The organism is Streptomyces sp. NPDC028368 (genome assembly GCF_055565615.1).
In genome coordinates this window covers 1-56,312 of the sequence record NZ_JBVHTY010000011.1, presented here as the reverse complement: position 1 = coordinate 56,312, position 56,312 = coordinate 1, and the positions used below count along the sequence as shown (strand labels likewise).

General features: G+C 71.7%; 51 protein-coding genes and 2 riboswitches (1 of these 53 running past the window's edge). Of the genes, 17 read left to right on the top strand and 34 right to left on the bottom strand.

Features of this window, described 5'->3' with window-relative positions:
* The 7 genes from ligA to gdhA form a co-directional block, all read right to left on the bottom strand.
* Nucleotides 1–1,902: the 5' portion of an NAD-dependent DNA ligase LigA gene (ligA, locus tag ACZ4S3_RS24745; protein ID WP_467937691.1), read on the bottom strand. The gene continues 315 nt to the left of window position 1, outside the view; only the first 1,902 of its 2,217 coding nucleotides appear in the window; it begins with the start codon at nt 1,900–1,902; its stop codon lies off the left edge, out of view.
* Nucleotides 1,903–1,933: 31 nt separating this feature from the next.
* Complete coding sequence (locus tag ACZ4S3_RS24740) at nt 1,934–2,890, bottom strand: methionine synthase (protein WP_467938059.1); 957 nt, start codon at nt 2,888–2,890, stop codon at nt 1,934–1,936.
* A gap of 157 nt (nt 2,891–3,047) precedes the next feature.
* Nucleotides 3,048–4,448 (bottom strand): MFS transporter, encoded by a 1,401-nt coding sequence (locus ACZ4S3_RS24735; protein ID WP_467937689.1) that lies wholly within the window; start codon nt 4,446–4,448, stop codon nt 3,048–3,050.
* 204 nt (nt 4,449–4,652) lie between these two features.
* Nucleotides 4,653–5,042, bottom strand: coding sequence for a MarR family winged helix-turn-helix transcriptional regulator (locus tag ACZ4S3_RS24730; protein WP_467938057.1), 390 nt, complete (start codon nt 5,040–5,042; stop codon nt 4,653–4,655).
* A 112-nt stretch (nt 5,043–5,154) separates the two neighbouring features.
* A complete protein-coding gene (locus tag ACZ4S3_RS24725; protein ID WP_467937687.1) occupies nt 5,155–5,844 on the bottom strand; it encodes an SDR family oxidoreductase in 690 nt (229 codons plus the stop codon).
* Between the two features lie 44 nt (nt 5,845–5,888).
* A complete protein-coding gene (locus tag ACZ4S3_RS24720; RefSeq protein WP_467937685.1) occupies nt 5,889–6,431 on the bottom strand; it encodes an LOG family protein in 543 nt (180 codons plus the stop codon).
* Nucleotides 6,432–6,518: 87 nt separating this feature from the next.
* Nucleotides 6,519–7,895, bottom strand: coding sequence for an NADP-specific glutamate dehydrogenase (gene gdhA, locus ACZ4S3_RS24715; protein ID WP_467937683.1), 1,377 nt, complete (start codon nt 7,893–7,895; stop codon nt 6,519–6,521).
* A 989-nt stretch (nt 7,896–8,884) separates the two neighbouring features.
* Between gdhA and ACZ4S3_RS24710 the strand changes: the two genes are divergently transcribed.
* Together ACZ4S3_RS24710 and ACZ4S3_RS24705 are read left to right on the top strand one after the other, a co-directional pair.
* Nucleotides 8,885–10,117, top strand: a complete 1,233-nt coding sequence (locus ACZ4S3_RS24710) for a Cmx/CmrA family chloramphenicol efflux MFS transporter (protein WP_467938055.1) — start codon at nt 8,885–8,887, stop codon at nt 10,115–10,117.
* 221 nt (nt 10,118–10,338) lie between these two features.
* Complete coding sequence (locus ACZ4S3_RS24705) at nt 10,339–11,082, top strand: SDR family NAD(P)-dependent oxidoreductase (protein WP_467937681.1); 744 nt, start codon at nt 10,339–10,341, stop codon at nt 11,080–11,082.
* Here the strand turns inward: ACZ4S3_RS24705 and ACZ4S3_RS24700 are convergent.
* The 3 genes from ACZ4S3_RS24700 to ACZ4S3_RS24690 form a co-directional block, all read right to left on the bottom strand.
* Nucleotides 11,039–11,365, bottom strand: coding sequence for a cupin domain-containing protein (locus ACZ4S3_RS24700; protein WP_467937679.1), 327 nt, complete (start codon nt 11,363–11,365; stop codon nt 11,039–11,041). The two genes, ACZ4S3_RS24705 and ACZ4S3_RS24700, sit on opposite strands and share 44 nt — an antisense overlap.
* Nucleotides 11,366–11,408: 43 nt before the next feature.
* Nucleotides 11,409–11,825 (bottom strand): VOC family protein, encoded by a 417-nt coding sequence (locus ACZ4S3_RS24695; protein WP_467937677.1) that lies wholly within the window; start codon nt 11,823–11,825, stop codon nt 11,409–11,411.
* Nucleotides 11,826–11,888: 63 nt separating this feature from the next.
* Nucleotides 11,889–12,035, bottom strand: coding sequence for a hypothetical protein (locus tag ACZ4S3_RS24690; protein WP_467937675.1), 147 nt, complete (start codon nt 12,033–12,035; stop codon nt 11,889–11,891).
* Nucleotides 12,036–12,138: 103 nt separating this feature from the next.
* On the opposite strand from ACZ4S3_RS24690, the gene ACZ4S3_RS24685 reads away from it, so the two are divergent.
* Nucleotides 12,139–12,780 (top strand): TetR/AcrR family transcriptional regulator, encoded by a 642-nt coding sequence (locus tag ACZ4S3_RS24685; RefSeq protein WP_467937673.1) that lies wholly within the window; start codon nt 12,139–12,141, stop codon nt 12,778–12,780.
* Nucleotides 12,781–12,939: 159 nt separating this feature from the next.
* Here the strand turns inward: ACZ4S3_RS24685 and ACZ4S3_RS24680 are convergent, their stop codons facing one another.
* A complete protein-coding gene (locus tag ACZ4S3_RS24680; RefSeq protein WP_467938053.1) occupies nt 12,940–13,674 on the bottom strand; it encodes a VC0807 family protein in 735 nt (244 codons plus the stop codon).
* A 548-nt stretch (nt 13,675–14,222) separates the two neighbouring features.
* Between ACZ4S3_RS24680 and ACZ4S3_RS24675 the strand changes: the two genes are divergently transcribed.
* The gene (locus ACZ4S3_RS24675; protein ID WP_467937671.1) at nt 14,223–14,471 is read left to right on the top strand and encodes a hypothetical protein; all 249 of its coding nucleotides are present in this window, start codon (nt 14,223–14,225) and stop codon (nt 14,469–14,471) included.
* Here ACZ4S3_RS24675 and mnmA read toward each other — a convergent pair whose 3' ends face one another.
* Entirely contained in the window at nt 14,472–15,602 is a 1,131-nt protein-coding gene (gene mnmA / locus ACZ4S3_RS24670; RefSeq protein ID WP_467937669.1) for a tRNA 2-thiouridine(34) synthase MnmA, read from the bottom strand.
* A gap of 45 nt (nt 15,603–15,647) precedes the next feature.
* Here mnmA and ACZ4S3_RS24665 point away from each other — a divergent pair, with 45 nt between their 5' ends.
* Nucleotides 15,648–16,454 carry an N-acetylmuramoyl-L-alanine amidase gene (locus ACZ4S3_RS24665; protein WP_467937667.1) on the top strand — a complete coding sequence of 269 codons (807 nt, stop codon included), beginning with the start codon at nt 15,648–15,650 and terminating at the stop codon, nt 16,452–16,454.
* 66 nt (nt 16,455–16,520) lie between these two features.
* On the opposite strand, the gene ACZ4S3_RS24660 is transcribed toward ACZ4S3_RS24665, so the two are convergent.
* Entirely contained in the window at nt 16,521–17,690 is a 1,170-nt protein-coding gene (locus ACZ4S3_RS24660) for a cysteine desulfurase family protein (RefSeq protein WP_467937665.1), read from the bottom strand.
* A 145-nt stretch (nt 17,691–17,835) separates the two neighbouring features.
* Here ACZ4S3_RS24660 and ACZ4S3_RS24655 point away from each other — a divergent pair, with 145 nt between their 5' ends.
* A complete protein-coding gene (locus ACZ4S3_RS24655) occupies nt 17,836–18,705 on the top strand; it encodes an alpha/beta fold hydrolase (RefSeq protein ID WP_467937663.1) in 870 nt (289 codons plus the stop codon).
* 15 nt (nt 18,706–18,720) lie between these two features.
* On the opposite strand, the gene ACZ4S3_RS24650 is transcribed toward ACZ4S3_RS24655, so the two are convergent.
* From ACZ4S3_RS24650 to ACZ4S3_RS24630, 5 genes are all read right to left on the bottom strand, one after another.
* Nucleotides 18,721–23,262 (bottom strand): SAV_2336 N-terminal domain-related protein, encoded by a 4,542-nt coding sequence (locus ACZ4S3_RS24650; protein ID WP_467937661.1) that lies wholly within the window; start codon nt 23,260–23,262, stop codon nt 18,721–18,723.
* Nucleotides 23,259–24,272: an AAA family ATPase gene (locus ACZ4S3_RS24645; RefSeq protein WP_467937659.1), complete on the bottom strand. Its 1,014-nt coding sequence runs from the start codon at nt 24,270–24,272 to the stop codon at nt 23,259–23,261. The genes ACZ4S3_RS24650 and ACZ4S3_RS24645 overlap by 4 nt, the downstream gene beginning before the upstream one ends.
* 75 nt (nt 24,273–24,347) lie before the next feature.
* Nucleotides 24,348–26,540 carry a VMAP-C domain-containing protein gene (locus tag ACZ4S3_RS24640; RefSeq protein WP_467937658.1) on the bottom strand — a complete coding sequence of 731 codons (2,193 nt, stop codon included), beginning with the start codon at nt 26,538–26,540 and terminating at the stop codon, nt 24,348–24,350.
* Nucleotides 26,537–26,968 carry a CU044_2847 family protein gene (locus ACZ4S3_RS24635; protein ID WP_467937656.1) on the bottom strand — a complete coding sequence of 144 codons (432 nt, stop codon included), beginning with the start codon at nt 26,966–26,968 and terminating at the stop codon, nt 26,537–26,539. The genes ACZ4S3_RS24640 and ACZ4S3_RS24635 overlap by 4 nt, the downstream gene beginning before the upstream one ends.
* Nucleotides 26,969–27,087: 119 nt before the next feature.
* A complete protein-coding gene (locus ACZ4S3_RS24630) occupies nt 27,088–27,936 on the bottom strand; it encodes a thioesterase family protein (RefSeq protein WP_467937654.1) in 849 nt (282 codons plus the stop codon).
* 100 nt (nt 27,937–28,036) lie between these two features.
* On the opposite strand from ACZ4S3_RS24630, the gene ACZ4S3_RS24625 reads away from it, so the two are divergent.
* The gene (locus tag ACZ4S3_RS24625) at nt 28,037–28,669 is read left to right on the top strand and encodes a trimeric intracellular cation channel family protein (protein WP_467937652.1); all 633 of its coding nucleotides are present in this window, start codon (nt 28,037–28,039) and stop codon (nt 28,667–28,669) included.
* A 44-nt stretch (nt 28,670–28,713) separates the two neighbouring features.
* Here the strand turns inward: ACZ4S3_RS24625 and ACZ4S3_RS24620 are convergent, their stop codons facing one another.
* The 9 genes from ACZ4S3_RS24620 to ACZ4S3_RS24580 form a co-directional block, all read right to left on the bottom strand.
* Nucleotides 28,714–30,123: a M1 family metallopeptidase gene (locus ACZ4S3_RS24620; RefSeq protein WP_467937651.1), complete on the bottom strand. Its 1,410-nt coding sequence runs from the start codon at nt 30,121–30,123 to the stop codon at nt 28,714–28,716.
* Nucleotides 30,124–30,281: 158 nt separating this feature from the next.
* Nucleotides 30,282–31,379 carry an ABC transporter ATP-binding protein gene (locus ACZ4S3_RS24615; protein ID WP_467937649.1) on the bottom strand — a complete coding sequence of 366 codons (1,098 nt, stop codon included), beginning with the start codon at nt 31,377–31,379 and terminating at the stop codon, nt 30,282–30,284.
* A complete protein-coding gene (locus ACZ4S3_RS24610) occupies nt 31,376–32,584 on the bottom strand; it encodes an ABC transporter ATP-binding protein (protein WP_467937647.1) in 1,209 nt (402 codons plus the stop codon). Before ACZ4S3_RS24610 ends, ACZ4S3_RS24615 begins: the two co-directional genes overlap by 4 nt.
* Nucleotides 32,581–33,591 carry an ABC transporter permease gene (locus tag ACZ4S3_RS24605; RefSeq protein ID WP_467937645.1) on the bottom strand — a complete coding sequence of 337 codons (1,011 nt, stop codon included), beginning with the start codon at nt 33,589–33,591 and terminating at the stop codon, nt 32,581–32,583. Before ACZ4S3_RS24605 ends, ACZ4S3_RS24610 begins: the two co-directional genes overlap by 4 nt.
* A 78-nt stretch (nt 33,592–33,669) precedes the next feature.
* The gene (locus ACZ4S3_RS24600) at nt 33,670–35,421 is read right to left on the bottom strand and encodes an ABC transporter substrate-binding protein (RefSeq protein ID WP_467937643.1); all 1,752 of its coding nucleotides are present in this window, start codon (nt 35,419–35,421) and stop codon (nt 33,670–33,672) included.
* 76 nt (nt 35,422–35,497) lie between these two features.
* A complete protein-coding gene (locus ACZ4S3_RS24595; RefSeq protein ID WP_467937641.1) occupies nt 35,498–36,496 on the bottom strand; it encodes an ABC transporter permease in 999 nt (332 codons plus the stop codon).
* A gap of 431 nt (nt 36,497–36,927) precedes the next feature.
* Nucleotides 36,928–37,731: an enhanced serine sensitivity protein SseB C-terminal domain-containing protein gene (locus ACZ4S3_RS24590; protein ID WP_467937639.1), complete on the bottom strand. Its 804-nt coding sequence runs from the start codon at nt 37,729–37,731 to the stop codon at nt 36,928–36,930.
* Nucleotides 37,732–37,793: 62 nt separating this feature from the next.
* Nucleotides 37,794–38,612 (bottom strand): enhanced serine sensitivity protein SseB, encoded by an 819-nt coding sequence (locus ACZ4S3_RS24585; RefSeq protein WP_467938051.1) that lies wholly within the window; start codon nt 38,610–38,612, stop codon nt 37,794–37,796.
* A gap of 91 nt (nt 38,613–38,703) precedes the next feature.
* The gene (locus tag ACZ4S3_RS24580; RefSeq protein ID WP_467937637.1) at nt 38,704–39,348 is read right to left on the bottom strand and encodes an AAA family ATPase; all 645 of its coding nucleotides are present in this window, start codon (nt 39,346–39,348) and stop codon (nt 38,704–38,706) included.
* Between the two features lie 280 nt (nt 39,349–39,628).
* Nucleotides 39,629–39,724, top strand: a riboswitch (glycine riboswitch).
* Nucleotides 39,725–39,833: riboswitch (glycine riboswitch) on the top strand.
* Between the two features lie 33 nt (nt 39,834–39,866).
* Here ACZ4S3_RS24580 and gcvT point away from each other — a divergent pair.
* The 4 genes from gcvT to ACZ4S3_RS24560 all read left to right on the top strand — a co-directional run bounded on the left by gcvT (nt 39,867) and on the right by ACZ4S3_RS24560 (nt 45,062).
* Nucleotides 39,867–40,994 carry a glycine cleavage system aminomethyltransferase GcvT gene (gene gcvT / locus ACZ4S3_RS24575; protein ID WP_467937635.1) on the top strand — a complete coding sequence of 376 codons (1,128 nt, stop codon included), beginning with the start codon at nt 39,867–39,869 and terminating at the stop codon, nt 40,992–40,994.
* 157 nt (nt 40,995–41,151) lie between these two features.
* A complete protein-coding gene (gene gcvH / locus ACZ4S3_RS24570) occupies nt 41,152–41,529 on the top strand; it encodes a glycine cleavage system protein GcvH (RefSeq protein WP_467937633.1) in 378 nt (125 codons plus the stop codon).
* 103 nt (nt 41,530–41,632) lie between these two features.
* Entirely contained in the window at nt 41,633–42,892 is a 1,260-nt protein-coding gene (gene glyA / locus ACZ4S3_RS24565; protein ID WP_467937631.1) for a serine hydroxymethyltransferase, read from the top strand.
* 787 nt (nt 42,893–43,679) lie between these two features.
* Nucleotides 43,680–45,062 carry an L-serine ammonia-lyase gene (locus ACZ4S3_RS24560; protein WP_467937629.1) on the top strand — a complete coding sequence of 461 codons (1,383 nt, stop codon included), beginning with the start codon at nt 43,680–43,682 and terminating at the stop codon, nt 45,060–45,062.
* Nucleotides 45,063–45,219: 157 nt separating this feature from the next.
* Here ACZ4S3_RS24560 and ACZ4S3_RS24555 read toward each other — a convergent pair whose 3' ends face one another.
* From ACZ4S3_RS24555 to ACZ4S3_RS24545, 3 genes are all read right to left on the bottom strand, one after another.
* Nucleotides 45,220–45,519, bottom strand: coding sequence for a hypothetical protein (locus tag ACZ4S3_RS24555; RefSeq protein ID WP_467937627.1), 300 nt, complete (start codon nt 45,517–45,519; stop codon nt 45,220–45,222).
* Between the two features lie 120 nt (nt 45,520–45,639).
* Nucleotides 45,640–46,371 (bottom strand): phosphatase PAP2 family protein, encoded by a 732-nt coding sequence (locus ACZ4S3_RS24550; RefSeq protein ID WP_467937625.1) that lies wholly within the window; start codon nt 46,369–46,371, stop codon nt 45,640–45,642.
* Nucleotides 46,368–46,973, bottom strand: a complete 606-nt coding sequence (locus tag ACZ4S3_RS24545; protein ID WP_467937623.1) for a phosphatase PAP2 family protein — start codon at nt 46,971–46,973, stop codon at nt 46,368–46,370. Before ACZ4S3_RS24545 ends, ACZ4S3_RS24550 begins: the two co-directional genes overlap by 4 nt.
* Before the next feature lie 175 nt (nt 46,974–47,148).
* Between ACZ4S3_RS24545 and ACZ4S3_RS24540 the strand changes: the two genes are divergently transcribed.
* Both ACZ4S3_RS24540 and ACZ4S3_RS24535 read left to right on the top strand, forming a co-directional pair.
* Complete coding sequence (locus ACZ4S3_RS24540; RefSeq protein WP_467937622.1) at nt 47,149–47,577, top strand: BlaI/MecI/CopY family transcriptional regulator; 429 nt, start codon at nt 47,149–47,151, stop codon at nt 47,575–47,577.
* A complete protein-coding gene (locus tag ACZ4S3_RS24535) occupies nt 47,574–48,518 on the top strand; it encodes a M56 family metallopeptidase (RefSeq protein WP_467937620.1) in 945 nt (314 codons plus the stop codon). The genes ACZ4S3_RS24540 and ACZ4S3_RS24535 overlap by 4 nt, the downstream gene beginning before the upstream one ends.
* Nucleotides 48,519–48,548: 30 nt before the next feature.
* Here ACZ4S3_RS24535 and ACZ4S3_RS24530 read toward each other — a convergent pair whose 3' ends face one another.
* Together ACZ4S3_RS24530 and ACZ4S3_RS24525 are read right to left on the bottom strand one after the other, a co-directional pair.
* Entirely contained in the window at nt 48,549–50,045 is a 1,497-nt protein-coding gene (locus tag ACZ4S3_RS24530; protein WP_467937618.1) for a HAMP domain-containing sensor histidine kinase, read from the bottom strand.
* Nucleotide 50,046: 1 nt separating this feature from the next.
* Complete coding sequence (locus tag ACZ4S3_RS24525; protein WP_467937616.1) at nt 50,047–50,790, bottom strand: response regulator transcription factor; 744 nt, start codon at nt 50,788–50,790, stop codon at nt 50,047–50,049.
* Nucleotides 50,791–50,995: 205 nt separating this feature from the next.
* On the opposite strand from ACZ4S3_RS24525, the gene ACZ4S3_RS24520 reads away from it, so the two are divergent.
* The 4 genes from ACZ4S3_RS24520 (at nt 50,996) to ACZ4S3_RS24505 (ending at nt 54,448) form a co-directional block, all read left to right on the top strand.
* Nucleotides 50,996–52,231: a glycosyltransferase family 4 protein gene (locus ACZ4S3_RS24520; RefSeq protein ID WP_467937615.1), complete on the top strand. Its 1,236-nt coding sequence runs from the start codon at nt 50,996–50,998 to the stop codon at nt 52,229–52,231.
* Between the two features lie 253 nt (nt 52,232–52,484).
* Complete coding sequence (locus ACZ4S3_RS24515; protein ID WP_467937613.1) at nt 52,485–53,039, top strand: GH25 family lysozyme; 555 nt, start codon at nt 52,485–52,487, stop codon at nt 53,037–53,039.
* A 58-nt stretch (nt 53,040–53,097) separates the two neighbouring features.
* Nucleotides 53,098–53,928 (top strand): ammonia-dependent NAD(+) synthetase, encoded by an 831-nt coding sequence (gene nadE, locus ACZ4S3_RS24510; RefSeq protein ID WP_467937611.1) that lies wholly within the window; start codon nt 53,098–53,100, stop codon nt 53,926–53,928.
* A gap of 157 nt (nt 53,929–54,085) precedes the next feature.
* The gene (locus ACZ4S3_RS24505) at nt 54,086–54,448 is read left to right on the top strand and encodes a hypothetical protein (protein ID WP_467937610.1); all 363 of its coding nucleotides are present in this window, start codon (nt 54,086–54,088) and stop codon (nt 54,446–54,448) included.
* A gap of 94 nt (nt 54,449–54,542) precedes the next feature.
* On the opposite strand, the gene ACZ4S3_RS24500 is transcribed toward ACZ4S3_RS24505, so the two are convergent.
* Nucleotides 54,543–55,382 carry a cytochrome c biogenesis CcdA family protein gene (locus tag ACZ4S3_RS24500; protein WP_467937608.1) on the bottom strand — a complete coding sequence of 280 codons (840 nt, stop codon included), beginning with the start codon at nt 55,380–55,382 and terminating at the stop codon, nt 54,543–54,545.
* Nucleotides 55,379–56,161: a thioredoxin domain-containing protein gene (locus ACZ4S3_RS24495; RefSeq protein WP_467937606.1), complete on the bottom strand. Its 783-nt coding sequence runs from the start codon at nt 56,159–56,161 to the stop codon at nt 55,379–55,381. The genes ACZ4S3_RS24500 and ACZ4S3_RS24495 overlap by 4 nt, the downstream gene beginning before the upstream one ends.
* Nucleotides 56,162–56,312: the final 151 nt, after the last annotated feature.

Here is a 56,312-nt window from a genome sequence, read left to right as displayed (position 1 = left end):
GACGCCGGCGGCCCGCCAGCGCTCGATGATCTGCTGGTGCCAGTCCTCGGCGAACCACTGCTTGAGCGAGGCGGCGATGGTCGCTCCGACGCCGTCGACGGCGGCCAGCTCTTCCTCGCTCGCCTCCCGGATGCGGTCGATGGAGCGGAACTCTCGCGCCAGCGCCTCCGCCGCCACCGGGCCGACATGGCGGATCGACAGCCCCGTGATGACCCGGGCCAGCGGGCGCTGCTTGGCGGCCTGGATGTTCTCCAGCATGGCCAGGGCGTTCTTCTTCGGCTCGCCCTTCTGGTTGGCGAAGAAGGTGACGATCTTTTCCTCACCGGTCTTCGGGTCGTGCTTGGGCAGGCCGGAGTCGGGGTCGAGGACGTAGGACCTGATGGGCAGCAGCTGCTCGATGGAGAGGTCGAAGAGGCCGCCCTCGTCCTTCAGCGGCGGCTCGGCGGGCTCCAGGGGCTGGCTGAGCGCGGTGGCCGCGACATAGCCGAAATTCTCGATGTCCAGGCATTTGCGGCCGGCCAGATAGAACAGCCGCTCTCGGATCTGGCCGCGGCAGGCGCGGGCGTTGGGGCACCGCAGGTCGATGTCGCCTTCCTTGGCGGGCTGCAGCGCCGTCCCGCACTCGGGGCATTCGGCCGGCATCACGAACTCCCGCTCGCTGCCGTCCCGCAGATCGACGACCGGGCCCAGGATCTCGGGGATGACATCGCCCGCCTTGCGCAGCACGACGGTGTCCCCGATCAGGACGCCCTTGGCCTTGACCACGTCCTGGTTGTGCAGGGTCGCGAACTCCACCTCGGACCCGGCGACGGTGACCGGCTCGACGACGGCGAACGGCGTGACCCGTCCCGTGCGGCCGACGCTGACGCGGATGTCCACCAGCTTGGTGTTGACCTCCTCCGGCGGGTACTTCCAGGCGATCGCCCAGCGCGGCGCCCGCGAGGTGGAGCCCAGCCGCCCCTGGAGCGGGATCTCGTCCAGCTTGACGACCACGCCGTCGATCTCGTGCTCGACGGCCGTACGGCGGGTGACGGGATTGCCGTAGTGGGCGATGAACGCGCGCACCGCCTCCAGGGAGTCGACGACGGTGTTGTGCGCGGCCGTCGGCAGGCCCCACTCCCGCAGCAGGTCGTAGGCCTGCGACTGGCGGTCGATGGCGAAGCCCTCACGGGCGCCGACGCCGTGCACGACCATGTGCAGCGGGCGGCTCGCGGTGACCTTGGGGTCCTTCTGGCGCAGTGAACCGGCCGCGGCGTTACGGGGGTTGGCGAACGGCGGCTTCCCGTCGGCCACCAGGCGCTCGTTGAGCTCGAGGAACTTCTCCATCGGGAAGTAGACCTCCCCACGCACCTCGACCAGCTCGGGGATCCGGTCGCCCTTCAGGCGGTGCGGGATCTCGGCGATCGTACGGACGTTGGGGGTGATGTCCTCGCCCGTGCGGCCGTCGCCACGGGTGGCGGCGCGGGTCAGCCGGCCGTGCTCGTAGGTGAGGTTGACGGCGAGGCCGTCGACCTTGAGCTCGCACAGGAAGTGATAGCCGGCGCTCTTGGGGTCGCCGCCCAGCTCGCCCGCGATCCGCTCGGCCCAGGCCGCCAACTCCTCGTCGTCGAAGGCGTTGTCGAGCGAAAGCATCCGCTCGCGGTGCTCGACCTCGGTGAATTCCGTGGCGTACGCCCCGGCCACCTTCTGCGTCGGCGAATCCGGGGTGCGCAGCTGCGGATACTCGTCCTCCAGGGCTTCCAGGGAGCGCAGCAGCTTGTCGAACTCCGCGTCGCTGACGACGGGGGCGTCCTTCACGTAGTACCGGAAGCGATGCTCCTCGATCTGCTCAGCGAGCTGCGCGTGCTTCTCCCGCGCCGCTGCGGGCACATCGGATACCGCTGCGTGCTGTTCGCCAGCCACCGTCTTGTCCTCCCGTGGTCCTTGAGTGCCGTCACTCAGGGTTGTCTGCGAGCGATCTCGCCGCCCGGACGCAGTGAGCGAGGGCCGAGCGGGCATAAGCGGGCGAAGCGCCCGCCAGTCCGCACGAGGGGGTGACGACCACCGACTCGGAAAGAGTCCCTGGTGTCAGCCCCAGCCTGCGCCACAGCGTCCTGACACCCATGACGCTACCGGCAGGGTCTGACAATGGGCCGTCCACGCCCGGCACCACGCCCGCGAACAGCGCCGTACCGCCCTCGACGGCTTCTCCGATCGCCTCCTCCTCACGCTCGGTGAGCAGCGAGAAATCGAACGAGATGCCCGCGACACCGGCCCGCCGCAGCAGCCCGAACGGCACGTCGGGCGCACACGAGTGGACGACGACGGGCCCGCCCTCCGCGACCTCGACAAGATCACGCAGCGCGCCTTCGACCACCGCCCGGTCCACGGCCCGGTGGGTGCGGTAGCCGCTGGCGCTCTTCACCCGCCCCTGGAGCACCGCCGTCAGCGACGGCTCGTCCAGCTGCAGCACGACCTCGGCGCCCGGCACCCGCCGCCGTACGTCCGCGAGATGCCCGCGCAGCCCCTCTGCCAGCGACGCCGCGAGATCCCGGCAGGCCCCGGGGTCGCTGAGGGCCGCCTCGCCGCCCCGCAGCTCCAGCGCGGTGGCCAGCGTCCACGGGCCGACCGCGGAGACCTTCAACGGCCCCTCGTACCCCTGGGTGAACTCCTCCAGGGCGTCGAGGTCTTCGCCGAGCCAGGAGTGGGCGCGCCGGGTGTCGCGGCCGGGCCGGTTGCTGATCCGCCAGCCGCTGGGCTCCACATGACCGTAGATCTCGACGAGCATCCCGAGGGTCCGGCCGATCATGTCGGCGCCCGGCCCTCGGGCCGGCAGCTCCGGCAGATGCGGGAAGGCCTCCACCGACCCGGTGACGGTCTTCGCCGTTTCCCGCGCATCACCGCCCGGCATCGATCCGATGCCGGTCGCCGCGCCTGCTGCCCACTTGTGCGTGCTGTTCGTGCTCACCCAGAGAGGGTATGCGGCGGGGCGGAGTGGGCGCGGCGGGGCGCTCATGTGCTGCGGAGCGGCGGGGCGCTCACGCGTGGCCGGGTACGCCGCGGGGCGCTCAGGCCCGCCCGCGGATGCCCAGCCACCCGATGACCGCCGCGGCCGCCAGCGCGCCCGCCGTCAGTGCGAAGGCCAGGGTCGCGCCCTGGTAGCCGCCGCCCGCCCCGGTCAGCACCGCGCCCATCCCGGCGATGCCGACCAGCGAGCCGATCTGGCGGTTGGCGTTCAGGGTGGCACTGCCGATGTCGGCGTGCTCGCGGCCCGCGGCCTCCATCAGGACGCCGGTCATCGCCGGGGAGCTGATCCCGCTGCCGATGTTGCTGGCGGCGAGCAGCACCGCGATCACCCAGTACGGGAGCCCCGGCGTGAGAATCAGGAAGAGGACGGTGTACCCCGCGGCGGAGACCGCCAGAGAGGCGGCGAGGGCCGTCCGGTTGCCGATGCGCAGCCCGAAGCGTGCGTAGAGCATGTTGCCGAGCGGGATGATCATGACGGCCGGCAGCATCTGCAGCCCGGCCGTGACGGGGTCGGCGCCGCGCGCGGTCTGGAGGAACAGGCCGAGGACGAACAGCGCCCCGTAGAAGGCGAAGTTGAAGAGGAAGCCGATGGCGTTGGCGGCGGCGAAGCGGCCGTCCGCGAAGAGCGAGACCGGCAGGATCGGGGTCCGCACGGCACGCTCTCGTACGGCGAATCCGGCCGCGCCCAGCACGGTCACCGCGAACGCCCCCAGCACCCAGGGCGAGGACCAGCCCTTGTCCGGCCCCTCGATGAGCCCGTAACTGAGCGAGCCGAGCGCGAGCAGCCCCAGGACGTGGCCACCGCCGCCCAGCGCCGAGCCGCGCGCCGGGATGACCGCGATGATCCGCGGGGTGAGCACCAGCGCGACGATGCCGATGGGGAGGTTGACGAGGAAGATGCTGCGCCAGCCCAGGGTGCCGACCAGGAGGCCGCCGAGGGACGGGGCGAGCCCGATGGACGTCGAGACGATCGCCGTCCAGATGCCGAGGATCTTCGCCCGGCGGGCCGGCTCGGGGAACGCGTTCATCAGCAGCGACAGCGAGCTGGGCATGAAGAGCGCCGCGCCCACCCCCTGGGCGAAGCGGGCCGCCACCAGGACGGCACCGTTCGGCGCGACGGCCCCCAGCAGGGACGCGGCGGTGAACGCGGCGAGCCCGATGAGATAGATCCGCCGGGCGCCGAACCGCTTGGCCAGCGATCCGGCGAGCAGCAGCAGCGCGGCGAAGGCCAGGACATAGCCGTCGACGACCCAGGTCAGGCCCGACATCGTCAGTCCGAGCCGGGCCCGCAGGTCGTTGGAGGCGACATTCATGATGCCGGTGTCCAGGCTCGCCATCACGAACCCGAGGGCCAGGACGAGGAGTTGGACTCCCCCACGGGGCTGCCCGGAGGGCCGCGTCCGGCTCGCCGTCACGCGTGGCGCCGCTGTCTGAGTGATCATGGTTTTAGTTAAAGCTGTACCTATCTCGCGACGCAATGATTACAGCTATAACTTTACCGAACGCATACCAAGCCACACGGGAAGCCGAGGAGGAAGAAACGGAGGAGGCCGCGGAGAAGGCTGCAGAGGCGGCCGCGGAGGAGGCTGCGCACGAAAGAGGCCCCGGGGAACCCCCAGGGCCTAGGACAGTGCGGCGGACGGCGGCTACGCGCCCCGCCCCAGCGCCTTCAGCAGGTCATCGCGCAGCGCGGCCCGCTCCTCGTGCGAGAGGTGATCGAGCGGCGATTCGGTACCCATCCGCCGCAGCAGATCCAGCCGCAACTCCCGCCCCGCCTCGGTCAGTACGAGCTGCTTGGCCCGCCCGTCCAGCGGATGCGGCCGACGCACCACCATGCCCTGTTTCTCCAGCTTGGAGATGACATAGGTGACATTGGGCGGCTCGCAGCACAGCACCCCGGCCAGCTCCCGTGCGGTCTTCGGCTCGCCGAGCTCCTCCAGCGCCTTCGCCTGCGTCGGCGTCAGATCGAGCTCGGCGATCCGGCTGCGCTGATGGGCGTCCAGTTGGCGGCTCAGTTCCGTGACGAGCCCCCGGATCTCCCGGAACCCGCACCCCGCCGCCGCGGTCGCCTTCGCTTCTTTGGTCACCCATGCAGCGTACGTCGGCCCCGGCCGAAACCGGCGGGCCCAGCCGGTACCGCCCTCGGGCTCAGCGCCCCGGCCGCACCGTCACATCGTTGATCTCGGCGTCCCGCGGCAGATCGATGGCCGCGAGGACGGTCGTCGCCACCGACTCCGGGTCGATCCACCGGGACGGGTCGTACTCCTTGCCCTCCTGCTGGTGGACGCTGCCCTGCATGGGCGTCGCCGTGCGCCCCGGGTAGACCGAGGTCACCCGGACGCCGTTGCCGTGCTCCTCCGCCCGCAGCGAGTCGGCCAGCGCCTTCAGGCCGTGCTTGCTGGCGGCGTACCCGCCCCATTCGGCGTGCGCGTGGAGGCCCGCGCCGGAGTTGACGAAGACGACATGCCCCTGGGCCACCCGCACCAGCGGCAGCAGCAGCCGGGTGATCTCGGCGGGCGCGAGCAGATTGACGGTGAGCTGGCGCTGCCAGGCCTTGGCCGGCAGGTCGGCGATCGCGCCCAGCTCCACGACGCCGGCGATGTGCTGCAGGGAATCGATACGGTCGGGCAGCGGCTGCTGGCCGAAGGCCCAGGAGAGCTTCTCCGGCTTGGCGAGATCACCCACGAGCGTGCGGGCGCCGGGGAACTGCCCGGCCAGCTCCTTGGCCCGGACGGCGTCCCGCGCCAGCAGCCACAGGTCCTCCCCGCGCTCCGCGAGCCGCCGCGCGACCGCCGCTCCGATGCCCGACCCTGCGCCCGTGATCAAGTGCGTACCCATGAGGCCGATCCTAACGAGGGGCCGGCGGCCGGAGGATGAGGGGCTCAGCCCTGTATGCCCGCTTTCTCCTCCAGGTACGCGAGGGCACCCACGCCGTCCTCCGCGAAGAAGACCAGCTCGGTGAGCGGAACGGGCAGGAACCCTTCCGCCTCCATCCGCAGGAACTGCTGCTTCAACCCGTCGTAGAAACCGGCGGTGTTCAGCAGCACGACCGGCTTGGTGTGCAGGCCGTGCTTGCGCAGCTCCAGGATCTCGGTGGCCTCGTCCAGCGTGCCCGTACCGCCGACCATGATGACGACCGCGTCGGCGCGCGCCAGCAGCTGCGCCTTGCGCTCGGCGAGGTCCTTGGTGACGACCATCTCGTCCGCGCCCGCATGCGCCTTGTGCGCCAGGAACTCCACCGAGATCCCGATCAGCTTTCCGCCCGCCCCGCGCACCCCGTCGGCCATCACCTTCATCAACCCGGTGTCCGAGCCGCCCCAGACCAGCGCATGGCCGCCCCTGCCGATCAGCTCGGCGAACTGCCGGGCGGGGGTGACATAGCGGTCGTCGAGGTCGGCGGCGGAGCAGAAGACGCAGATGTTCATACGGGCCACGATACGGACCGGGCCGGGCCGGTCTCCGGGCCCGGGGCGGAATATCTGCACCCGCCCCGGCCCGTGAACCTCGCCCCGCTAGATCAGGCCCTGGGCCAGCATCGCGTCCGCGACCCGCTCGAACCCGGCGATATTCGCGCCGGCAACATAGTCGCCGGGCAGCCCGTACCGCTCGGCCGTCTCGTAGCAGGTGTCGTGGATTCCTCGCATGATGGCCGCGAGCTCCCCCTCCACCCGCTCGAACGCCCACGCCTCACGCGCGGAGTTCTGCCGCATTTCCAGCGCGCTGGTCGCCACCCCGCCGGCGTTGGCGGCCTTCCCCGGGCCGAAGGCCACACCGGCCTCCTTCAGGAGCGACACCGCCTCCGGGGTGGTCGGCATGTTCGCGCCCTCGGAGACCGCCTTGACGCCGTTACGGATCAGGATCCGGGCGGCGTCCGCGTCCAGCTCGTTCTGGGTGGCCGACGGCAGCGCCACATCGCAGGCCACGTCCCACACCCGTCCGCCGGGTACGTAGGTGGCCGATACCCCGCGCCGCTCGGCGTACTCGCTGATCCGGCCGCGCTCGACCTCCTTGATCTGCTTGAGCAGCGCCAGGTCGATGCCCTTCTCGTCGACGATGTAGCCGCCCGAGTCCGAGCAGGTCAGCACATTCGCGCCGAGCGCCTGCGCCTTCTCGATCGTGTAGATCGCGACATTGCCGGAACCGGAGACCGCGACCTGCTGACCGTCGAGCTCCTCACCGCGCCGCTTGAGCATCTCCTCGGTGAACAGCACATTGCCGTAACCGGTGGCCTCCGTACGGGCCTTGGAACCGCCCCACTCCAGGCCCTTGCCGGTCAGCACGCCGGCCTCCCAGCGGTTGGTGATCCGCCGGTACTGGCCGAAGAGGTAGCCGATCTCGCGGCCGCCGACGCCGATGTCACCCGCCGGGACGTCGGTGTGCTCGCCGAGATGGCGGTGCAGCTCGGTCATGAACGACTGGCAGAACCGCATCACTTCGGAGTCGGACTTGCCGTGCGGATCGAAGTCGCTGCCGCCCTTGCCGCCGCCGATGTTCAGACCCGTGAGCGCATTCTTGAAAATCTGCTCGAAGCCGAGGAACTTCACGATCCCCAGATTCACCGACGAATGGAATCGCAGACCACCCTTGTACGGGCCGAGCGCGCTGTTGAACTCCACCCGGAAACCCCGGTTGACGTGAATCGCCCCGGAATCGTCCTGCCAGGGGACCCGGAACATGATCTGCCGCTCCGGTTCGCAGAGCCGCTCCAGCACTCTGGCCTCGACGAACTCGGGACGGGCCGCCAGCACGGGGGCCAGCGTCTCCAGTACCTCCAGGGCCGCCTGGTGGAATTCCGGCTCCCCCGGATTCCGCCGCACCAGCCCCGCGTGCAGAGATGCCGGCCCGGCCTTATGAACGCCGGGCGTGACCTCGGTTTGAACACTCGCCATGACTTGCGTTTCCCTTCGTGGCCGAACGGAAAGCCGCCTGCGGTCCGGGGCGTGACGGCCCCTCCTCGCAGCGACCGTAGACGTCCCGTCGCTCCGCCGACCTTACTTGCCGACCTGTGGCCGATCGACGCCACCACCCGGGGTGGTGTCCGCCTCGTACGTCTGGTGGATGTCTGCTGCCTTCACGGTGCCCCGAACCGCCGATGCCTGCCGATGTCTGCCGATATCTGTTGTCTGCTGATATCTGTCATTGTTCGCCGCCGACTCTCTGGTATGTGAAACACCGCACGCGGGGGTTCGGTTGCGTGGGGGGCCGCAGACCACCCGCTCGGCGTTCACCATTCGCCATTCGCCATTCTTCCGGCCGACCCGCCGCCCATTCGCCGCTCACCCAAGGAAATAACTGAGCCGGCTGTGCCGACCGGTCCGAATGAGTCTGCCGAACCGAATGAGTCGAATGAGTCGGCCGAGCTGAATGGGACGACTGAACTGCTATGAATTGACGCCCTTCCCTTCGACTGCCCCTCCTTATCGCCATGTTCCGGAATTTCTTCGCCCTCCCCCTACCGACCTGTATCCCTGCCCACCACGGGGCTTGTCATCACCCCCCATGCCGCGACCGTCACCCATAAATCCGTGGACGCGACGCTCCCGGCCCGGTTACGGTGCGCCCGTGTCCAGCCCCGAGTCATCAAGACGGTGGCCACCGGTCGTCCGGTGGCCTTTCTCCGTGCGCTAGCGCGCCGAGCCTGAAGCTCCGTAGCCCATGAGGCCCCATGCAGCCTCATGAGATGCCACGAAGCCCCATGAGTCATGTGGGCATGAGGCCATGCGCGCTGTTGACTGCGCCCGCTGCTGCCACCGGATCGCCGATCGCCTCGCCGATCACCCGGCCCTGCCGTGCATCGGTTACCCGATCCTTGCTGTGGTTTGCGGAGTCCTGGAGTCTCACCGTGCCCTTCGCTCGTGCTGTGCCCTTCGCCCGTACTGTGCCCTTCACCATCCACCTGCTCGCCCTGGCGGTTTTCGCCCAGGGCACCTCCGAATTCATGTTGTCCGGCCTCCTCTCGGACATCGCCCATGACCTGCGCGTTTCCATCCCCGCTGCGGGGGCGCTGACCTCGGCGTTCGCCATCGGAATGATCGTCGGCGCCCCGCTGATGGCGCTCCTGAGCCGGCGCTGGTCACGGCGTCGCGCGCTGCTGGCCTTCCTGGTCACGTTCCTGCTCGTCCACGTCCTGGGCGCGGTCACCACCAGCTTCACGGTGCTGCTGGCCACGCGGGTCATCGCGGCGCTGGCCAACGCCGGGTTCCTGGCGGTGGCGGTGGTGACGGCGACCGGCATGGTCGCCCCGAACGCCAAGGGCCGCGCCGCCTCCGTACTGCTGGGCGGCGTCACCGTCGCCTGCATCGCGGGCGTCCCGGCGGGAGCCTGGCTCGGCCAACTGTGGGGCTGGCGCTCGGCGTTCTGGGCAGTAGCCCTGGTCTCCGTACCGGCCGTCGTCGCGATCGTTTGCTCCGTACCGGCCGACGGCTCACCCTCCTCCACCTCCGCGCCTGCCTCCCCCGCCGCCTCCACCACGAGCGCCCGCGCGGAACTGCGCTCCCTGCGCAACCCGCGTCTCCTCGTCACCCTGCTCCTCGGTGCCCTGGTCAACGGCGCCACCTTTTGCGCTTACACCTACCTCGCCCCACTGATCACCACCGTCACCGGACTGCCCCCGGCCTGGGTGCCCGCCCTGCTGGCGCTCTTCGGCCTCGGTTCGTTCATCGGCGTCACCGTCAGCGGCCGCTTCGCCGACGCGCGGCCCGTCCCCCTCCTGGTGGCCGGCGGAGTGGCCCTGCTGATCGGCTGGACCGTCTTCGCCCTTACGGCCACGATCCCGACGGCGACGACCGTGCTCCTCCTCGTCCAGGGCGCCCTCTCCTTCGCCGTCGGCTCCACGCTGATCTCCCAGGTCCTGTACGTGGCGACAGAGGCGCCGACCCTGGCCGGCGGATTCGCTACCGCCGCGTTCAACGTGGGCGGCGCAGTAGGCCCCTGGCTGGGCGGCCTCCCGCTCACCGCCGGACTCGGCTACCGCGCCCCTCTCTGGATCAGCGCCCTGCTGACGGCGGCGGCACTCACCCTCGCCGGCACGGCCCAGGGACTACGGCGCCGCGCAACGCCCCCGGCCGGACCCCTCACCCCGTCCACCGATCGCCCCGTTGTGCACGAGTAGTCGTGGACGAGTGGTTGTGGACGAGTGGTCGTGGACGAGTGGTCTCGGGGCGGTCGTGATGCGGTCCGCCCGCCGCCCACGGTCGCCCGTCGGGCGTCACCGGGCCGCCGCCGCAACCGCGTGACCAGCCGGAATACGAGGTCGCGATTCCGCCGGTCTCCTCGCTCGTACCGCTCGATGATCGATTCATGTCTCGGAACATGAAGAGGAGTTGGACCGGCATGACGGAGAAGCTCGACGGCAGGGTGGCACTGGTGACCGGCGGCAGCCGGGGAATCGGGGCGGCTGTGGCGCTGCGGCTGGCCGAGGACGGTGCCGATGTCGTCGTCACCTACCGGCAGGACGCGGAGCGTGCAGAGGCCGTGGCGGGGAAGATCGAGGCGATGGGCCGCCGGGCCTGGGCCGTCCGGGCCGACAGCGGCGATCCGGCGCAGGTGCGGGCCGCCGTCGATGGAGTGGTGGCCCGGTTCGGCAGGCTCGACATCCTGGTCAACAACGCGGGAGCCGGCGTGCTGGGGCCGATCGGTGAGCTGTCGCTCGCGGACGTCGGCCAGGTCCTGGACGTCAATGTCCGGGGTTCTTTCCTGGCGGCGCAGGCGGCCGCCGGGCACATGGGCAGTGGTGGACGGATCGTCACCATCGGCAGCTGCATAGCCGAGCGGGTGGCGTTCCCGGGCGGCAGTCTCTACGCGACCAGCAAGGCGGCGCTGATCGGCCTGACCAAGGCGCTCGCCCGTGAACTGGGCCCGCGCGGCATCACCTCCAACCTGGTCAACCCGGGCCCGACCGACACCGAGATGAACCCCGCCGACGGCCCCGCCGGCTCCGCGCAGGCGGAACTGACGGCGCTCGGCGCCTTCGGGCAGCCCTCCGACGTCGCGGCGACGGTGGCCCACCTCGTGGGAGCGGACGGCCGGTACATCACCGGCGCCACCATCGCCGTGGACGGCGGCTTCGCAGCCTGAGGCGGTGGGCCCTTCCGGCCCGCGCGTCAGTGCCTGTGGGTCCGGCCTGGCGGAGTCCATCCGCCCGGCCGGGCCGGGCCGTCGCAGCGCATCGCGACGTGTGCCCGGGCCGCCTGGGGGCGTGGACCCGGCGGACCGGGTCCGGCGGGAGGATCACGGTCTGGCCGGCCGAGGCCTTCTCGCTGCGGCCGTCGCAGGTGATTTCCAGGGTGCCTTCGGTGACCGTCCCGACCTGTTCGCGGCTGACGGCGTGTTCGGGGCCGGTGGCGGCGAGGGCGGGCATGGTCGCGTTGGGGAGGCGGTGACGTTCTCGGGCGAAGGGGCGATCAGCTGCAGGGCGGTGCCCCGTCTTCCGTGGGGCGGGTGGGGGTGGCCCATTCGACGAGCTGGATGACGACTCCGTTGGGGTCGGTCATCTGGAAGAGGCGCTCGCCCCAGGGCTCCTCGCGCAGGGGCATGGTGATGGGAGCACCTTCACCTCGCAGGCGCGCCTCCTCCGCTTCCAGGTCGGTGACCGTCAGCGCCAGGATCAGCCCGGCCGCCTGCTGATCACGCTGCTCGGCCGGGAGGACCTCGATGCCCCGGCGGAGCAGAACGATGTCGACGGCGGCGTCGTCGCGGGTCAGGGAAGCGAAGCCGTCGTCGGCCATGGCCACCTGGTAGCCGAGGTGGGTGGTGAGGAAGTCGCGGGAGGCGTCCACGTCGGCGACGGTCAGGGAAAGGGTGGAGGCAGAGACGTTCACGGCGACCCTTCGGCAGGTGTGCGGGGGACGTACGGGCTGGTCGGCTGTCAGGCTGATCGGCTGTCAGCAGGTGCGGCGCGGCGCGTGGTACTGGGTGCGGATGGCTGCCGTGCGGCTGGTGCGGGGCAGGTCCCGGACCGGACGCCGGGCGGTCGGGGCCGGGCCAGGGCCCTGGGCGGCGGCAAGCTTGTCGGCGGCGGGCTTTCGCATACGTCGCAACTTTCCGTCAGGCGAATTTTGCGACGGACGTAACTTTACGAGCGGAGCATGGAATGCGTCAAGGGTAATTTTGCTACGAGTGTAAGATTTCCTCATGGGTATCGACACGTTGGGACTCCGCGAGTCCAAGAAGCAGGAGACCAGGCGGCTGATCTCCGACCACGCCACCCGGCTCTTCATCGAGCGGGGCTTCGAGCAGACGACCATCTCCGAGATCGCCACGGCGGCCCGCGTCGCCAAGAAGACGGTCACCAACTACTTCCCGCGCAAGGAGGATCTGGCCCTCGACCACCACGAGGAGTTCACCGCGAGCCTGGCCCGCGCCGTCACCGATCGGGCCGACGGCGAGTCGGCGCTCGCCGCGCTGCGGCGGGAGTTCAACACCGCTCTTGAGGAGCGCAACCCCGTCGCGGGCTTCGCCGGCCCCGACTTCGCCCGCATGATCGCCGACAGCCCCACCCTCACCGCCCGCGTCCGCGACCTCCACGACCAACGAGAAGAAGCCCTCGCCGCGGCACTCACCGACGCCGCTCCCCCCGCAGCCCCGGCCATCGCCCCCCGAGCCGCCGCGGCCCTCCTCGCCGCCGCCCACCGCCTGCTGTTCCAGCGCATCCAGGAACTCACGCTCGCCGGGCAACCCAACGACCGGATCGCGGCCACCGTGGCCCCCGAGGCGGCACACGTCTTCGACCTTCTCACCGCCCCCCTCGGCGACTTCCCCACCACCGCGGAATGACCCTCCCCGTGACCGGGAGACCTGCGTACGGCCGCCCAGCACACCGCCACCACAGTCACCGGCCACCTCATCCAGGTGCGCAGCGTGGCCACCGAGGCCATGGACGGCCCACCACGGCCGCCGCCGCGGCCTCGGTCGCGCCGGTTGAGCGAGTCCGCGTCAGCTTCCGGACCCGGCCGTCACCTCGGCAGCAGGCGCAACCGACCCCGCCTGGCCGTGAGATGTGTCGGCAGTGGCATGGGCGTTGGCGTTGCCACCCGCCCGCTCGACCTCGGCCTCGACCTCGGCCTTGACCATCTTCTCCATCGGATCGGCGGAGCTTCCCCCCGCGGCAAGCATCGCCACCAGGATGGCCACCACGGTGAGCACCGTCCCGAGCCAGACCATCGTGTCCACCGGCAGCGTGTACGCGCCGATGACCTTGAGCACGCACTCGGTCAGCAGCGCGCTCCCCCATATCGCCGAGAACCTCCGCTCGGCCCGCCGGAACGACGCGGAGCCCGCCATCAGCCGGTCCCATGCGGCGTTACCGGCCGCGCTCCCCTTTGTCACCCACGGCTTGAGTCCCGCGGTCATCAGCGGCCGCTGCATCCGTACGGAAAGCAGGATCGCTATCCCGATGACGCTGCTCACGGCACTGTCTTTCGCCAGCATCAGCCGGGGATCCCCGGCCACCGCGCTCATCGCCAGCCCCACGACGTTCACGATCAGCATCAGCAGCGCGAGGCCGTTGACGCCCCGGCTCCTGACCAGCCCCCACACCGTACGCAGCGCCGGCACCACACTGCTCCAGCCCAGCGCGGCCATCGTGCTCAGCCCGAAGCCGTCGCTGAGAACGTAATAGGAGGCCACCGGAATCCCGGCGTCCACGAGCAGCGGCGTGAGGCTCTCCAGCAACGGGTTGCGCGGCTTGCCGTCGGCGACGGCCGGGCTCGGACTCTGCCCCTGTTCGTGACTCTGGCTCTGGCTCTGGCTCTGGCTCTGGCTCTGGCTCACTGCGGACTCCCCCGAGTTGGACTGTGAACGGCTGCTTCGGCTTCCCTCTGACACCTTCAGCTTCGTCCATGGCTCCGCCCGGCAACAGTCGCGACCGTCCTGAGTTACCCATGACATTTGTCAGATCGCGCGATACGCAGCGCGTCCCCCAGCGCGCGCCTCGGCGAGCCGTCGCGAGAGAGAGCGGAACTCGCGGTCGGGCACCTCCGGATCGGCACGCATCGCCCGCGCGTAGCGCAACAGCTTCGCCCCGATGTCGAGTTGCCTCTCCTCGATACTGTCGGCCAGTTCGGATACCGGCCCGCCCTCACCGTCGGTGACCAGGAAGCAGGGACGGTCACGGCCGGATCATCACCCGGGCCTTCGCGTACGACCTGCCGGGGGCCGTCGCGCACGTCCTGCCGAGGGCAGCGCCTGAGCCGGAGCCCGCCAACGAACCCGCACCCGTGCCCGAACCGCAGCCGCAGCCGCAGCCGCAGCCGCAGCCCGCCAACGAGCCACCTTCAGCGCCCGCACCCCCTGCCGCCGACCTCCTCGCCCGTCTCCCCCAGCGCGACAGCCGTCTGCTCCTCTCCGAGCGGGAGATCGCCCCGCCGGCCCCGGCCGTCACCGTGGCCACCCGGAAAGCCAAGCACTTCGCGCGTACCGGCGCCACCGTCGTCAACCTCTGGGAGCACGCGGCATGGACGCCCTGACTACGCCCCCGCCCGCACCCGTCGCTCCGTCGTGGCGATCGTCGCCGAGCCGACCACCCTGGTGTCGTCGTAGAGGACGATCGCCTGGCCGGGGGCCACGCCCCGTACCGGCTCCGTGAAGGTGACGCGGAGCTCGGTGCCGTCCACCAGATCCGCCGTGACCTCGGTTTCGCCGCCGTGGGCGCGGAGCTGGGCGGTGTAGGTGGCGGGGCCGGCTGTCGGGGGGCGGCCGCACCAGCGGGGGCGGATGGCGGTGAGGGCGGTGACGTCGAGGGATTCGGCGGGGCCGACCGTCACCTTGTTGTCGACCGGGGAGATGTCCAGGACGTAGCGCGGCTTGCCGTCGGGGGCCGGGTGGCCGATGCGCAGGCCCTTGCGCTGGCCGATGGTGAAGCCGTAAGCGCCCTCGTGGGAGCCCAGGACCGTGCCGGACTCGTCGACGATGTCGCCCTCGGCCGCGCCCAGGCGCTTGGCGAGGAAGCCCTGGGTGTCGCCGTCGGCGATGAAGCAGATGTCGTGGCTGTCGGGCTTCTTGGCGACGAACAGGCCGCGGCGGGCGGCCTCTTCGCGGATTTCGGCCTTGGTGGTGAGGGTGTCACCGAGCGGGAACATGGCGTGCGCCAGCTGGCGGTCGTCGAGCACGCCGAGGACATAGGACTGGTCCTTGGCCATGTCGGAGGCGCGGTGGAGTTCGCGACTGCCGTCGGGGTTGTTCACCACCGTGGCGTAGTGGCCGGTGCAGACGGCGTCGAAGCCGAGGGCCAGGGCCTTGTCCAGCAGCGCGGCGAACTTGATCTTTTCGTTGCAGCGCAGGCAGGGGTTCGGGGTGCGCCCGGCCTCGTACTCGGCGATGAAGTCGTCGACGACATCCTCGCGGAAGCGCTCGGCCAGGTCCCAGACGTAGAAGGGGATGCCGATGACGTCGGCGGCGCGGCGGGCGTCGTGCGAGTCCTCGATCGTGCAGCAGCCGCGGGCGCCCGTACGGAACGACTTCGGGTTCTCGGAGAGCGCGAGATGCACGCCGGTCACGTCATGGCCGGCCTCGGCGGCGCGGGCGGCGGCGACGGCGGAGTCGACACCACCGGACATGGCAGCGAGTACGCGGAGGCGGTGGGGGGCGTCATCAGTCATAGCCAGTCCAGAGTAAGCGGAACTGTCGGCGGCCGGGAAAGCGTTATGCGGGGCGTGGGGAAAAACGGGGACAGCGGACACGGCGGGGACAGCGGCGGCAGCGGGGACGGGGAGCCTCGCGGCATGGCGCGGCGGCGGTTGTTGTGGGTCGGGGGTGCGGGCGTGGTGGCCGCCGGAGTGGCGGCATTGGGGGCGACGGGTGAGCTGAGTCACTGGTGGTGGCGGCTGCCGGGGAATGAGAAGCCACGGAAGCCGGGGGCCGTCGACTATCGGGGGGCGCAGTGGGTCGAGGCATCCCCGGAGAACTATCGGCGGGCGGACCGGCCGGCGGATTACGAGATCGACCGGGTGGTGGTTCATGTGGTCCAGGGGAGTTTCGCGACCGCGCTGAGCGTCTTCCAGGACCCGGAGCACGAGGCCGCGGCCCACTACGTCATACGCAAGGACGGGCATGTGGCGCAGCTGGTCCGCGAGCTGGATGTGGCGTTTCACGCGGGAAACCGGGGCTACAACGAGCGGAGCGTCGGCATCGAGCACGAGGGGTTCGTGGACCGGCCGGAGTCGTTCACGGATGCCATGTATGCGTCATCGGCGCGGCTGACGGCCGGGATATGCCATCGCTACGGCTTCCCGGCCGACCGGGAGCACATAGTCGGGCATGTGGAGGTGCCGGGGACGGATCACACGGATCCGGGGCCGCACTGGGACTGGGACCGGTATCTGGCGCTGGTACGGGCCGAGCTGCGAAAGCGGGAGGCGGCGGCGCGGGCCGGTGCGCGGCGGGCCGGTACGGGACGGGACGGTGGCGAGCAGGACGGTGCGCGGCGGGGCGGGGGACGGGTGCCGGCCTAGCCGTCCCCGCGCCCGCGCCCGGCGGCAGCGCCTGACCCGGGCCCCACCACGGCCACCCGACAGGCCCTAGCTCAGGCCGGCGCTGCGGGCGCGTTCGACCACGGGGCCGATGGCCTCCGCCACGGCCGCCACGTCCTCCGCCGTGGAGGTGTGGCCGAGCGAGAAGCGCAGGGTGCCGCGGGCGAGGTCCGGGGACATGCCGGTGGCCAGCAGGACGTGGCTGGGCTGGGCGACGCCGGCGGTGCAGGCGGAGCCCGTGGAGCACTCGATGCCCTGGGCGTCCAGCAGCAGGAGGAGGGAGTCGCCCTCGCAGCCGGGGAAGGAGAAGTGGGCGTTGGCGGGCAGCCGGCCCGCGGGGTCCGGGTCGCCGCCGAGGACGGCGTCGGGGGCGGCGGCGCGTACGGCCTTGATCAGATCGTCGCGGAGGGCACCGATGTCGCGGGCGAACTCCTCGCGGTGCGCGGCGGCATGCCGGCCGGCCGCGGCGAAGGCGGCGATGGCGGGGGTGTCGAGGGTGCCGGAGCGGACGTGGCGCTCCTGCCCGCCGCCGTGCAGCACGGGCACGGGGGCGTATGCGCGGCCCAGGAGCAGCGCGCCGATGCCGTACGGGCCGCCGATCTTGTGGCCGGAGACGGTCATGGCGGCGAGCCCGGAGGCGGCGAAGTCGACGTCCAGCTGGCCGAAGGCCTGCACCGCGTCGGCGTGCAGGGGAACGGCGAACTCCGCGGCCACCTGGGCGAGTTCATGGACCGGCTGGACGGTGCCGATCTCGTTGTTGGCCCACATGACGGTGGCGAGTGCGACGTCGGCGGGGTTGCGGGCGATGGCCTCGCGCAGCGCGTCGGGGTGCACCCGGCCGTAGGTGTCGACCGGCAGCCAGTCGACGCGGGCGCCCTCGTGCTCGGCGAGCCATTCCACCGCGTCCAAGACGGCGTGGTGCTCGACGGGGCTGGCCAGGACGCGGGTACGGGCCGGGTCGGCCGCCCGGCGGGACCAGTACAGGCCCTTGACCGCGAGGTTGTCGGCCTCCGTGCCGCCCCCCGTGAAGACGACTTCGCTCGGGCGCGCGCCGAGCGAGGCGGCGAGGGATTCGCGCGCCTCCTCAACGGTGCGTCGAGCGCGCCGGCCGGCGGCATGCAGGGAGGACGCGTTGCCGGTGACGGTCAGCTGGGCGGTCATCGCCTGCACCGCCTCCGGGAGCATCGGAGTGGTGGCGGCGTGGTCGAGGTAAACCATGGTGCGCACGATTCTACGAGGAGGCGTGTCGGTGGGTTGGGGGCGCATGTCGGGCGCGCGGGGGCGCCGCGCTCGAGGCGCCGCTTCCGGTTACGTGCCCGTGTCCCCATGGACGCCTCAGTAAGGAGTGTCTAGCCTGAGACTCATGACACGCTGGCTTCTGGACCCTTGGCTTCTGGACCGTACGTTCCGCACCTCGTCGGGCGACGAGGTGCGATGGGCCGTCCTCGGCGCGAAGCACGTAGGAGCACCGCCGGTGGTCCTGCTGCACGGCACGCCGTTCTCGTCGTATGTGTGGCGGGGTGTGGCGCGTGCCCTGGCCGTACGGCACCGGGTGTTCGTGTGGGACATGCCGGGCTACGGGGCGTCGAGGAAGCGGGCCGGACAGGATGTGTCGCTCGGTGCGCAGGCCCGGGTGTTCGGGGAGCTGCTCGCGCACTGGGAGCTGACGGGGGAAGGGTCCCGGCCGGCTGTGGTGGCGCACGACTTCGGGGGATGTGTCGCGCTGCGGGCGCATCTGCTGCACGGCGCGCGGTACGAACGGCTGGCGCTGGTCGACCCGGTGGCGCTGGCGCCGTGGGGATCTCCCACGTACCGGCTGCTGGGCGCGCATGCCGAGGTCTTCGGACAGCTGCCGCCGGCGCTGCACCGGGCGATGGTCAGGGAGTATGTCGCGTCGGCGAGCCATCAGGGGCTGCATCCGGCCGTGCTGGAGCGGCTGGTCGAGCCCTGGTGCACGGCGGAGGGACAGCCGGCCTTCTACCGGCAGATCGAGCAGAACGACCAGCGGTTCACGGATGAGGTGCAGGGGCGGTACGGGGAGATCGAGGTGCCGGTGCTGGTGTGCTGGGGAGCGCAGGACACCTGGATTCCGGTCGGCAAGGGGCATGAACTGGTCTCCCGTATTCCGGGTGCGCGGCTCCAGGTCATCGAGGGCGCGGGGCATCTGGTGCAGGAGGATGCGCCCGCGGAGCTCACGGCGGTGCTGGCGGGGTTTGCGGGGGCGGGCCGGTGAGCGGCCGGGGAGCGGTCAGGGGGCGAGGCGGCGGGTCAGGCGGCCGACCGTATCGGCCGCTTCGAGGACGTCGGGCGTCGACCGCGTCAGGGCGTCGTGCGAGGTCACCGTCTCCAGGGAAGCGCGCAGGCGGGTGAGGTCGGCGTGCGGCGGCCGGCCGGTGCGCGCGAAGTCGGCCACCCGGTCGGCGAGTTCGGCCTCAAGGGATTCCAGGGATTCCGGGGATTCCGGGGATTCCGGGGATTCCGGGGTGCCCCGGTGCCGGCTGTCGGCCGCGAGCCCGAGCCGGTCGCGCAGGACGCCGACGGCCGCCGTCAGGTCGCGCAGGACCGTGCCGGTGGCCGCGGCGTCCGCCGTACGGGACACCCCCGGCCGGCGCGCACCCGAACCGGCCGTCGGCGTCCCGGGCTTGTCCCGCAGCTGCGCCCGCACGCCCTCGGCCTCCGGGGCGCCGAACGCCTCGTACACGGCCAGCGCCTCGCGCCAGTGCGCCTGGGCACCCTGCTTGCGGCCCAGGGCGGTCTCGGCATGCCCCAGTACGGCCAGCGCATCGGCCCGCCACCGCTCGCCGCCCGGCACCAGCAGCCGCTTCGCCGCGTCCTGTGCGGCGGACGTGGCTTCGCCGGGCCGGATCAGGGCGGCCGTCGCCTCGGCCGTACGGCAGCGGGTGCGGCCCGCCCAGAGGTGCTGCCGGTCCTCCTCGAAGAGCGGCAGCGCCTGGAACAGCGCGCGGAGCGCGTCGGTGTGCCGGCCGGCCGCCGACAGCGCCTCGGACAGGGCGTACAGGCCGTGTGCCAGGCGCGGGGAGCCCGTCCGGTCGAAGACGCCCACGCTGCGCTCGGCGAACAGGACGGCGTCGCCGCTGTTGCCGGCCGCCGCCCAGAGCCTGGCCAGCGCGGCGAGCGCGACGGCCTCACCCAGCTGGTCGTCGCGGTCGCGGCAGTGCTCCCAGGCCGCGGTGAGGTGCCGTTCGGCCGCGTCGTGCCGCCCCTGGTGGAGGGCGATGATCCCGCGTGCGCAGGGTGCCCGGAAGCGCGTCACGGGATCGCCGCAACGGCCTGCCAGGTGCTCCGCCCGCCGCGCTTCGGGCTCGGCCTCGGCGAACTTGCCCAGCGTGATGTACGCATCGGCGAGTGCGGCCCGTGCCCGGCCTTCCGCCCGGTCGTCGCCCGCCGTCGCCGCCTGCGCCGCCACCGTCCGCGCGGCCGTTTCGAACGCGGCGGAGACCGCCCCGGAGTCCGCCGTCACCTGGGCCAGCAGGAGGAGGTCGGCGGCGGGCCGGACGAGCCGTGGTGTCCGGACCACCAGCCCGCGCAGGAACGCGAGGAGGTGTGGTGTCTCGTCGGCCCAGGCGGCCAGGGCGCGGGTGGTGTCCTTCGCCTTCGGGAGGGCCGGGGCGGACGAGGAGGGGGCGGCGCGGGTGAGGTCGGTCAGCCACCGCTCCCCCGGGTACCGGCTTTCGTGCAGCTGCCGGCCCATGTCCAGGTAGCAGGTCAGCAGGCCGGACAGTACTTCGTCGCGGCGCGCCGTGGGCAGCTCGCGGTCGGCGATGGCGCGGGCGAAGGAGCGCAGGTCGCCGAGGTAGCGGTAGCGGCCGCGGGCCGTCTCGCGCAGGGCGCCGATCGCCAGCAGCTCGGCCAGCCGGGCGCGGGCCCGGTCCGCCGTCGTGTCGAGCAGCGCGGCCGCGGCCGGCAGCGACAGCTCGGCGGCCTCCGGGACGGCCAGGAGACAGAAGGCGCGCCGTGCGGGCACGGTGAGCCGGTCGTCGAACCACCGGAGCAGCAGGTGCTCGGGCAGGGCCGCATGCGCTTCGGCGGCCGTCGGCCCCGTCAGCGAGATGCTGCCGCTGAGCGCGTCGAGCCGGGGGCGGCGGCGGCCGGTGAGGAGTACGGCGCCGGCCCAGGTCCCCGCGTCCGGGAGGAGGGCGGTCTGCGTCTCCTCGTCGTCGGGGAGGTCGTCCAGTACGAGCAGGACGCGGCGTTCGGCGAGCAGCGAGCGGTAGTGCGCGGCACGGTCGCGGTCGCCCTCACCCAGGTCCACGAACAGCTGCCCGTCCGGGAAGTGTTCCGCCACCTCGTGCGCGACCCGCACCGCGAGCGCCGTCTTGCCGGCGCCGGCCGGTCCGTGGACCGCCCAGCAGGGCGCCGGGCCGTCCGTCCGCGTCAGCCCCGCCACCAGCCGGGAGATCTCCTGTGTGCGGCCGAAGAAATACTCGGGGACGGCGGGCAGGGCGGCGGACGCCGCCTCGGGCCCAAGGTCCTGCGACAAGGGACGGCAGACCCCGTTCATGAGGTCGCGGCGCCACCGCTCCAGCCGCCTGCGGTGCGCCGCGGCGCACGGCCCCGGCGCTCCGGTGAGCGCTTCGCCGTCCCACAACTCCAGCGCCGCATCGCACAGTTGACGGGCCTCGGCGGGATCGTCGGTGTCTCTGGCGCGGGCCGCCAGCCGCTCGGCCCGGTCGAGATCGAGGTCGAGGACGGGTGCGCCGCCGTCGGGGCCGCGGAGCGCGTGCCCGCCGTCCCGCTCGCTGACCAGGACCTCCGGGCCGAGCGCCCGGCCCAGCCGCGAGGCGTACGCATACAGCGAGGCGACGGCGTCCCGCGGCGGCGCATCCCCCCACAGGTCGGCCACCAATGCGCTCGTCGTGGCGGCGTGCCCGGGGCGCAGCAGGAGGGCCGCGAGCAGCGCCTGCTCCTCCGGGCCGCCCCACGCGACCGCCGTCCGTCCCCGCCAGGCGCGCACCGGCCCGAGCACCCCGAAGCGCAGCGGCGGCGGGAGCGCGGGGCGGCGCTGGTGCGGCACCGCACCGTGGAACTGCTCGGGCGGCGCACCCCCCATCCGCTCCAGCACCGGACTGGCCAGCACGGCGAACGCCCGCGCCGAGGCATGCAGCCGCAGCTCGCCCTCCTCGTCGCCCATCAGGACGGGGAAGTCGGGCAGCCGCCCCATGTACGGCTCCAGGGAGCGGCCGACCGCCTCGACGACCTCCACGGCCTGCTCGGCGCCGAGGCCGCTGAACAGCAGCTCGCGCACGCCGGGGCGGAAGTCGTATACGGGCTGGACCAGTTGGCCCGGCGGCGGCGGGCCCAGGGCACGGTCCAGGGCCTGCGCGGCGGCCGCGTCGCGGGCCTGGTCGGAGCGTTCGAGCAGGCCGCCGAGCAGGATCTCCGCGACATGGGTGGGACCGGCGTCGCGCATCGTGGCGGCGCGCACCAGCTGCATCAGGGGTGTGGTCAGGGGCCGGATCGCGGAGAGGCGGACGGCCAGGCGGTAGGCCTCGGGCGAGAAGGCGCCCCGGAAGTGGGCCAGCAGCTCCTCGGCGGTGCCGTGCGGCCGGGGCGGCGGGGCATGCAGCGGCGCCTCGTCCAGCAGCGCCGTTTCGATCAGGTGCGGGACGCCGGGGCGGGTGAGCAGTCCGGCCCACTGTTCCAGTGCGGAGACGGTGGGATGCAGTACGGGCAGGGCGAGCAGGCCGTCCGCGTCCGGGTCGCGCTCGCCGCTCAGGCCGTCGCAGACGATGAGGCGTCCCACCGGGTCGAACTCGCCCGGGGCGGCAAGCAGCCGGGGCCGCGCATCCAGGGCGGTGCCGCGCCACAGCCGGCGGGGCAGCGGGTTCAGCACAGCCACCGGGCCGCCGCGGCCCCAGGCGGCCAGGGCCCTCACGGCCTGCGGGCTGCGCCAGCCGGGGCTCGTACCGTCGGTGAGGAGGAAGGTCACGGTGGCGCGCGCCGCCCGCCGGCTCCGCAGGGGGCCGGCCGCGTCCTGAGGGTCGATCGGATGGACCTCGACGGAGCGGAACACCGTGCTCCGGGTGAGGAGCGCGCGCAGCTCGGTGGCCAGCGAGCCCCATACCTGCATGGACGGGGAGCAGTCCACCAGCAGCACGGCCGACCAGCGCCGTTCCTGGTCCGGGCGGGAGACGACATCGAGGAAGCCGGTCTCGGCGGCGAGCCGGACGGTGGCCTCGATGTCGGTGACCGTGCGGTGCGGGTGGTCCCGGGACCTGCGCAGCGGGCGCAGCGCGCGGCCCAGCTGCTGGGCGTCGGGCAGTGCGCGCCCACCGGGGACCCGGGCGGTGCGGGCCCGGTCCGCACCGGTCTCGCCACCCTGGCTCCCCATGGCGTACAGCGCACGACGGGGCGGACCGACGGGCGTTACGGGGTCGGTGGGGTCGGTGGGGTCGCCGGGATCTGCGGGGCCGGTGGGATCGGCGGGCTCGGTGGGATCTGCGGGCTCGGCCGGGTCCACGGGCTCGGCCGGCGACGGCTCGGCGGACGACGCGGCGGCCTCACCGGACGCGTCGGGCTCACCGGACTCACCCGGCGCCCGGCCGGACCGCTCGGCGGATGCGTCGGCCGCCTCGCCGTGCCCGGCCCGCTCCCCCTCGCGCCGGTCCGCACCGGCTCCCAGCGCTTCCACGCTCTCCCCCGGCTCCCCCGTCGCCTGCGGCGCCCCGCGCCCCTCCATCACCCGCGTCAGCCACAGCACATCGAGGAGTTCGGTGGCCCCGAGGTCGTAGCCGGCGGCCGACATCGTCTGTCGCAGTCGGTCGATCATGGCGACATGGGCTCGTCGAGGCGGTGCAGCACGGCGGCGAGGAGCTCTTCCTTGGTGAGGTCGGCGCCGCTGATGCGCAGATGGACGGCGGCCAGCAGCTGGTCGGTGGCCAGGGTCTGGGTCTTGGCGCGCTGGTGGAAGACCTCGATGAGGTCCTCGGCGGCGGCCGCGGCCCGCTCTCCGAGGTTGTGCTCGATGATCTTCCGCAGCCGGTCGCCGGTCGGTTCCGGCAGGTCGAGCCGTACGCAGCGGCGCATGAAGGCGGGCGGGAAGTCGCGTTCGCCGTTGCTGGTCATGATGACGATCGGGAAGTGGGCGCAGCGGACCACACCGCGGTGGACCGTGACCCGCTCGCGGCTTCCGCTCAGCAGGACCTGTACCTCCTGCTGGTGTTCGGGCAGCCGGGCCAGCTCCGGGATCTCGAACTCGCCCTCCTCCAGCACGACCAGCAGGTCATTGGGCAGGTCGATATCGGCCTTGTCGAGTTCGTCGACGAGCAGGACGCGGGGGCGGTCGGCCGCCAGGGCGCTGCCGAGCGGGCCGAGGCGCAGATACTGGCCGATGTCGCCGGCCGTGGCGGCGCGCCGGGCCCTGGGGCGGCGGGCGGAGCCACGGGGCGTGTCGCGCTCGCGGCGCAGCGAGGCCTCACGGAGCCGGCCCACGGCGTCGTAGCGGTAGAGCGCGTCCTGAAGGGTGGAGCGGCTGTTGACCGACCAGCGCAGGACGTCCCCCAGGTCCAGTTCCTCGGCGACGGCGCGGGCCAGCGAGCTCTTGCCGGCGCCGGGGCGGCCGGTGACCAGCAGGGGGCGGTGCAGATGCAGGGCGGCGTTGATGACGGAGATCTCGTTGCGCTCCAGGAGATACGGGGCGCGGGGCGCCGTGCCGCGGGTGGCCGGAAAGCCGCGCCAGGGCGGTGGGGCAGGCAGGTCCGAAGGGCCGCGGAAGACCCACCAGTCCTCCGGCTGCGCCCCCGGGTCGTCGTATGCGCCCGTTGCGTTCTGTCCGGTCACCGCGCGTTCTCCTCGTTCATGGCTGCTGCGTCCACACTCAGGCGTTCTTGGGTGTTCATAGGCATTCATGGACGTTCACGGCTGCGTCAACACCCAGGCGTCGGGGGCCAGTTGCGGGGGCCGGTGGTCCGGCGCGTCGTACAGCAGGGACAGTCTGCGGCCGTGGTGGCCGGCGCTCTCGGGCTCGGCCATCGCCTTGGCCCGTTCCAGGCGTACCACCTCGGGCACCTGGGTGTGGTCCGTACCCTCCATCAGGGCCAGCAGGTCCTGGGCGATGTGCTCGCCGTGTTCCGCGCGGTGCCACAGCACGGTGTGCACGCCCGCCTGGACGCACTGCCGCAGCAGAGCGCCGTGGTGGTGCGGGGCGCAGCACACGATCACCGTCCCTGCGTCGCGGTGGACTTCGAGCTGGGCGCGGGCGACCTTGCGGTCGGTGTGCCGGTCGTCGAGAACCAGCCGCTTGGCGTGCGGCAGGGCGGCGGTGCGCTGTTTCCAGCCGGCGTAGCTCTCCCGGGAGCGTTCGGTCGTGCGCACCACCACGCGACGGGTGATGCCGGGCGCGAACGGCCCGTCCTCGTCGCTGTCGGGCCCCTCCCAGGAGTCGACGTCCAGGCCGAGCCAGGCGGACGGCAGGAAGTACTCGACGAGGGCGGTCTCCGGGTCCTCGCGCACCTCGGTGCGCAGCACCCGGCGGATGTCGTCGACCACCTGCTCGCTGCCCGCCTCCGCGTCCCGCACCAGCGCGAGCCGGTGCGACTGGCCGTCGGCGAAGGTCCAGATCTGGTACGTGAAACGGCGGCCGGAGGGCGTGGGCAGCAGCTCCACCTGAACGCGCGGGGCGACGGCGGCGGGGACCGGGAGGCCGGCGGCCGGGAAGCCGGCGGCCGGGATGCCGGGGGCGGGGGGACGGGCCGGGACGGCGGCGGCCTCGACATCGGCGCGGAACTGGCTGACCGCCGCCTCGTCCACCCCCGACCGGGCGGCCACCCGCTCGACCCAGGCGTCCAGGTCCTCGGCGGGATAGGGACCGGCCGCGCCTTCCTCGACGCTGATCCGGACCACCCCCTGCAGCAGCGGCGGCACGGGCCCGCCGGTGGCGGAGCCGAAGCCCTCCAGTGCGTCCATGGCGTCGGCCAGGCCCGTGACGGCGGGCAGCTCCGGGGCGTGCGGCAGGACGCGTTCCAGGAGGGTGCGAGGGTCGGTGCGGGTGCAGTGGGCCAGCAGGCCTGAGAGGTCGCGGCGCTGGCGGGTGGTCAGGTACTCGCCGGGGCGGACCGTCCGTGCGGCGCGGCGCAGCCGCTCCCAGTCCTCGCGGGCGCCGTAGCGGCCGGGCCGGTCGTAGGGGGCGGCGGCCAGGGACGGCTCGTAGTCCCGTACGAGATCGAGGAGTTCGGGCAGGCCGCGGCGGACGCTCGCCGCCAGGCCGACGAGCCGGTCCAGGTCGGCCGCCGGGCCCGCCGAGGGCCGGCCGAGCCGGGCGGCGAGCCGTTCCTCACAGGCCAGGACGGCCTCGCGGCCCTGCAGTACGCGTTCCAGCGCGGTGAGCAGCTGCTGCACGCCGCGCCGGGCGGTGGGCACCGACGAGGGCGGCAGGGTGGGGAGTTCGGACTCGATGGCGGGGACGCTGATGGCGTACATCGTCGTCGGCTGCGCCCCGGCGGCGGCCGTCTCGGGGGCGCGGTGCACGGCCGCGACCAGACCGACCACGGCCTGCCGCTCGCGGTCCCACAGCGGCCCCCCGCTGAAGCCCTCGGTGACCTGGGCGCCGCCGAGCACATCCAGCGCGATCCACGGCGGCGCGGAGACCCGGGGCACGGCGCGGACGGTGGGCAGCGGATTGCCGCTGGCCCATAAGGCGACGACCTCGCCCGCGTAGTTGTGCTGCAGGAACGGCGCGGGCTCGGCGCCCTCGGGCGGGGCGTCCGTCAGCTCCAGTACGGCGAGGTCGCCGTGGTAGGGCAGCCGTCCCGGCTCGACCGGCTCGCGCCCGCCCGCCCTGGCCCGCGGCGGCACCCACATCTCCCGTACGACCCGGGCCGTCAGGTCACGGGCCGGTGCGACATGGGGCAGCCGGAGCGTGACCGTATCGCCGTGCCCGGGGGTGTCCTGGGTGAACCGCCCCCTGCCCAGCGCGCTGTTGACGACATGGGCGCAGGTCAGGACGAGCCGCTCGGCGACCAGCACGCCCGCGCCGACGGCGCTCTCGCCGTGCCGTACGGAGGCGAAGGACAGCTGGAGCGGGGTGTCCGGACCTGCGCCGTGGATCACGGTGCGGCCCCGCCGGGTTCACCCGCGCCGCTGCCGAGGTTCCACTTGGCGCTGACCTTGAAGCTCGCGTCGCCCTTCCCGGAGAAGACGCCCAGGCGCAGATCGGAGCCGAGCGTGACGCCGAACTCCACGGTGACCTCGTCGGGGCGGTGGCTGCCGTCGGCGATCGAGCGGTGGATCTGGGCGAGGACGCCGCCGAGCGGGCGCAGGGCCTCCTCCAGCGCCTCACCGCCCCGGGTCAGGGCGCGGCTCATCCGGCCGTCCACGCTGACCGGCTGGGCGGAGCCGAACGCGTCGGGCAGCTCCAACTCCCCCTCGGCGGCGGGAGTTCGACCTGCGGCCGCGCCGGAGCCGCCGTCGGTGGCCGGCCCCTCGGCGCGCAGCCATACGACGGTCCCGTCCTCCAGCTTCAGCGCCACGTCCCCCATGCCGGTCAGTCTGACACGAGCCGCACCGCCACCGCGCGCTCTTTTGCGTCACACTTTTCGCTTGCGCACCCGGAGCCACCTGCGAAAAGGACGAGGCGGCGGCCCGCGGGGCGCGGGTGTCAGCCGTGCAGCACGGTGCGCGCCAACTGCCGTGACTGGGCGACCAGTCGGTCCTCGCTGTCCCAGACCTCGGCGTCCTCCTCCAGGAAGCCGCCCGCCAGGTTACGGGTGGTGATGGCGACGCGGAGCGGGCCCGGGGCCGGGCGGTGACGGATGTGGGTGGTGAGTTCGACGGTGGGGACCCAGCCCGCCAGGCCCAGTTCGAAGGCGGTCGGCGGAAGGGCGTCGACGGTCAGGAGGAGGGAGAGCGGGTCGGGGTCGCGGCCGTCGGCGAGGCCGAACCAGGCGCGCATCTCCCCGTTGCCGGAGGGCGCGCCGACGGCCCAGCCGGCGGTGGCCGGGTCGAGGCGGAGGGCGAGGCGGTCGGTGATGGCCGTGCTGCCGGAGATGGCCGGGCGGCCGCCGGGGGCGCTGTCGGTGCCCAGGCAGTGTTCGTACGGGGGGATGGCCGGCGGCTTGGCGGTCGTACGGACGTCGTCGGGAAGCGCGTCCAGGTCGCCGTACGCGGCGAGTACCCGCAGCCGCTCCACCTCGGTGCCGTCCTCGGCGAACTGGACGAGGGTCGCGGTGCCGGTCGACATCGTGCGGCCGCTGCGGACCACCTCGGTACGGATGACGGCGGGGCCCGGGACGGAGGCCGTCAGGTAGTGGGCGGTGACCGAGAAGGGGTCGGGGTGCGGGAGGGCGTCGCCCAGCGCGCGGCCCATGAGGGCGAGCAGATAGCCGCCGTTGACCGCCTGGATGATCGTCCAGCCGGCGGAGAGGTGCGCGTCGTAGACGCCGGGGGCGCGGCGCGTGACCGCCGTATCGCGGTCGAACTCGCTGTTACCAATGGTCACCGTTGCCATGCCGGGCACGCTACACGGATTAGTTACCGACCGGTAGTGTCAATTTCAAGCGTCGGGCCCTAAGCGGAGGCGGTCGGTCCGGGCCTGCGATGATGCCCCCATGCTTCACGTGCTCTACCTGGTCGGCGTCGCCGCCTTCGCCGCGAGCGGGGTGCTGGCCGCCTACCGGGCCAACATGGACCCCTTCGGCGGCCTGGTGCTCGCGTTCGCCGCGTCGATTTCCGGCGGCACGCTGCGGGACACCATCCTCAACCGGCATCCGCTGTACTGGACGCACGACTGGGTGCTGCTGACCCTGATCATCTGCGTCGGCGTCGGCACCATGATCTATCTGCGGTTCTGGCAACTGCCGCACAAATCGCTGCTGGTCGTGGACGCGGTCGGGCTGGCCGTGGTCACCGTGATCGGGGCACGGGCGGCCATCGAGGCGGGCGTGACGCCGCTGGCCGTGATCATTCTGGCCGTACTGACCGGGGTCGCCGGTGAGGTCATCCGCGATGTGCTGTGCGGGGAGTTCCCGCCGCTGCTGCTGCGCGAGGACGTCTATGCGATCGCGGCCCTCGCGGGCGCCTGCTGCTACCTGGCGCTGCACCACCTCGGCGTGGGAGCCACCCCCGCCGCGGGGGTCTCGGCGGGGGTGGTGTTCGCGCTGCGCATGGGCGCGGTGTACTTCGGGGTACATCTGCCGCGGCCCGCGCAGCTCAGCGGCCGCGACGGGCGGGACGACGGCTAGCACGGGCGGGGCGGGGTGGCCGAGCCGCGGCTTCCGGTGGCGGTCTACTTCCCGGGCAGCGCCGGGCGGCTGTCCGTGTAAAGCCAGGTGTGGAACAGGTCGTCCAGCTGCTGACCGGAGATCTTCTCGGCGAGCGCGATGAACTGGGATGTCTCCGCGGTGCCGTAGCGGTGCGCCGAGGTCCAGGCCGGGAGCAGCTTGAAGAACGCCTTGTCGCCGATCCGCTCGCGCAGCGCCTGCAGGGTCATCGCGCCCCGCTTGTAGACCGCGTTCGCGAACATGGTGTCCCGCTGCGGGTCGCCGACCTTGACCTTCCAGAAGCCGTCGTCCGCGGGGGCGGCGGCGTACTGCTTGAGGAAGGCGTCATGGGCGCTCCGGGTGCCCTTGTGCTCGTCCCACAGCCACTGCGCGTAGCTGGCGAACCCCTCGTTGAGCCAGATGTTCTTCCACTGCTTGACGGAGACCGAGTCGCCGAACCACTGGTGGGCCAGCTCGTGGACGATGGTGGTCTCGTTGCGTACGGCGGAGTAGACCGGCTTGGACTGCACCTCGAGGGAGAAGCCCGCCTGCGGCATGTCGTCGACGATCGCGCCGGTCTCCTCGAAGGGGTAGGGGCCGAAGACCTTGGACCAGTAGTCGGTGGCCTCGGCGGTGATGCCGTAGACGTCGACATTGCCGGCGGGCAGGGTCGGGTCGGTGGCGACGTAGATGGGCGTGCCGGCGGGGGTGGTGCCCGTACGGACGTCGAATTTGCCGATGGTGGCGGTGGCCAGGTACGTCGCCATCGGGCGCCGCTCGCGCCAGTGGGCATAGGAACGGCCGTGCGCCTCCCCGGAGTTGATGAGCCGGCCGTTGGAGACGCCGGTCAGTCCCTTGGGGGCGTCGATGCGGATGTCGTACGTCGCCTTGTCGCTGGGGTGGTCGCTGGAGGGGAACCACGTCGAGGCGGCGTTCGGCTCGCAGGCGACGAAGACGCCGTCCTTGGTCTTCATCCAGCCGTAGTCGGAACCGAAGACGATCGGGCCGCTGAGCGGCTGGGGGACGCCGTGGTAGACGACGGTGACGGTGAACTTGCGGCCCTTGGCCAGCGGGAAGTCGGGGGTCACCGATATCTCGTCGCCGGACCGGGCGAAGTGGGCGCGCCGGCCGTTCACCCGGACCGAGTCGACCCGCAGCTTCTGCAGGTCGAGGTCGAAGGCGGAAAGGCTCTGGGTGGCTCTGGCGGTCAGCGTCGTACGGCCGTCGAGGCGGCCCGAGCCGGGGTGATAGCTGACGCCGAGGTCGTAATGCAGGGCGTCGAAGCCGCCGTTGCCCAGATCGGGGAAGTACGGGTCGCCGATGCCGGGGGCGCCGGGCGAGGCGGCCGGGGCCGCGGCGATGGTGGCGGCGGAGGCCACCGCCGTGGCGAGGGCGAGCCAGCGGGAGGTGCGACGGGCAGAACGGGAGAGTGCCATGAGCCGTCCCTTCGGACCTTTCGAACACACGGATGATGATGAACAACCGTGCCGACTCTGCACTCTCCCGCCCCGCTATGCCCAGGACTTTGCCAATTCCTCGGCAGTTACTGCTTACTTGCTGCTCACTCGGTGCTCATTCAGTGCCTCTTCGGCGTCTATTTGCCGCTCAGCTGCTTCTCGGACCGGTCGGCCGGCGTGTTCTCCGGGTGGTGGCAGGCCACCTGGTGGCCGGTGCGCAGGGCGACCAGCGGCGGTTCGGTGGTGGCGCATTCCTCGGTCGCCTTCCAGCAGCGGGTACGGAACCGGCAGCCGGAGGGGGGGTTGATCGGCGAGGGCACATCGCCCTTGAGCAGGATCCGGTCGCGCTGGGTGCGCCGCTTGGGGTCGGGCACCGGCACGGCGGACATCAGCGCCTTGGTGTACGGGTGCATCGGCGTCTCGTAGAGCGACTTGCGGTCGCTGAGCTCCACGATCTTGCCGAGGTACATCACCGCGATCCGGTCCGAGACGTGCCGGATGACCGAGAGGTCGTGGGCGATGATGACGTACGTCAGGCCCAGCTCCTGCTGGAGGTCGTCCATGAGGTTGACGACCTGGGCCTGGATGGAGACGTCGAGGGCCGAGACCGGCTCGTCGGCGACCACCAGCTTGGGCTTGAGCGCCAGCGCGCGGGCGATGCCGATGCGCTGACGCTGGCCACCGGAGAATTCGTGCGGATAGCGGTTGTAGTGCTCCGGGCTCAGGCCCACCAGCTCCAGCAGCCGCTGCACCTCCTTCTTCACGCCGCCCTCGGGCTCGACGCCCTGGAGGCGGAAGGGGGTGGAGACGATGCCGCCGATGGTGTGCCGCGGGTTCAGCGAACCGTACGGATCCTGGAAGATCATCTGGACGTCGCGCCGCATCGGCCGCAGCTTGCCCGGCGAGAGGTGGGTGATGTCCTGGCCCTGGAACTCGATGGAGCCGCCGGTCGGCTCGTCGAGCCGGGTGATCAGCCGGCCCATCGTCGACTTGCCGCAGCCGGACTCGCCGACGACGCCGAGGGTTTCCCCGGGCAGGACGTCGAAGTCGATGCCGTCGACCGCCTGTACGGCCCCGACCTGGCGCTTGAGCAGGCCCTTGGTGATCGGGAAGTGGCGGACCAGGCCTCGGACGCGCAGCAGGGGCTCGGCCTCGGAGGACGCCCGAGCGGGCGGCTCCTCCGTCCCCTTCTGGAGCGGGATCTTCTTGTTCTGCTCGTCTGTCGTCTCGGTCACAGCTTCGGCGCAATCTCTTCGGTCCAGATACGCTCCCGCTCCTCCTGCGCCATGTGGCAGGCGGAGAAGTGCCCGCCGTCGACCTGGCGCAGTTCGGGGCGCACCGTGCGGGTGAGGTTGTCCTTGGGGACATCCGCGTACGGGCAACGGGGATTGAAGGCACAGCCGGACGGCACGTTGATCAGGCTGGGCGGCGAGCCCTTGACGGGGATCAGCCGGTCGGTCTGGTCACGGTCGATACGCGGCATGGAGCCGAGCAGACCCCAGGTGTAGGGGTGCTGGGGCGCGGAGAACACCTTGTCCGCGGGCCCCCGCTCCACACACCGGCCGCCGTACATCACCAGCAGGTCATCGGCCAGCTCGGCCACCACACCCAGGTCGTGCGTGATGATGATGACCGCCGAGCCGAACTCCTTCTGCAGATCGCGGATCAGGTCCAGGATCTGCGCCTGGACGGTGACGTCCAGGGCGGTGGTCGGCTCGTCCGCGATCAGCAGCTCCGGGTTGTTGACCAGCGCCATCGCGATCATGGCGCGCTGGCGCATACCGCCGGAGAACTGGTGCGGATGGTCGTCCACCCGCTTGTCCGGCTGCGGGATGCCGACCCGGTCGAGCATCTCGACGGCCCGCTTGCGCGCGGTCTTCTTGCTGACGTCGTTGTGGACGCGGTACGCCTCCACGATCTGGTTGCCGACCGAGTAGAAGGGGTGCAGCGCGGACAGCGGATCCTGGAAGATCATCGCCATCTGCCGGCCGCGCAGCCGGCGCACCTCGTCCGGATCGGCGCCGACCAGCTCCTTGCCGTCCAGCCAGATCTCGCCGGACATCGTCACCTTGCTGCGCTGCTGGCGCGAGGCCCGGTGCAGTCCCATGACGGCGAGCGAGGTCACGGATTTACCGGACCCGGACTCGCCGACGATGCCGAGCGTCTTGCCCTTCTCCAGGCTGAACGTCAGCCCGTCGACGGACTTCACCACGCCGTCGTCGGTGTTGAAGTGCACCTTGAGGTCGCGTACTTCGAGGAAGGAGGAGGTCTTCCGGTCCCCGGTGTCGGGGGTGGGCTCGGCCTCCCCGGCCTTGGCCTCGGGCTTGGCCTCAGTCTTCGCTTTGGCCTCGGTCTTGGCCTCAGCCGTCGCCTCGGGCTTCGCCTCAGCCGTTCCGGCAGCTTCCGCCGCGCCGTTCTTGTCCTCGGAGGAGTCGGTCACGAGAGCCTCACCCGCGGGTCTACGGCGGCGTACAGAACGTCCACCACCAGGTTGCAAATGACGATGAAGAACGCGGCGAGCAGGGTGACGCCGAGAATGTTCGGCAGGTCGTTGGCGTTGATCGCCTCCACCGCGAAGGCGCCGACTCCCTTGAGGGAGAAGACCTGTTCGGTGATCAGCGCGCCGCCGAGCAGCAGGCCCAGGTCCATGCCGAAGACCGTGATGATCGGGGTGAGCGCGGCCCGCAGGCCGTGCCGTACGACGACCTTGCGTTCCCGCAGGCCCTTGGCGCGGGCGGTGCGGATGTAGTCCTCGCTGAGCGTCTCGAGCATGCCCGCTCTGGTGAGCCGGGCGTAGAGCGCGGAGTAGAGGAAGGCCAGGGTCACCCAGGGCAGGACCAGGGTCCGGGCCCACAGGAACGGATCCTCCAACAGCGGTACGTAATCGCTGCGTTCGAAGATCGGCCACTGGTAGGTGAACAGGGCCAGCGCCAGGGCGCCGGTGAAGAACATGGGGAGCGAGACACCGGCCAGGGCGACGCCCATGGCCAGCCGGTCGAAGAGCGAGCCGGGACGCAGTGCGGAGAGCACACCGGTGGCGACACCGGAGACCACCCACAGCACGGCCGCACCGGCGGCCAGCGACAGCGTCACCGGGAGCCGGGACTGGATTTCCGGCCAGACCTCGATATGTGTTTTGAAGGAGTAACCGAAGCACGGCACATGGCACTTGGCCGCTTCCGGACCGAATTTGTAGTCGACGCCGACGAAAATGCCCTTGAGGAAATCCCAGTACTGCTCGTACACGGGCTTGTCCAGGCCGAGATTCTTCTTCACCGCGGCGATGTCCGCGGGCGTGGGGGCCTTTCCGATGTACTGCTGGGCAAGCTGGTCGGTGGTCTGCCCGGCCATTTTCGGCAGCAGGAAGAAGATGCCGAAGGTGACCGCGCTGACGATCAGCAGCAGGATCACTGCGCTGATCAACCTGCGGATGATGTACGAGAACACGGGGATGCGGCGTCGGCGCCGCGGACCGGTTGCGACCGGCCCGCGGACACCAATGCCTTCACCTGCCTTCCAGGGCTGCTACTTCTTGACGCCGATGTTGAGGTAGTCGTACTGACCGCTGAAGGCCGAGGTGGACACCATGTTGGTGGCCTGGGGCGAGCGGTACATCAGGACCTTGAAGTAGGTGAGCGGGACGATCGCCGCCTGCTCCATCGTCTTCTTGTCGATCGCGGCGTACGCCTTCTCGCGAGCAGCCTTGTCGGTGTTGGCGATGGCGGTGTCGAGCAGCTTGTTGATCTCCGGGTCGTCCAGTTCCGAAAGGTTGGAGTTGCCGGACTGGCTGATCGCCTTGCCGTTGAGGATCTGCTGCAGGTAGCCGTAGCCGGTCGGGAAGTCCGAGCCCCACTGGAACATGATCAGGCCGACGTTGTTCTTCTTGTTGAACTTGGGCACACCGGCGTAGTCCGAGGTGTACTTGCTCGTCGGGTAGCTCTGGATCTTGGCGTTGATGCCGATCTTCTTCAGCGACTCGATGACCGAGGTGGCCGCGTCCACCTCGTCCTGACGGTCACTGCGCGCGAGGATGGTGGTGTCGATCTTGCCGGCGCCGCACTTGGCCCAGTGCTTCTTGGCCTCGGTCAGGTCCAGCTTGTCCTTGTTGTACTTCTGCGGGTACAGGTCGAACTTCTGGTAGCCGTCGATGTCGGTCGGCAGCACCGTGGAGGCGATATCGCCGCGTATCGGGCCGCCGAGCGAGGTCTGCACGGCCTTCTTGTCGACCGCGTACTCGACGGCCGTCCGGCACTCGATGTTGTTGAACGGCTTCACGTTGGTGTTGAGCGCCGTGTAGACGAGCCGCTGACCGAGCGTGTTGTCGGTGTTGCCCTTCTCCTTGGGGTCCGTCAGGAGCTGGGCCTGCGTCTGGCCGTCGACGCCGCGGCCGGCCAGGTCGATCTGGGTGTTGCCGGACTGCAGGTCCTTGTCGATGGTCGACTGGGCGACCTTCAGCTTCAGGACGATCTTGTCCGGCAGCTGCTTGCGCAGCGGGTCGGTCTTGGCGGACCAGTGCGGGTTACGGACGAGGGTGAGCTGCTTGCCCTCCTCGTAGCTCTGGTACTTGTACGAGCCGGAGGAGACCACGGACTTGGTGTAGTCCGCGCCCTTGTCCTTGGCCTGCGGCACCGGGGCGGTCTGCGGGGCGCTGACCAGGTAGTCGAACTCGGCGAACGCCTTCTTGAGGTGGAAGACGATCGTCTGGTCGTCGGGCGTCTCGATGGACTTCAGACCGGCCTTGCTCTTGTCCTTGTAGGGACCCTTGTAGCCGCCGTCGTTGTCCTTGAGGAACTGCTGGAAGTAGTTCGGGCCCAGCGAGAGGGTGTCGCGCGCGAAGTTGCTGCGCTCGACCGCGTACTTGACGTCCTGTGAGGTGATCGCGGAGCCGTCGTCGTACTTCAGGCCCTTGCGGATCTTGTACGTCCAGGTCTTGCCGCCGTCGGTGGGCTTGCCCATCGACTCGGCCAGGTCCGGGACCAGCTCGTTGCCCTTCTTGCCGGCGCCCGGCTTGAAGGTGGTGAGCGGGCGCGCGTAGAGCCGGCTGAAGTTGTAGATGAAGGCGTAGTAGGTGTTGCCCGGGTCGAACGACTCGGGGGCGTCGCTCATCGCGTAGTTGAGCGTGCCGCCCTTCGCGTCCGAGGCGTTGACGACCCCTGTGGTCGCGGCGTTCGCCTTGCCGGAGCCGCTGTCGGAGCCCTTGCCCCCGCTGCAGCCGGCCAGCAAGAGGCCGGCGCTGGTGATGGCCGCGATAGCCGCGACCGGAACTGACCTTCGCATCGTGGTCGGTATCCCCTTCGTTCGTCGAAAACGTCAATAGGTGGTTGAGGCTTCTGGGCGCAGATGCCGGCGGAAATCAGCGGCTGCGCGGGTCCAGCGCGTCCCTCAGACCGTCACCGAGCAGGTTGAACGCCAGCACGGTGACGAAGATCGCGAGGCCGGGGACGATCATGTACTGAGGGTCGACCTCGTAGTACTTGACCGCCTGGTTGAGCATGCCGCCCCAGGACGCCTGGGGTGGCTGGATGCCGACGCCCAGGAAGCTCAGCGCCGCCTCGAAGAGGATGTTGGAGGGGATCAGCAGCGTCGAGTAGACGATGATCGGTCCCACCAGGTTGGGCAGCAGTTCTCGGAAGAGGATGAACGGCCCGCGGGCGCCCATGCCGCGCGCGGCGTCCACGAATTCGCGTTCCCGCAGCGACAGTGTCTGCGCCCGCACGATCCGCCCCATGTACGGCCAGTTGAAGAAGCCGATCACAAAGATCAGGACAGAAATGTGCAGCGGCAGACCCTCCATGCCGAACGCGCCGCCCTGCAGCGAGGCGGAGATCGCGATGGCGAACAGCAGCAGCGGGAAGGCGAGGAAGACATCCATCATGCGGCTGATGAACGCGTCCACCCGGCCCCGGTAGAAACCGGCGACCACACCGAGGACGGTGCCGATGGCGACGGACAGCAGGGTCGCGCCGAAGGCCACGATCAGCGACACCCACGAGCCCTCGATGATGCGGGCGAGCAGGTCCCGGCCGAACTTGGGGTCCACGCCCAGGGGGTGATCGGCGCTCATGCCGCCGAAGTCGCCCTTGGGCAGCGTGGTGTTGGGGTCGATCAGGCTCTGGTTGGGGCTGTCCGGGTCCAGGCCGAGCAGGGCCTGGAGGGGACGCGAGAGCGCCGCGAGGATGACGAGCAGGATGACAACGATGGCGCCCGCTACCGCGACCTTGTCGCGGCGGAAGCGCAGCAGCGCGATCTGGCCGAGTGAGCGCCCTTGGATGCGCTTGCTCTCCACGCCTTGCAGCACCGCTTCCGGCTGCGCCTCAGCAGCCGCCCCGGTGGTCTCGATCGGTGCGGTCACGGTGCCTTTGACCCCTCTCGGCCGACGGTGGTCGGCCCATGCCCGCCGCGGTAGCGGCTTGGTTCACATCACTGGTGCAACAGCCGCAACGGGCGCGGCCGAGGCAAAGTCGAACGGACATCGCGGAAGTGCGCCCAGGGAAAGTCCAGGGATCACGCAATGCCGGTTGGGATGGTCGGTCGTACAAAGAGCCGAAGCTCTCTGTTGCGGGAGTCTTCATCCGATTCGCGATCACTCACCAGACCTGGCGGTGAATGGATGCGCAACTGTGATGTGGCCAGCGGGGTTCCGTTATACGGACGGCAATACCGGCTGAGCGGAGCGAATATGTGCGGCAGCGGCACTCAACTGCGGGGCGCATGGGGCCAATTCGCCCCAAGATCGACGCCGGTGGCGACGCCCGACGGCGGCCTCCGGTGCTGACGTGGGCGTCAGTACGGGCGCGGGTAGCCGTATCCGTACGCGGGCGCGGCGGCGGTCGGCTGACCCGGTGCCTGGCCGTAGCCGTCGCGGTCGAAGAAGGGGCGGGTGGACGCGCGCATCCACATGCCGACGGGGTCGAATTCGTCGTTCATCGCGACCGTCGACACGGGCAAACCATCCGGAACGGCACCGATCGACTGCTGAATCATCAGCCGCACCGAGTCCACCGCCTGCTGCCCGGTGTCGTACAGATCCAGGCCGATCGCCAGATACGGGGCACCCAGCGCGGGTTGCACCCAAGCCCGGCGCAACGACCGCACAGCGGGCGTCCGATGGGCATTCTGCGCGAGCAGGGCATAGAACTGCGGAATGTCGATGACCGGTTCGGAGATCCGCAGCGGCCCGGCGGGCAGCCGGTCGAGGCCGCCGGCGATCCGGCGCAGATCCAGCCACGGAATACCGACGCCGCCGCCGGGGGCATGCGGGTTCAGCCACAGACCCCAGCGGTCGGGGAAGAGCGCGGCGGCGATCTCGGGGCCGGTGACGAGCTCGTGGTCGCGGTTCCAGCCGGACGCGGCGAGCTCGGCGGCGGAGGTCACACAGGGCGCATAGCCCAGGCCCTCGACCTCCATGTTTCCGTACTGCGCATCGGGCATCCCGGCGCGGCCCTGCCACAGCAGCATCCAGACCTGGCCGGCGGCGAGCGCCTGCAGCAGCGCCTCATAGGCGTCGTAGCGGCCGGGCGAGACCTGCTGCAGCGCCTGTTCGACCTGACCGGCCGCCGCCGCTCCCTGATGCGCACCCGCGCTCACGTGGTCCGTCCCTTCTCATCGGCAGGGCACGTGTGGGTGCGCCCGCCCGTCATCCAACCAGCTTACGAGTGGTCCCGGGAGTAGAAGGGCCGCACGCGCTCCAGCATCCAGTCGGCGACGGGATCACCCTGGGCGATGTCGAGCATGACCAGCTGTACGGGCCAGGGCACCGGCACCGCGCCGAGCGCACGTCCGAGGGCATCCAGGGCCGCCTGGCGGGCGGTGCCGTCGTGCAGCGCGGAGAGGTCGGCCGCCATCTGAACACCGACGAACAGTGTGGGCGTGTCGCCCTCGACACTTGCCAGGGCACGCCGGGCAGTCAGGACAATTCCGGCACCGGAGAACTCCAGTCCGGCCGCGGCCAGGAAGTCCACCGGCTCCTCCTGCCAGTCCGGCTCGAAGAGCCGCACCCGGCCGCCGCTCGGCAGACCGCCGTCCGCCTCCGCACGCCCCGCCCGGCACAGTTCGGCCACCGCGAGCGGCGGCAGCGGGACGCCGATGGTGCCGTCCGGGTTGACCGCGATCCCCAGCTTCGGCGGCAGGCCGCGGGCGAACTCCCGGGCCGGGGCGACGGTGAAGGACATATGCGACCCGACGGCCTTCATGAACTCCTGCTCGGAGCTGAAGACCGGAACGTATGCCACGCCCTCGATCTCGACCGTGGGCAGATCCAGTCCGCGCCCGCCCGGCCCCGCGTACTCCGGTCCGCCGCCGTTGGGCAGCGGCACCCACACCCGGCTGCGCCCCAGGACCTCCACGATCCGGCCACCCGCGCCCGGGTGCCCGACCGCGGCCGAGAGCACTTCTTCCAACTCGTTCGCAGGCCAGGCCAGCTGCGGTATTCCCTGCTCCGGAAAGTTCCCCTGCTCCGGAAATGTCATCTGCATCCACCCGTTCCGAACCGCGCCATCTGGCCAACGACCCTAGACGAGAAACCGGGAGGCGGGACGTGCGGGGCAGGGGCCCGCCGGCTCAGTCGAAACCGACCGTCTCCAGCACGGTCGCCGCGCGCCGGTCCAGCAGCACCACCGAGCCGAACCCGCGCGGCAGCCGCCCCGACTCGGCCGCACCGACCAGCCGGCCCACCGCACCCCGGTGCCGCGCGAAGGCATAGCCCGAAACCCCGCGCCCCCGCGACCGCTGGCCGGACAGCGCCACCCGGGGCGGCACATCCAGCAGCACCAGATGCAGCCCACGGCCGTCGCGCCGGGCCGCCCGCGCGATCCACCGGCGCACCCAGGCGAGCGTCCCGCAGTCGTGCACCACCACGCTGGCACCGGAACGCAGCGCCCGGCGCAGCCCGAGGTAGTGCGCGGCCCGGACCAGCGGACGGTAGAGCCCGTACGGCAGCCGGCGCAGCCTGCCCCGCTCCCAGCGCTCGCGCACGTCCTGCGAATCGATGCGGTGCACCGCGGCGCCCCGCGCGTCCAGCGACGGCACGATGCGGTGCATCAGGGTGCTCTTGCCGCTGCCGGGCAGCCCGGAGACCACCACCAGATCGCCCGCCGGGAAGCGCATCTCCACCGGGGCGCGGCCGGCGCCCCGCAGGTCCACGACGCCGGCGCCGCGGCCGGGCCGTACGACATTCCTCGGCGCGCGCCGAGGACGGCGCGCCACGGCCGGCGGTCCCTGGGGAGCGACCCCTGACGTTGTCGCGAATGCGGCTTCGCTGTGCACCGTGATCGCCCCTCCCGGTCCGGTTCGGGTCCGTTCGGTCCCGTCCCCTCCCCGCAGAGTGTCAAGAAAAGGTAATGCCCTTCAAGGCGATTGCCGGATCTGCCCACGTCGTGACCGGGTGACGGCCACCCCTCCTCCATCCGGCGATCCCGTGCAATGATGTCGGCGCCACGTGCGCACCTCTGCTCACCTGTGCACAGCCAACTGCATACCGGCCGCTTGAATCCGCGCGGGAGAGTCCCCGGCCGCCACGGCGGGGCGCCGAAGGAGCAAGTCCTCCCTTGAATCTCTCAGGCCCCTATACCGCGCGGGCGAGGCAGATCTGAAAAGCGAGCCGCAGCGGTGCGGCTCCACCCAAGGTGCAAACCGGGTCCGTTCGCGGGATCCCGGTGAACCTCTCAGGTTCCGATGACAGATGGGGAGAACGTCTTGTCACCCATGCCTGGGAGCCCAGAACCATGACTGATGCCCCCCGCCGCACCGCGCTGGATGAAACCCATCGCGCGCTCGGCGCGACCATGACCGACTTCGCCGGCTGGGACATGCCGCTGCGTTACGGCAGCGAGCGCGACGAACACGTCGCCGTCCGCACCCGCGCCGGTCTCTTCGACCTCTCCCACATGGGCGAGATCACCGTCACCGGACCGCAGGCCGCCGACCTCCTCGACTACGCGCTGGTGGGCAACATCGGCGGAGTCAAGACCGGCCGTGCCCGCTACACCATGATCTGCGATGCGCAGGGCGGCATCCTCGACGACCTGATCGTCTACCGCCTGGCCGACCAGGAGTACATGGTCGTCGCCAACGCCTCCAACGCCCAGGTGGTGCTGGACGCGCTGATGCAGCGGCAGGCCGGTTTCGACGCCGCGGTCCGCGACGACCGGGACGCGTACGCCCTGCTCGCCGTCCAGGGACCGGAGTCCCCCGGCATCCTCAAGCGCCTGACCGACGCCGATCTGGACGGCCTCAAGTACTACGCGGGCCTGCCGGGCACCGTCGCCGGTGTCCCGGCACTGATCGCCCGTACCGGCTACACCGGCGAGGACGGCTTCGAGCTGTTCGTACGGCCCGCGGACGCGGTCGCCCTCTGGGAGGCGCTGACCGAGGCGGGCAAGGACGCCGGGCTGGTCCCGTGCGGGCTCTCCTGCCGCGACACGCTGCGTCTGGAGGCGGGCATGCCGCTGTACGGGCACGAGCTGACCACCGCGACCACGCCGTTCGACGCGGGCCTGGGCCGGGTCGTGAAATTCGAGAAGACCACCAACAACGGTGACTTCGTGGGCCGGGGCGCGCTGACGGCGGCCGCCGAGCGCGCCGAGGTCACCCCGCCGCGCAAGCTGGTCGGACTGATCGCCGAGGGGCGCCGGGTGCCGCGCGCCGGTTACCAGGTCGTCGCGGCCGACGGCACGGTCATCGGCGAGGTCACCTCCGGGGCACCCTCCCCCACCCTGGGCAAGCCGCTCGCCATCGCCTACGTGGACGCGGCCTACGCCACGCCGGGCACCGAGGGTGTGGCCGTGGACATCCGTGGAAGCCATGAGCCGTACGAGGTCGTCGCGCTGCCCTTCTACAAGCGCCAGAAGTAAGCGCCGGAAGCAAGCAGCGGAAGTCAGCGGCGGATGTCAGCGTCCGACGTTCTGACGTAACGGTTCACCACGGGAGCGGCACCCGCTGCCGTCTCACTGTGCAAGACGCGCCAGACCCCTTTCACGATCACACCTTCGCGTACAGGAGAATCGAGCCATGAGCAACCCCCAGCAGCTGCGCTACAGCAAGGAGCACGAGTGGCTGTCGGCCGCCGACAACGGCGTGTCGACGGTCGGTATCACCGAGCACGCCGCCAACGCGCTCGGCGATGTCGTCTACGTGGACCTGCCCGAGGTCGGCACGGCGATCACGGCGGGCGAGACCTGCGGTGAGCTGGAGTCCACCAAGTCGGTCAGCGATCTCTACGCGCCCGTCGACGGCGAGATCGTGGAGACCAACGAGGACGTCGTCGCCGACCCCTCGCTGGTGAACTCCGCCCCGTTCGAGGGCGGTTGGCTGTTCAAGGTGAAGATCAGCGGCGAGCCGGGCGACCTGCTCTCGGCCGACGAGTACGCCGCCTTCGTCCAGGGCTGAGGCCTCCCGGCCCTTCCCCGTCCCTGCCGCCGCCCGCGTGGAAGCTCTCCCGGACTCCGTCCGGGGGGACCCCCATCGAGCCCCCTGACTCCAGGAAAGACTCATGTCGCTTCTCAACAGCTCCCTCCATGAGCTCGACCCCGACGTCGCCGCCGCCGTCGACGCCGAGCTCCACCGCCAGCAGTCCACCCTCGAGATGATCGCGTCGGAGAACTTCGCTCCCGTCGCCGTCATGGAGGCCCAGGGCTCCGTCCTCACCAACAAGTACGCCGAGGGCTACCCCGGCCGCCGCTACTACGGCGGCTGCGAGCACGTCGATGTCGTCGAGCAGATCGCCATCGACCGCATCAAGGCGCTCTTCGGCGCCGAGGCCGCCAACGTCCAGCCGCACTCCGGTGCGCAGGCCAACGCCGCGGCGATGTTCGCGCTGATCAAGCCGGGCGACACCATCCTGGGTCTGAACCTCGCGCACGGCGGGCACCTGACCCACGGCATGAAGATCAACTTCTCCGGCAAGCTCTACAACGTGGTGCCCTACCACGTCGACGAGAAGACCAACCTGGTCGACATGGAAGAGGTCGAGCGCCTCGCCAAGGAGCACCGCCCGAAGCTGATCGTCGCCGGCTGGTCCGCGTACCCGCGCCAGCTGGACTTCGCCGAGTTCCGCCGCATCGCCGACGAGGTCGGCGCGTACCTGATGGTGGACATGGCGCACTTCGCCGGCCTGGTGGCCGCGGGCCTGCACCCCTCCCCGGTGCCGCACGCCCACGTCGTCACCACCACCACCCACAAGACGCTGGGCGGCCCCCGCGGCGGCGTCATCCTCTCCACCCAGGAACTCGCCAAGAAGATCAACTCGGCGGTCTTCCCGGGTCAGCAGGGTGGCCCGCTGGAGCACGTCATCGCGGCCAAGGCGGTCTCCTTCAAGGTCGCGGCGTCCGAGGAGTTCAAGGAGCGCCAGCAGCGCACCCTGGACGGCGCCCGCATCCTCGCCGAGCGCCTGATCCAGCCGGACGTCACCGAGGTCGGCGTCTCCGTCCTCTCCGGCGGCACCGACGTCCACCTGGTCCTGGTCGACCTGCGCAACAGCGACCTGGACGGTCAGCAGGCCGAGGACCGCCTCCACGAGGTCGGCATCACGGTCAACCGCAACGCCATCCCGAACGACCCCCGCCCCCCGATGGTCACCTCCGGCCTGCGCATCGGCACCCCCGCGCTGGCCACCCGCGGCTTCACGGCCGAGGACTTCCGCGAGGTCGCCGACATCATCGCCGAGGCGCTCAAGCCGTCGTACGACGTCGAGTCGCTGAAGGCCCGGGTCACGGCACTGGCGGAGAAGTACCCGCTGTACCCGTCCCTGTGACGCGATTCACCGCGCTCGGCACGGTGCCGCTCGACACGGTGCCACTCGGCACGGTGCCGCTCGCCGCGTAATGCACTGAGTCCGGTCACCGATCAGCCGCTGAGTCAATCAGTCGGTCACGGAGTCAGCGACTGACTGACTGACCGACTCGGTGACTGCGTCATTCAGTGCATCGCGCGGCGCCCGCCAACACCAAAGCCCGTCACTCTCCGCCAGAACTCCACAGGAACTGATTACACTCCGTAATCGTTGCTGGAGTAGGAAGGAGGCGACGGGCAAGGCACACCGTGCGGGCGAGAGACGAGGCACACAGCGCGCATCCGCCAGGGCGTGGCGACATATACGCCCTGCGCGATGCGCAGGACCGCCCTTGGCGATGCGCCAGTACCGGTCCCGGGACCGGGTCGGCGCGCCGCGGGATGCGGTGCCGCACGGCGGAGCACCGTGGAGTGCAGCACGGGATGCGCTCCACGGCGCAGGGCGCCAGCCGTGGGTCCGGGACCGGACACCGGTCCCGGACCCCCAGGCCCCGCCGCCCCGCCGGTCTGCCGGTCTGCTCGTGCCCGTCCCCCACCCCGCCCCCGCCCCCTCGCTGCAAGGCCGCGCCATCTGCCGTTATCCGTGATGACGGCCACCTGACGATTCGCGTCCGTAGGCCCATGCCGCCATCCGGGTTACGCTCAAAAGTCGGCGCAGAAACGTGCCTGCTGCCGTATGGGCTCCACCCCCGCCCCCACAGCTCCGCCGCTCCACCATCCATCACGAGCAGACAAGGGAGTCCGCCACCGTGGCCATCTCCGTCTTCGACCTCTTCTCCATCGGCATCGGCCCCTCCAGCTCCCACACCGTCGGCCCGATGCGCGCCGCCCGCATGTTCGTCGGCCGGCTCAAGAAGGACGGTCTGCTCGCCCAGACGACCTCCATACGCGCCGAGCTCTTCGGCTCCCTCGGTGCCACCGGCCACGGCCACGGCACGCCCAAGGCCGTACTGCTGGGCCTGGAGGGGCACTCCCCGCGCACGGTCGATGTGGAGACCGCCGACGACCAGGTGGAGCGCATCCGCAGCACCGGCCGCCTGCGCCTGCTCGGCGAGGAGATCGGTGCCGCCCACGAGATCGACTTCGACGAGAGCCGCGAGCTGATCCTGCACCGCCGCCGCTCCCTGCCGTACCACGCCAATGGCATGACCCTCTTCGCGTACGACGCCGGCGGCGCGCCGCTGCTGGAGAAGACGTACTACTCCGTCGGCGGCGGCTTCGTCGTGGACGAGGACGCGGTGGGCGAGGACCGCATCAAGCTCGACGACACCGTGCTCAAGCACCCCTTCCGCACCGGCGACGAGCTGCTGCGCCGCTCCCACGAGACCGGCCTGTCCATCGCCGCGCTGATGCTGGAGAACGAGAAGGCCTGGCGCACCGAGGAGGAGATCCGCGAGGGGCTGCTGGAGATCTGGCGCGTCATGCAGGGGTGCGTGGAGCGTGGCATGGCCCGCGAGGGGATCCTGCCGGGCGGGCTGAAGGTGCGGCGCCGCGCCGCCAACGCCGCCCGCGCCCTGCGTTCCGAGGGCGACCACGCGGCTCACGCCATGGAGTGGGTCACCCTCTATGCGATGGCCGTCAACGAGGAGAACGCCGCCGGTGGCCGGGTGGTGACCGCGCCCACCAACGGCGCGGCCGGGATCATCCCCGCCGTGCTGCACTACTACGTCAACTTCATCCCCGGCGCCAACGAGGAAGGCGTGGTCCGCTTCCTGCTCGCCGCCGGCGCCATCGGCATGCTCTTCAAGGAGAACGCCTCGATCTCCGGCGCCGAGGTCGGCTGCCAGGGCGAGGTCGGCTCCGCCTGCTCCATGGCCGCCGGCGGCCTCGCCGAGGTCCTCGGCGGCTCCACGGAACAGGTGGAGAACGCCGCCGAGATCGGCATGGAGCACAACCTGGGCCTGACCTGTGACCCCGTCGGCGGTCTCGTCCAGATCCCGTGCATCGAGCGCAACGGCATGGCCGCCGTCAAGGCCGTCACCGCCGCCCGGATGGCGCTGCGGGGCGACGGCCGCCACCACGTCTCCCTCGACAAGGTCATCAAGACCATGAAGGAGACCGGCGCCGACATGAGCGTCAAGTACAAGGAGACGGCGCGCGGCGGGCTCGCGGTGAACATCATCGAGTGCTGAGCCAGAGGTCAGCGCCGGGCCGCCGCGGCTCGGCGCTCTCGCTCGGGGCTGTCGTGCGGCCGCCTCTCAGCTCCCGTACGAGCTCGACGGCCATCACGTCGTAGCCGCAAGGCTACGGTGCACCACTGACACCGCGCGGTGCGCGCGTGGGCGCCGGCTATCTGCCGATCTCCCAGGCGAAGGGCGGGAGTTCGCGGGCCCGGGAGTAGATGTCCAGGGCGCAGGCCGCGGGGACGAAGGGGTGGACGCGGGCGCCTTCGAGGCCGGCGAGGAGGCGGGCGCAGTGGCAGACGCAGCCGGCGACCTCTGTGCCGTGGCGGTCGATGATGGTGGCGGCGTCGTGGGGCCCCTCGCACCGGGCCGGGTCCTTGGCGGCGGCCGCCGCGCAGCGGCCCTGAAGGGTGTGCGCGGGTGGGGCTGTCGGGGGGTTTGTGGCGTGCTCGAGTCGGTATTCCATTGGCGTCCCCCTGGTGGTGCGGTGATCGCTTTCGTGGGCTGCCTGCGGGCGCCCAGGACAGTGCTGCTCCGCACGGGGCGGGTCCATACCCGCTTGGGGAAGACCTGGTCCTATCGTCAGCTATTCATGACGCGCGGGAGCATCGTGCGCCGGGTGGGGGCCGGGGTGGCGGAAGGCGAAGGGTTCGGCGAGGAGGGCCAGGGCCAGGAGGGTGGCGGCCAGGAACCAGCCGGCGAGGACGTCGCCGGGCCAGTGGACGCCCAGGTAGACGCGGGTGGCGCCGACGGCGGCGGCCCAGAGGGCGAGCACCACGTACCAGGTGCGGGCGGTGGCGGGGCGGGCGCGGTGGGCGATGCCCCAGGCCAGGATCCCGGCGGCGAGTGCGGAGGTGGTGGCGTGGCCCGAGGGGAAGGCGTAGCCGGAGGCGTGTGCGGTCCAGTCGGCGGCGGGTGGGCGGGGGCGGGCGAGGAGTTCCATCAGGCCGTACCGGATCGCCTGGCCGACGGCCAGGACGGCCAGGGCGCAGGCCGCCGCGCGCAGCCGTCCGAGTGTGTCGCGTCCGGCCATCAGGCCGGCGAGTACCGCCATGAGGTACGGGAAGGGGCCGGTGCCGGTCGCCGTGAGGGCGCGGGCGAGGGAGCGCAGCGGTTCGCCGCCGTGGACCGTCGCCCAGTGGTGGGCGGCTTGTTCGGCTGCGAGGGGGGTTCCGTGGCGTACGGACTCGAGGACGGCCGTGGCGGTGAACAGTGCGGCGCACAGCGCGGCGAGGGCGAGCGGTCGGTGCGTCCGCTCGGGCGGAGCCGGGGGTCGGGGCGGGCCGGGGTGGTGCGGGCGCGGCCCTGTCGCCGTCACCGCGCGGTCACCAGGGAGCGCAGCCGGGTGGCGCGGACGCGGTCGACGGCGGGTGCCGCGCGGTGGGCCAGGGGGGTCAGTGCCCAGGCGGCGAGGGCACCGGTTATCAGGCCGGCGACGACATCGTGGGGGTAGTGGGCGCCCACCCAGACGCGGGAGGCCGCCATGAGGATCGCGGCCGGGACCGCGATCCGGCCGAGGCCGCTGCCGCACAGCACCAGGGCGATCGCGGCGGCCGCGGCGATGGCGGAGTGGTTGCTGGGGAAGGACCAGTCGCCGATACCGGGGCAGGCCTCGACGGTGACCGTGTGCAGTGTCTGGCAGGGCCGCTGTTCGTCGAAGAGGCTCTTGATGACGTCGTTGGCCAGGTAGGCGATGACCACCACGACCGGGGTGGCCAGCACCATCGCCATCCGGCGGGAGTCGGCGTGCCGGGCCCGCCACCAGGCGATGATCATCAGGAGCGCGAAGAGGCCCAGGCCGTAGTCGGTCCAGTAGGAGATGAGGGTGTTGAGAGCGTGTGGGGCGCGCTGTGCGAGTCCGGTGATCCAGGTGTACAGCCCGCCGTCCATCGAGGCTCCGCCGAAGGCGAGGGTGAGCATGGGTGGTTCTCCTTGGCGGCGGAGGGCGGATCCGGTGGGGGCGGGCGGGTTCGGATTCCGGGGGCGGGCGGGTTTACTGGAGCGGGCCCACTGTCCGGCCGGCCCGGCCGACTACAGTCGCGTAGACGGTATCGGTCTACGGAACTGTAGACGACGATGAGGTGAAGGGCGTTCCATGTCGCAGACACCACCCGCGCCACGGCGTCCCGCCGGTGAGCTGGAGGCCGGCGTGCTGGCGGCGCTCTGGGCGGCCGCGGGGCCGCTGAGCCCTGCCGAGGTGCAGAGCGCGCTGGGCGGGCGGCTCGCCCGGACGACCGTCACGACGATCCTCACCCGGCTGCACGACAAGGGGGCCGTCTCGCGTTCGCGGGCCGGGCGGGGTTACGCGTACTCGCCGATACAGGATTCCGCCGGACTGACCGCTCGCCGGATGCGCAGCGAGCTCGACAAGCAGGATGACCGGGGCACCGCGCTCGCCCGCTTCGTGTCGCAGCTGACGAGCGAGGACGAGCGGCTGCTGCGTTCGCTCCTCGACGAGGCGGACGGCGCCCGGGAGGACCAGCCGAGTGCCCGTGGGGACGCCGGTTCCGGAGCCGCCCCGTGATCGTCGCCGTATGGATTCCGCTGCTGATGCCGCTGTTGGCCGTGCCGGCCGCCCGGTGGCTGGCCGAGTCGCTGCCGCCGCGCGCCGCCGCCTGGCTGCTGGCCGGCTGCGCCGCGGCGCTGGCCGCGTGTGCGACCGCGGCGCTCGGCCTGCTGGTTGCCGCCGGGGCGCTGCGGCTGCCCGCGGTCGCCGCCCTCGATCATCTTTCGCTGCACCTGCTCGGCGACGATCCGGCCGTGACCGTCCCGCTGGCGTACGCCGCTGGTGCCCTGCTGACCGCCTGCGCGGTCGCGGTCGGCCGCCGGGCGCTCCGCCACCGCGCCGAGCTGCGCGCCGCCCGGCGCGCCGCCGACGCCCATGCCGCGGCCGGCGATCTGTGCGTCCTGCCGGATGCGGCACCCGACGCCTACGCTCTGCCGGGCCGCCCGGCCCGCGTCGTGGTGACCGCCGGGATGCTGCGGGCCCTGGCGCCGGCCGAGCGGGAAGCCCTCTTCGCCCACGAGCGGGCCCATCTCGCCGGCCGCCATCACCTCTTCCTGCTCACGGCCGCGCTGGCCTCTGCCTGTCATCCGCTGCTGCGGGGTCTGCGTGCGCCGCTGGCGTACGCGCTCGAGCGGTGGGCCGATGAATCGGCCGCGAGCCGGGTGGGCGATCGCCGGCTGACGGCCCGTGCCATCGGCCGCGCCGCCCTGGCGGGTCCCCGGCCGGCGTCCCCGCACCGTCCGAGTTCCGTTCTCGCCGCCACGGCGGGCCCGGTGCCCCGCCGCGTCGCAGCGCTGCTGTCCCCGGGCCGCGCCGCGGCCCGGCCCCGCGCGGTCGGCCGCCGGCTGATCGCCGGTGTGCTGCTGGGGTGTGTGGTGTTCTCGGCGGCGGCCGCGCTGGATGCCGCGGCCGATCTGCACGAGACGGTGGAGACGGCTCAGGGCGAGACGGGGCGGTGACGCGGCGGGGCGGTGACGCGAGTGGGGGGCTCAGGCGCCCGTCTCCGGGGCGCCGGCCGTCCGCCCTCTCCCCACCGTGAACCCCAGGATGGCGCCGCCGCCGGGCCGGCGGCTCGCGAAGGCATGCCCGCCATGGGCCGTGGCGATCTCCCGGACGATGGCGAGGCCCAGGCCGGATCCCGGGAGGCCGCGGGCCGCGGGCGCACGGTAGAAGCGGTCGAAGACGCGGGTGAGGTCGGATTCGGCGATGCCGGAGCCGCGGTCGAGGACCTCGATGCGGGTGCCGGTCACCTTGACCTCGATCGGTTCGGTGCCGCCCGCGTCGAACTTGGCGGCGTTCTCCAGGAGATTCGTCAGTGCGCGGTGCAGGGCGGCGGGGCGGCCCTCGACCTCGGCCGGGCGGGTGACCGAGACGGTGATCTCACGGCCCGTGCGGCGGCGGGCGGAGGCCGCTGCCTTCTCGGCGACGTCAGCGAGGCGCACCTCGGAGAGCGGGTCGTCGTCCCGCTGCCCGGCGGCCAGGCCGACCAGTTCGTTGACCAGATCGGTCAGTTCACGGGCCTCGCCCGCCAGGTCGGCGAGGAGTTCTTCGCGGGCGTCCAGCGGCAGGTCCTCGAACCGCTTCAGCAGCGAGATGTTGGTGCGCAGCGAGGTCAGCGGGGTGCGCAGCTCGTGGCCGGCGTCCTGGACGAGCCGCTGCTGGTCCTGGACCGAGTTCGCCAGCCGGCCGAGCATGTCGTCGAAGGCCCGCCCCAGCCGGGCGACCTCGTCGCGGCCCACTACCGGGACCGGGACATCCAGCCGCCCGTGCTCGGCGACGCTCTCGGCGACCGAGGTGAGCCGGATCAGCCGGCCGGTGATCCGGCGCGCCAGCCACCAGCCGACGGCTCCGGCCAGTGCGATGACGGCGGCCGCCAGGAGGGCGGTGCGCTGCTGGAGCGCGGCGAGCAGGTCTTCGGTCTCGCTGAACTTCTGGGCGACCTGCACCGCCCCGCGGCCGCCGCCCAGTGCGACGGTGGCGACGTGGTAGACGTCGTCGCCGACGTCCGCCTCCCGTTGTGTGTACCGGCCGGCGTGCTGGTCGGCGGCGATCCGGCGTTCCTGGGGGCCGGCCGGCAGGGGCGGACGTCCCAGGTCGACGATCCGGCCGCCGGCGCCCAGGACCTGGACGTTGGTGCGGGTGGGGCGGGTGAGGTCGTCGCGCGGCCCGTCGTGGTCGGGGTCGGCGGTGACGTAGTCGGCGGGCCCGAAGGGCTTCTCCTGCACCTGGGTCCGCAGGTCCCCTACGACCTCGGAGAACACCGACTTCTCGTCCACCCGCACCAGCCGGGCCGCCGCGTCGTAGCTGAGGAATCCGACGAGGACGGTCACCGCCGCGGCCCCGGCGGCGAAGGTGATGGCGAAGGCGGTGCGCAGGCTGGCGGGTTTACGGGTGAGCAGCCAGGCGCGGAGGCGGTCGGCCAGGCGGCGGGCGCGGCGGATCAGCGGTCCGCGGCGGGGGCCGGGGCGGCCTGCGGGCCCGGACACCTCAGTCCTCCCTGAGGACGTAGCCGACGCCCCGTACGGTGTGGATCAGCGGCCGGCTGCCGGGCACGTCGACCTTGCGCCGCAGGTATCCCACGTAGACGGCGAGGTTTTTCGAGCCGGGGCCGAAGTCGTAGCCCCAGATCCGGTCGTAGATCGTCGAATGGTCCAGGACGATTCCGGCATTGCGGGCGAGCAGCTCGAGCAGTTCGAACTCGGTGCGGGTGAGCTCCAGCTCGCGCTCCCCGCGCCAGGCCCGGCGTGAGGGGCCGTCGATGCGGAGGTCGGCCGCCTCGACGATGCCGCTGTCCGCCGCCCGGCTGTCGTCGTAGGGCTCGTCGCCGCCCTGGGTGCCGTCCGTCCGGCTGCCGTCGGCCACCGGGGCCGTCCGGCGCAGCAGCGCCCGCAGCCGGGCGAAGACCTCTTCGACCTCGAAGGGCTTGACGACATAGTCGTCGGCGCCGGCGTCCAGGCCGGCGATCCGGTCGGCGGTCTCGACCCGGGCGGTGAGCATCAGGATCGGGGTGCGGTCCTGTTCGGCGCGCAGCACCTGGCACACCTGGAGGCCGTCGATTCCCGGCATCATCACGTCCAGCAGGATCACATCCGGCCGTTCGCGGTGTGCGGCGGCGAGCGCCTGGATCCCGTCGGCGACGGCGGTGACCCGGTATCCCTCCAGGGTCAGGGCACGCTCCAGCGCGGTGCGGATGGGGCGGTCGTCCTCGGCGAGCAGTACCAGATGGGTCACGCGGCAAGTCTGCCAAGGCCGCGGGGGTGCGGCGGCGGGCGGGCGGCCGGGCGGGGGCTTTCTTACCGGCCTCTCACCCGGTGCTCTTACCGGTCTCTCACCGGAGCCACGTCGGGGGCTTACCCCTTACCGGGACCGTTGCCCGGTGCCGGACCGGCCGGCCACGGCGAAGGGCCCCGCCCACAGGGCCCCGGGAAGACACCGGATGAAGATCACCCTCCTGCTGCACAACGCGTATGCCATCGGCGGCACCATCCGCACCACCTTCAACCTGGCGGCGGCCCTCGCCGGACGGCACGACGTCGAGATCGTCTCGATGCTGCGGCACCGCGAGGTGCCGCGGTTCGACGTGGACCCCCGGGTGCGGCTGGTGCCCCTGGTGGACACCAGGGTGGGCAGCGACGACATGGCGGATCCGCTCTTCGGTGAGCCCGCCCGGGACTTCCCCGCCGCCGAGAAGCGGCATCACCAGTACAGCCGGCTGGTCGATGTCCGGGTGGCGGATTTCCTGCGCACGACGGACGCGGACGTGCTGATCGGCACCCGCCCCGGCATCAATGTCTACCTCGCCCGTTTCGGCCCGCGCCGGGCGCTGCGGATCGCCCAGGAGCATCTGCGCCACGATGCGCACGGCAAGCGGCTGCGGGGCGAACTCGCCCGCCACTACCGGACGCTGGACGCCCTGGTCACCACCACCGAGGCCGATGCCGCGGTCTACCGCGAGCGGATGCCGCTGCCCGGTGTGCGGGTGCTGGCCGTGCCCAACATCGTGCCGGCGCCGGCCACGCCGCCCTCCGACGGGGCTTCGACGGTGATCGCCGCGGCCGGCCGGCTGGTCCGCGGCAAGCGCTTCGACCTGCTGATAGAGGCGTTCTCCGCGGTCGCCGCCAAGCACCCTGAGTGGCGGCTGCGGATCCACGGCGGCGGCACCGAGCGGGCGCAGCTCCAGAAGCTGATCGACGGGCTCGGGCTCGCCGGGCGGGCGGAGCTGACCGGGCCGCGCTCGCCGATCGAGGCGGAGTTCGCCAAGGCGTCGATCGTCGCGTCGGCGTCGGATGCCGAGTCGTTCGGCATGACGCTGGTCGAGGCGATGCGCTGCGGCGTGCCGGTGGTCAGCACCGACTGCCCGCTCGGTCCGGCCGAGATCATCGACAGCGGCAGGAACGGGCTGCTGGTGCCGCGCGGCGACGGGCGGGCGCTGGCGGGCGGGCTGCTGGAGCTGATCGAGGATCCGGGGCGCCGCCAGGCGATGGCCGACGCCGCGCTGGACAGCGCCCGCCGTTACGACCCTGAGCCGATCGCCGAGCGCTATCACCTCCTCTTCCAGGAGCTGCGGGCCACGCGGGGCAGCCGGGCCGCGCACCGTGCGCTCGGCCGGGGCCGGGGACGTCTGCGGGGTCTGCTGCGGCGGATCCGGCGGATGGGCGGCGCGGCGGGCTGAGCCGCAGGCGAGGCGGGCGGGGCCGGTCCGGTCGGCGGGACCGGCCCCGCCTCACACCGTCCCCCGTCCCCCGTCCTCCGTCCCCCGTCCTCCCGCTCTTTTGTCCAACACCTCGGTACGGCACGGAACTTCACGGCCGCAATCTGGCGTCTGAGGACGTGAACATGCTGAACTGCTGGAACCTCTTTGATGCTTCGAGTGTGATGCTTCGAGCGGGGTCCGCATCTCAGGTCAGACCGGCAGGAGGCCGCGCATGCTGCATGGTGTCGATGTCAGTTCGTACAACACCTCGTATTCCACCGCGGGGTTGGACTTCGTGTTCGTCAAGGCCACCGAGGGCCGCTCGTACATCAACCCGCACCAGTCCGCGCAGGCCGCGACGGCCCGTAAGGCGGGCTGTGTGGTCGGCTTCTATCACTTCCTGTGGCCGGGGAACATCGCGGCGCAGGCGAAATACTTCGTCGAGAAGTGCGCCTCGGTGCAGGGCGACATCCTGGCCGCCGACTGGGAGAGCACCGGCGAGGGGACGTATGCGAGCAACGCGCAGAAGGACCAGTTTCTGCTGGAGGTCAAGAAGCTGCGGCCCACGCACCGCGTGATGCTCTACTGCAACCGCGATTTCTGGCTCAACCACGACACCACGTCCTATGCCGCGGACGGGCTGTGGATCGCCGACTACGTCTCCGCCGGGCATCCGCGGATCAAGGCGAAGTGGCGTATCCACCAGTACACCGACCGGCCGCTGGACAAGGACGTCGCGGACTTCGAGAGCAAGGCCGCGCTCAAGAAGTGGGCGCACCCGGCATAAGGTTTCCTCTGTTGGCATCATTCGTTCGTACGACCGAACAGCGACAAGAGGAGCAGCCGTGACAGACCCGGCGGCCGAGGCCCTGCAGCAGGAGATCGCCCGGGATCTCGAGGTGAGCGCGTCCTTCGACGCCGAGCGGGAGATCGAGCGCCGGGTGGCGTTCCTCACGGAGCGGCTGACGTCCACCGGGCTGCGTTCCCTGGTCCTGGGGATCAGCGGCGGGGTCGACTCCACGACCGCGGGCCGGCTGTGCCAGCTCGCGGTGGAGCGGGCCCGCGCCGCCGGGCACGACGCCACGTTCTTCGCGATGCGGCTGCCGTACGGCGTCCAGGCGGACGAGAAGGACGCCCGGCTGGCGCTGGAGTTCATCCGTGCCGACCGGGAGCTGACCGTCGACATCCGGCCGGCGAGCGATGCGGCGCTGGCGGCGGCGGTGGAGGGCGGCGTCGTCTTCCGTGACGCGCATCACCAAGACTTCGTCCAGGGCAACATCAAGGCCCGGCAGCGCATGATCGCGCAGTACGCGGTTGCCGGTGCCCATGACGGCCTGGTCGTGGGCACCGACCACGCGGCCGAGGCCGTCTCCGGCTTCTTCACGAAGTTCGGTGACGGCGCGGCCGATGTCGTACCGCTCACGGGGCTGACCAAGCGGCGGGTGCGCGCCGTGGCGGAGGTCCTCGACGCCCCGGCCGAGCTGGTCTGGAAGGTCCCGACGGCCGACCTGGAGACGCTGGATCCGGGCAAGCCCGACGAGGACGCGCTCGGTGTGAGCTACGACCAGATCGACGACTTCCTGGAAGGCAAGCCGGTCATCGGGACCGCCGTCCAGGCCATCGTGCGCCGCTACCGCCTGACCGGCCACAAGCGGGCGCTGCCGATCGCGCCCTGAGGTCCGGCCCGCGCCCCCACCTGTCATCGTCCGTCCAGGCCCCTGTCACCGCACCGGTGCTAAATCGTGGGCCCGAGCGGGCATGCATGCGGCCATGGGAAGCCGTGAAGTGCGATCGGAAGATCAACTGTCAGTGGGGGCGCCTACGCTCCGAGGCATGGGTTACGCAGACCTGCGCGAACTCCAGACCGCGCTGACCACCGCCTCCGACATTGCCTCCGCCCTCCAGCACGCCCCGACCCGGCGCGACGCCGACCAGCTCGTCGATGTCCTGCGCCGGGCGCTGACCGTCGCCGGCTCGCTGGGCGCCGAGACCGGCCCGACCGGCTGCGCCGAACATCCCCACGGCGCGGTCGACCCCCTGTACGGCGACCCGGAGGATCCGCTTCCGCCGGGTTACGGGAAGTGCCTGCTGTGCAACGACCGCCGGCGCCGGGCGGACGCCCACCATCCGCATCCGCATCTGCGCCCCCGCCGCCCCCACCTGCACTTGCACGGGCGGCGACGGCAGAGCGCGTGACGGGCAGGCGCATGGCCTGCGCGTGACGGGCAGGCCGCGGGGCGGGGGCGGGTGACGGGCAGGCCGCGGAGCGGCCCGCCCCGCGGCCTGCTCGCTACTCGCCCCCGTCCCGCGCCTTCTTCTGCGGCCGCAGCGCGATCCGTCCCAGCACCCCGGCCACGACCAGCGCGGCCAGGGCGATCAGGACGGCGTCCGGTACGGCGTTCCCGATGCGCGTCGCCCCTTCCTCGAGCCCGAATTCGGCGTCCGCATCCAGGATTCCGGGCAGCGCGCTGGTGCCGTTGAAGAGCAGGAAGAGCACGCCGATGCCGATGAAGAAGGCGCCGGACAGCAGCGACGTGGTGTGCAGCCGCAGTCTGCCGAGGGTGAAAGCGCGGCCGCGCAGCCAGCCCCGGCTGCCGAGCCGGAAGCGGTCCCACAACAGCGCCAGCACGAACAGCGGCAGCGCCATGCCGAGCGCGTAGACGGCGAGCATCGCGGCGCCGTACACCGGATTTCCGCTGACCGCCGTCACCGTCAGCACCGCGCCGAGGATCGGGCCCGCGCAGAAGCCCGCGAGGCCGTAGACGCAGCCGAGGAGGAAGGTGGAGACGGCCGAGCGCGGGGTGATCCGGGCCGCGGCGGCCTGGGCGCGCTTCGAGGCGAAGCCCAGGCCCAGGATCTGGGCGATGCCCATCGCGATGACGACCCAGCCGCCGATGGCGATCAGCAGATCGCGGTGGCCGTTGAACAGCCGGCTGGCCGCCGTACTGGCCGCGCCGAGCGGGACCAGTGTGGTGGCGAGCCCGAGATAGAACACGCCGGTGCGGGCGAGCAGCCGCCCGGGGTTGGCGAGTGAGTACGCGAAGAAGGCCGGCAGCAGCAGCGCGCTGCAGGGGCTGAGGAGGGCGAGCGCGCCGCCCAGGAACGCCGCGAGGTAGCCGATGTCGGTCACTTCCCGGCCGCCTGCCGCTTCGCCGCCTGCGCCGCGGCGTCCTTGACGGCCTGTGCGAAGACTTCGGTGGGCTGGGCGCCGGAGACCGGGCGTCCGTTGATCAGGAAGGACGGTGTGGACTGCACGCCGAGCCGGTAGCCCTCGTCCTGGTCCCGCTTGAGAGCGCGGTCGGCGGCCGCGCTCTTCATGTCGCTGCGGAACTTCCCGATGTCCGGCACGCCGCTCGCCCGCGCCAGGCCGGCGAGCTTGTCCTCGGCCAGCGCGTCGCCCTTGCGGGTCGTGGCGTACAGCTCGTCGTGCAGCTGCCAGAACCTGCCCTGCCGCCCGGCGGCCCAGGAGGCGCGGGCGGCCCGCTCGGAGGGGGCGCCGAAGACGGGGAAGTTGCGGAATTCGATGCGCAGGGTGCCCGCGTCGACGTACTTCTTGATCAGCTCGGGCTGGGTCTCGCGGGTGAAACGGCCGCAGAACGAGCACTGGTAGTCGGCGTATTCGACGAGGACCACCGGGGCGTCCTTCTTGCCGACGGCGAGCGGGTCGCCGTCCTCGCGCCGGTTGGTCTGGCGGGCGAGGCCGTCGAACATCTTCTGCTGTGCGGGGTCCTCCTGGGACCCGACGGAGGCGGCGGCCTCCGGTTGGCCGGTGCGGCCGGTTTCGCGGCCGCCCTCGACGGCCTTGCCGACGGCGATACCGATCGCGATCACGGCCACGACGAGGGCGATGACCGCGCCGACGGCGGCCAGTTTGCGGGTGGGAGAGGCGGATGAAACGGAAGGGGGCATGCGGAAGCTCCAGACGTACGGAGAGAGGAATTCAGGCCTTGTGCGCGTCGGGCGCAGGCCTAGGGCCTGTCGTTTGGATCAGGTCGGATCAGGGAGCGGGGTCTGGTGCGTGCAGCTGCAAGGCGGAGGATTGAGGCAACGCGGAGCATTG

Excerpts from the sequence above, each read along its gene's own strand:
- ACZ4S3_RS24740 (WP_467938059.1), bottom strand. The coding sequence starts at position 2,890 with ATGCCGGGCGGTGATGCGCGGGAAACGGCGAAGACCGTCACCGGGTCG.
- ACZ4S3_RS24735 (WP_467937689.1), bottom strand. The coding sequence starts at position 4,448 with ATGATCACTCAGACAGCGGCGCCACGCGTGACGGCGAGCCGGACGCGG.
- ACZ4S3_RS24725 (WP_467937687.1), bottom strand. The coding sequence starts at position 5,844 with ATGGGTACGCACTTGATCACGGGCGCAGGGTCGGGCATCGGAGCGGCG.
- ACZ4S3_RS24720 (WP_467937685.1), bottom strand. The coding sequence starts at position 6,431 with ATGAACATCTGCGTCTTCTGCTCCGCCGCCGACCTCGACGACCGCTAT.
- gdhA (WP_467937683.1), bottom strand. The coding sequence starts at position 7,895 with ATGGCGAGTGTTCAAACCGAGGTCACGCCCGGCGTTCATAAGGCCGGG.
- ACZ4S3_RS24705 (WP_467937681.1), top strand. The coding sequence starts at position 10,339 with ATGACGGAGAAGCTCGACGGCAGGGTGGCACTGGTGACCGGCGGCAGC.
- ACZ4S3_RS24700 (WP_467937679.1), bottom strand. The coding sequence starts at position 11,365 with ATGCCCGCCCTCGCCGCCACCGGCCCCGAACACGCCGTCAGCCGCGAA.
- ACZ4S3_RS24690 (WP_467937675.1), bottom strand. The coding sequence starts at position 12,035 with ATGCGAAAGCCCGCCGCCGACAAGCTTGCCGCCGCCCAGGGCCCTGGC.
- ACZ4S3_RS24685 (WP_467937673.1), top strand. The coding sequence starts at position 12,139 with ATGGGTATCGACACGTTGGGACTCCGCGAGTCCAAGAAGCAGGAGACC.
- mnmA (WP_467937669.1), bottom strand. The coding sequence starts at position 15,602 with ATGACTGATGACGCCCCCCACCGCCTCCGCGTACTCGCTGCCATGTCC.
- ACZ4S3_RS24665 (WP_467937667.1), top strand. The coding sequence starts at position 15,648 with ATGCGGGGCGTGGGGAAAAACGGGGACAGCGGACACGGCGGGGACAGC.
- ACZ4S3_RS24660 (WP_467937665.1), bottom strand. The coding sequence starts at position 17,690 with ATGGTTTACCTCGACCACGCCGCCACCACTCCGATGCTCCCGGAGGCG.
- ACZ4S3_RS24655 (WP_467937663.1), top strand. The coding sequence starts at position 17,836 with ATGACACGCTGGCTTCTGGACCCTTGGCTTCTGGACCGTACGTTCCGC.
- ACZ4S3_RS24650 (WP_467937661.1), bottom strand. The coding sequence starts at position 23,262 with ATGATCGACCGACTGCGACAGACGATGTCGGCCGCCGGCTACGACCTC.
- ACZ4S3_RS24635 (WP_467937656.1), bottom strand. The coding sequence starts at position 26,968 with ATGGGGGACGTGGCGCTGAAGCTGGAGGACGGGACCGTCGTATGGCTG.
- ACZ4S3_RS24630 (WP_467937654.1), bottom strand. The coding sequence starts at position 27,936 with ATGGCAACGGTGACCATTGGTAACAGCGAGTTCGACCGCGATACGGCG.
- ACZ4S3_RS24625 (WP_467937652.1), top strand. The coding sequence starts at position 28,037 with ATGCTTCACGTGCTCTACCTGGTCGGCGTCGCCGCCTTCGCCGCGAGC.
- ACZ4S3_RS24620 (WP_467937651.1), bottom strand. The coding sequence starts at position 30,123 with ATGGCACTCTCCCGTTCTGCCCGTCGCACCTCCCGCTGGCTCGCCCTC.
- ACZ4S3_RS24600 (WP_467937643.1), bottom strand. The coding sequence starts at position 35,421 with ATGCGAAGGTCAGTTCCGGTCGCGGCTATCGCGGCCATCACCAGCGCC.
- ACZ4S3_RS24585 (WP_467938051.1), bottom strand. The coding sequence starts at position 38,612 with ATGACATTTCCGGAGCAGGGGAACTTTCCGGAGCAGGGAATACCGCAG.
- gcvT (WP_467937635.1), top strand. The coding sequence starts at position 39,867 with ATGACTGATGCCCCCCGCCGCACCGCGCTGGATGAAACCCATCGCGCG.
- gcvH (WP_467937633.1), top strand. The coding sequence starts at position 41,152 with ATGAGCAACCCCCAGCAGCTGCGCTACAGCAAGGAGCACGAGTGGCTG.
- glyA (WP_467937631.1), top strand. The coding sequence starts at position 41,633 with ATGTCGCTTCTCAACAGCTCCCTCCATGAGCTCGACCCCGACGTCGCC.
- ACZ4S3_RS24555 (WP_467937627.1), bottom strand. The coding sequence starts at position 45,519 with ATGGAATACCGACTCGAGCACGCCACAAACCCCCCGACAGCCCCACCC.
- ACZ4S3_RS24545 (WP_467937623.1), bottom strand. The coding sequence starts at position 46,973 with ATGCTCACCCTCGCCTTCGGCGGAGCCTCGATGGACGGCGGGCTGTAC.
- ACZ4S3_RS24540 (WP_467937622.1), top strand. The coding sequence starts at position 47,149 with ATGTCGCAGACACCACCCGCGCCACGGCGTCCCGCCGGTGAGCTGGAG.
- ACZ4S3_RS24520 (WP_467937615.1), top strand. The coding sequence starts at position 50,996 with ATGAAGATCACCCTCCTGCTGCACAACGCGTATGCCATCGGCGGCACC.
- ACZ4S3_RS24515 (WP_467937613.1), top strand. The coding sequence starts at position 52,485 with ATGCTGCATGGTGTCGATGTCAGTTCGTACAACACCTCGTATTCCACC.
- ACZ4S3_RS24505 (WP_467937610.1), top strand. The coding sequence starts at position 54,086 with ATGGGTTACGCAGACCTGCGCGAACTCCAGACCGCGCTGACCACCGCC.
- ACZ4S3_RS24495 (WP_467937606.1), bottom strand. The coding sequence starts at position 56,161 with ATGCCCCCTTCCGTTTCATCCGCCTCTCCCACCCGCAAACTGGCCGCC.